The organism is Neobacillus sp. NPDC093127 (assembly GCF_044754175.1).
Classification (GTDB): domain Bacteria; phylum Bacillota; class Bacilli; order Bacillales; family Cytobacillaceae; genus Neobacillus.
The window spans coordinates 416,029-459,724 of sequence record NZ_JBIVOP010000002.1; the positions used below are offsets into that span (position 1 = coordinate 416,029).

Consider the following 43,696-nt stretch of genomic DNA (forward strand, 5'->3'; position numbering starts at 1 on the left):
TGGGCTTGAGGAATTTTTCGCGCTAAAGACAGCATCATCGCCAATGTATGCTCGGTAGCGGCAATCGTATTGGCGCCGGGTGCATTAATAACGATGATTCCTTTGCGGGTCGCGGCATTGACGTCAATATTATCAACACCAACACCAGCCCTGGCAATAACGCGGAGCCGGCCGGCAGCTTCCAGCAATTCGGCAGTTACCTTTGTTTGACTTCTTACGATCAGGGCGTCGTAACCACCAATAATCTTTTTCAACTCTGCAACAGGAAGAGTCGGCTGCCGTTCCACAATAAAATGCGGATGTTCCATTAAACTGACCAAACCTGTATGGCTAATTCCGTCGGTTACCAGTACTTTATACATGATTTATCCAAACCTCCTCAGCTCTTTTCACCGCAATACCTAACACATTTTTTCCTTCTAAAAATTTCAAGGTCATTTCAATGCTTCCTAATACTTTTATGACATCAAACGGCGTACAATACCCCATATGGCCGATTCGGAAAATTTCACCCTTCAATTTTTTCTGGCCGCCGCCAACCGTAATCGCAAATTTATCTTTAAGCAATTTTTTGATTTGTTTTGATGGTCCATCAATCGTTCTAACAGCCGTAACAGTTGGCGATGCATCTTCATCAGATGTCAATAGCGGTAGTTCAATCGCCTTTAAGCCTTCCCGAACCATCTCTTTTAAAAGCAAATGCCTTTTAATTACATTATCAAAACCTTCTTCGTCAAACATACGGCAAACCTCTTGGGCCCCGTAAATGAGTGACACGGCAGGTGTAAAGGGGGTAGATTTGTCAGTTTCATAGGATGCTAGATAGCGATTTAAATCGAGATAAAACCGTTGCGCCTTACAGCTGCGAATCACCTCTCTCGCCTCATCATTCATCGCAACAAACGCTAGTCCCGGCGGGAGCATGAGCGCTTTTTGTGAGCCGGAAACGAGAATATCGATATTCCATCCCTTCATATCTACAGGGACAGCGCCGATACAGCTTACACCATCAACAATATAAAGGGCATTGGTTACCTTCTTTACAACCTCCCCTAATGCTTTTATCGGATTAAGAACCCCAGTTGACGTTTCACAATAGGTTGCAAAAACTGCTTTTATTTCTTTTGGAATCGACTGCAAAAATTCCTCCAGCTGCTCAGGTTTACACGCCGCCCCCCATTCAATGTTCAAGCGGTGGACATTAGCGCCAAAGGTCTCGCAAATCGAAGCAAACCGGTCACCGAAAGCGCCAGCAACCACCACCACGACCTCGTCGTTTTCTTCAATCACATTAGCGGCCGCTGCTTCTAATGCGGAAGTGCCGCTTCCAGCGAGAACGGTAACAGGATTTTCTGAACCAAACACAGGCATTAGGCGGGTTGCAACATCTTCAAGTAATGTAGGGAATTCTTGGCTGCGGTGGGCAATCATTGGCTGATTCATCGCCGCTTTCACGCGATCAGGAATCGGTGTTGGACCAGGGGCGAATAAGTATTGCTGATCAAGTAACATCGAAATCATCCTTTCAAATTTTTGTTAGGTATTAGCGCCGAAGGACCTTGGAACTTTTGCTCTTAAAATAGAAAACGTCCCTCATAACAGGCAGAATAATCCTGTTATGAGGGACGTGAATAAACGCGTGGTGCCACCCTCTTTTGCCGCAAGAAAAATACATGCAGCCTTAACAAAATAACGGTTTTTACCGGGCTAGCCTACTTCAAGCTTTCAGCTGCCAGTTCAGAAGGGCTGGGCTGTATTCTAATCAGAAAATCCTCGCGTAAATTCTGGTTAGCATGAATTAAGAAATTGCACCGGTTCGCAGCAGCCACCGGCTCTCTGAAGCATTTTCTTAATGCCGTCTTCATCATCACTTTTCATCCATATCATAACCCAAGTTGATTGAAATTTCAAAAATTAACTAAATATAGGGACTATTCTACAACGATACCTTCAGTATTGTAAAGAGATAAAGCAGAAAAAATTTTTGCCTAAAATAGTATTCCATGTATGACGCAATAGTAAGCGATTACATAGTAATTGAAGAAAACAAAGCTATTGTAAAAATATTCAGAGAATCATATAATGTCTACAACAGAAAAACATTTGTACGTCACAGGTGGACAAATGCAGGAGGGGAAACGAGTGAAAGCCATCTCAATTGGGTTATTAGGTTTAGGCACAGTTGGTTCAGGAGTTGTCAAAATTATCAAAAATCACCAGGATAAATTAATCCACCAAGTGGGTTGTCCGGTTATCATTAAAAAAATCCTTGTTCAAGATTTACATAAGGATAGACCGGTTGAAATCGAAACCGGGCTATTAACATCAAACGCCGACGAAATTCTCCGTGATAAGGAAATAGATGTGGTTATCGAGGTAATGGGCGGAGTAGAGGAAACAAAAGACTATTTAATCACTGCACTCCGCAATGGAAAGCATGTAGTAACCGCGAATAAGGATTTGATGGCCCTGCACGGTTCAGAGCTGTTAACGGTTGCTTCCGAGCATGGCTGTGACCTCTTTTATGAAGCAAGTGTGGCCGGAGGCATTCCCATCTTACGGGGCCTTGTTGATGGGCTAGCATCCGATAGAATTACTCAAATGATGGGGATTGTAAATGGAACAACGAATTATATCTTAACGAAAATGAGTGATGAAGGCCGCTCCTATGATGAAGTTCTGAAAGAAGCCCAGGACCTTGGGTTTGCCGAAGCGGATCCAACTTCAGATGTCGAAGGTTTAGATGCCGCCCGCAAAATGACGATCCTGGCGACATTAGGTTTTTCGATGCACATTGATTTAGATGATGTGAAGGTAAGTGGTATTTTGAGCATTACCGAAGAAGACTTACGGTATGGAAAACAATTAGGCTATACCATGAAACTAATCGGCTATGCTCATCGTGAAGGTGAAAAAGTCGAGGTTAGTGTAGCTCCTACCTTTTTGTCTAATAATCATCCGCTTGCCTCCGTGCAAAATGAATATAATGCCGTTTACGTTTACGGCGAAGCAGTCGGGGAAACGATGTTTTATGGTCCTGGCGCCGGAAGCCTGCCGACAGCAACAGCAGTTGTTTCCGACCTGGTTGGTGTTATGAAAAATCTAAGATTAGGTGTAAATGGCCGCAGCGCCGTCACACCGCAATATCCTAAGCTGTTAAAGGACAATGAAGAACAGTTCTCAAAATATTTCTTGCGGATTCACGTACAGGATGAGGTTGGCGTTTTTGCGGATATTACTGCCATTTTTGCAAAATACGGCGTAAGCTTTGAAAAAATACTTCAGCTGCCAATTAAGAAAAATGAAACATCGGAAATCGTCTTAGTTACGCACAAAGCTTCGCTAACTAATTACGATAAAATTTTACTAGAGTTATATGATTTAAAGGCAGTAAAGGAAGTAAAAAGTGCGTATAGAGTGGTGAGGAAATCGTTATGAGATGGCCAGGATTGCTAGAAGCCTATAAAGAGTATTTACCAATCAACAATCAGACTCCAAAACTTACATTGAATGAAGGAAATACCCCGTTAATAAAGCTCGAACGACTGTCTCGAGAATGGGATGTCGAGCTTTATGTGAAAATGGAAGGGGCGAATCCGACAGGATCCTTTAAAGACCGGGGAATGGTCATGGCTGTTGCCAAGGCAGTCGAAGAGGGCAGTAAAACGGTCATCTGTGCCTCAACTGGGAACACTTCTGCTGCCGCTGCTGCCTATGCGGCGCGGGCAGGCTTAAACTGTATCATCGTCATACCCGAAGGGAAAATTGCCCTCGGCAAACTTGCCCAGGCGATGATGTATGGGGCGGAAATCATCTCGATTGAAGGAAATTTTGATCAAGCGCTGAAGATGGTGCGAAATATTAGTGGGGAAGAACCAATTACGCTCGTTAATTCCGTGAATCCATTCCGATTAGAAGGGCAAAAAACAGCGGCCTTTGAGGTATGCGATCAGCTTGGTGATGCTCCAGATATTTTAGCGATTCCAGTTGGGAACGCCGGTAATATCAGTGCTTATTGGAAAGGATTTAAAGAATATGCCTATAAAAAGGAGGCTGGCTTACCACGGATGTTTGGTTTTGAGGCTGCAGGTGCCGCCGCACTTGTTCATAACCGTGTCTTTGAAAACCCAGAAACGATTGCCACAGCAATTCGAATCGGAAACCCGGCAAGTTGGGATTTAGCTGTATCCGCAGTTCAAGAATCCAATGGTCTTTTTGATGAAGTCAGTGACGAAGAAATTGTCGCTGCCTATAAAAAGTTAGCCGCCTCTGAAGGTGTTTTTGCTGAACCGGCATCTTGTGCCTCCATCGCAGGTGTTTATAAAAGTATCCAAACTGGAAAAATTGCTAAAGGAACAAAGATTGTAGCTGTCCTTACTGGGAATGGCTTGAAGGACCCGGATACGGCGATAGAAAGCAGTCTCGTTAAGCCGGTCCGATTGCCAAATGATGAAAGGGCAGTGACCGAACATATTCGAGGAGTTGTCCGTGGATGACTCTAAAAGACCGTTTTGTTATCAAAGTACCTGCGAGTACGGCAAATCTTGGGCCGGGCTTTGATTCGATTGGACTTGCCCTTGATTTGTATTTAACTTTGGAAGTGGAGCAAAATGATAAGTGGGAATGTTATTCTTTAAGTGAGGAACTGAAGGATCTTCCAACTAATGAGGAGCATTTTATCTGCCAGGTTGCGATTAAGACAGCAGCAACCTATTCCGTTGAATTACCCCCGTGTAAAATTAACATCAACAGTGATATCCCGTTAGCACGAGGGCTTGGTTCAAGTGCCGCCGCGATTATCGCCGGGATTGAGCTTGCAGACGTTGTTGGCGGCTTAAGTTTAACCAAGGAGGAAAAGCTCCTCCTTGCTACTAAGATGGAGGGCCATCCGGATAATGTGGGTGCCTCTCTCTATGGTGGACTAGTGGTTGGGTGTTATCAGCAAAACGAAGTGGATATGCTGTCATTCACAAATCTTCCTATAGAAATAGTTGTAGTCATCCCGCAAGAAATTCTATTGACGAAGGAATCACGAGACGTTTTGCCAGCAGCCTATTCTCGTCGTGATGCCGTCCAAGCTTCGTCCACTGCTAATCTTATGATTGCAGCCCTATTAAGTCAAAACTGGTCTCTGGCAGGAAAAATGATGGAACAAGACATTTTACATCAGCCTTACCGAAAACCGCTGATTCGCTCATTTCATGATATTGAAAAAACAGCTAAATCCAATGGTGCTTTCGGAGTGGCCTTGAGTGGTGCTGGACCGACCGTTATTTGCTTTACCGAAAAAGGAAATGGAAGGCAGCTGTCACTAGATTTACAAGCAGTTTTTCAGGAAATGACTGTGAAACCTCTCCATATCGATTATTTTGGAAGCAGGGTAAAAGTAGTTGAAGTTTACTAATCGAGAAAAGGGCTGCCACTGGCCGCCCTTTATCTATTGACCAGCTCTAGGGAGACCATGTCATATTTCTTGGAAAATATAGCCTATTTGTTTTCTCCAAACTCGTACACATATCGCTTTTTCTATGATAAAATAGTGTAAATATTGTGTAAATGGAGAGGGGGGATTTAGAATTGAAGCTGCCGATTATTCAAACAAAACTGCGGATTCCAGCCGTGAAGGAGGACTTTATCAGGAGGGCACAGCTTACTAGGAAACTAAAGAAGATCCCTGACTTTCCGCTGACGATCATTCATTCTGGAGCAGGCTATGGAAAAAGTACGGCACTTGCCCTCTTTATGAAGGATGAAAAAATCCCGGGCTGCTGGTACTCCATTTCGTCGATGGATGATGACATTCTTCCTTTTCTCTCCTATATCATCCATTCCATCCGCACAGTTCTCCCTGATTTCGGTGAGGAATTATCTGCCTATATTGACACGATGGACCGCTATATCCGCGATGAGGAATTGAGTGTATTATCTACCCTTTTTATCAATGAAATTCTCGCGATCGATTCCGAGATTACCTTGATCCTCGATGACTTTCATCAAATAGAACATTCTTATACAATCAACAGCTGGATGGAAAAATTGCTTGAACACATCCCCGCCAATTTACATATCGTCCTTTCGAGCCGCAGCCGCCCGGGATGGAAATATCTGACGAAGATGAAGGCTTGTGGTCAGTTATTAGAACTTTCAAGAGAAGACTTAGTCCTTACGATGGAAGAAATGGAGCTGCTGCTAACCGATCTTTATCGATTAGAAGTCGAGCCCGAGCATTTACAAACGATTTACGAGATGACAGAGGGCTGGGTAATCGCCTTATGCATGATTGCCCAGCAAATCCCGCTAAAAAAAGACATTACCGAGCTTTTTGAACACTCTTCACACTCCCTTCAGGATTTTTTTCAGTATTTAGTGATGGAGGTTTTTTCAAAACAGCCGCCAATGATCCAGCAGTTCCTCGAGCAAACGTCGATATTTGAAGAAATAGAGGAAGAAATTTGCGATGAAGTCATTGGCCTTCATGGAGCCTCCGGATTGCTTGAACAATTGAAAGACCGGAATTTATTTATCCAGAAGATTGGCATGAACCATTATCGTTATCACGCCTTATTTAAAGACTTTCTTGAAAATATTTTTCAAAAAAATAACCCGAATCATTATGCGGTCCTTCACGAAAAATGTGCCCGTTTTTATGAAAAAAGACAATTGTGGGAGGAGGCACTTCATCATTATAAAAAAATCAATCACTATCAAGCGATTGCTTCCATCTTACAAGAGAACGGCTTAAGGATGCTTGAAAGTGGAAAATTGGCGAGCCTGCATGATCAATTAACGATTCTACCAGAAGCGGAGATGGAAACGTACTACCTTCTTTGGTATTTAAAAGCGGAAATTCATCGCTATCGTTCCCAATACCAAGAGGCCGAGGCTTATTATGAAAAGGGCTTTAATGGTGCAGAAAAAAAGCAAGATGCCCTTGGAATGAGTATGGCACTGGAAGGGAAAGCGAAGATTTATTTAGATACGATTCAGCCCCATCATGCCGAAAAGCTTTTATATGAGGCGATTGCCTACAGGGAAAAATGTAAGAGTTCAGGTGCAGAAAGAGGTAAACTCTATCAATTGCTATCTGAGAATCTACTAAACTTAGGAAAAGCATCAGATGCTGAAAAATGGATTCAAAAAACAAAGGCAGTTCATTATGATGGAAATTTAGAAGCAAGATTGTATTTAAGGACCGGCCGATTTAACGAAGCCAAGAAAGTCCTATACAAAGAAGAGTTGAATGGAACAATCGTTACCTCGCTGCCCCAGGCCCATCGTGAAACCGATTTATTGCTTTCCTTAATCGAAGCCTTTACTGGCGAGGGAGTAAAAGCGAAAGAGCTTGCCCAGCAGGCCATTCAACAAGGAATAGGCAGTAAAGCGCCGTTCGTTGAGGCGTGCGGCTGGATCCGCATGGGTCATGCCGTGCAAATTTTAAATAAATATGAAACCCATTTAGCCGAAAACTGCTACCAAACAGCGTTAGAAATCATGGATCAGCTGGGTGTTGACAGAGGGAAGGCCGAACCGTTAATGGGACTTTGTATTTTATACGGAACAAGGGGAGAACTGGAACGGGCACTGGAGGCGGGAAAGAAAGCACTCCAAGAGACAGAAAAGGTTCATGACGTTTGGCTCTCAGCCTTAATTACGCTTTGCATGGGGATTACCTGCATTTATAATGAACGGCTGCCGAAGGCGTTTGTATACTTGGAAAAAACAGATTCCTTATTTCAACAGTGCGAAGACTCCTTTGGTCAAATGCTCAGCAAGTTTTGGTTTTCGTATCTTTTTTATCTTGAGAAAAAGCAAGACTTATATAACCATACAATCGATGAATTTTTAACACTTGTGCAAATTCATGAATACGAATTCTTTTTTCATAAAAGATCCGTTTATAGCCCAAGGGATTTACAACTGTTTGTGCCATTATTACTTGAGTGTATGAAAGCGGAAATCCAAACGCCATTTGTCACGAAAACCTTACAGAATCTAGGGGTTAGCACATTTGACTCCCATCCCGGTTACTCCATTCGTGTTCAAACACTTGGTCAATTCCGGCTTTGGCTTGGTGAGAAAGAGGTTTGGGAAAAGGAATGGCAAAGAGAAAAGGCGAAGGAATTATTTCAGTTATTCATTACCACAAATGAGCCAATCGCCAAAGATGAAATGATACAAATTCTTTGGCCCTATCAAGACAAAAAAAGTGCTGACCGAGATTTCAAGGTGGCCTTAAATAGTCTTCTGCAAGTATTAGAACCAATGCGGAAAGCAAGAGCGGCCCCCTTCTTCATCATTCGAGACGGAATGTTTTACGGGGTAAATCCACAAGCCGTGATTGAAGTGGATACAACGCATTTTCAGTCGCTGATCCAGGACGGCTTAAATGAAAGCGCTGACGAAAAGGTTATTTATTTCCTTGAGAGAGGTTTGACCCTTTATCAAGGCGACTATTTGCCTGACCGCCGTTATGACGATTGGTGTATCAGTAAAAGGGAGAGCCTGCTCGTTTATTTTTTACGTGGTGCTGAGAAAATGGCGCAATTAATGGTTCGCCGCGAAAACTACGAAGCGTCAATTTACTGGTGTGAAAAAATTCTCGAACGCGACCGCACATGGGAAGAAGCCTATCGCTTACTTATGTACTGTTACTATCGAAAAAACAATCGTCCCCAGGCGATGAAATGGTATCAAAAATGTACAGAGGTGTTAGAGGAAGAACTAGGTGTAACCCCACTAGAACCGACAAAACATATGTACCGTATGATTATTGAATCAGAGAACAGTTTAAATCCGATTGAGCAGCCTTAGAGTAGGGCTGTTTTTTATTTTGTAACTCCCCTGTAACTTCAAACTCCTATCATAAACTCAAAGCTTTGCAAGTTTTAAAGTAAATATTTTAAGGGGGAAAAAGTGTGAAGGGGTATCGCGGGAAATGGGCATTAGTAGGATTACTTATGTTTATGATGATCTTTGCCAGTGCATGCAGCTCTGACAAATCATCATCAGAGCCAAAGGACGATGGCGGAAAGAAAACGGAAAATAAGGAACCAATTAAAATCGGTGTCCTTGCTTCTAAAACTGGTGCACTCGAATCGTATGGAAAGCAAACATTAAGAGGTTTTGAGCTTGGGCTTGATTATGCAACAGATGGAAAGATGGAGGTTGCCGGCAGAAAGATTGAATTCATTGTCGAAGATACCGAAACGAAACCCGAAGTAGCCGTCCAAAAGGCAACAAAATTATTAGAAGAAGATAAAGTGGATTTTCTAGTTGGATCATCTAGCTCAGCGGACACACTGGCCGTTCTCCCGTTAGCAGAGGAATATAAAAAGATTATGGTTGTCGAACCAGCGGCGGCTGATAGTATTACAGGTTCAGAGTTTAATAAGTATATGTTCCATTCAGCACGCAACTCCTCACAGGATGCAGTTGCTGGGGCAGCAGCAATTGCCAAAAAAGGCGTAAAAATTGCCACGCTTGCACCGGATTATTCCTTTGGCCGTGATGGTGTAGCAGCCTTTAAAGAAGCAGCTAAAAAGCTGGGAGCCGAAATTGTAAAAGAAGAATATGCGGATCCAGCGGCAACAGACTTCACTTCAAACATTCAAAAAATCGTCGATGCCAAACCTGATTATTTATTCGTTGTTTGGGCTGGTGCAAACTCTCCATGGAAGCAGATTGCCGACATGAAAGTGCAGGAAAAAGGAATCAAGATTTCAACTGGAGCCCCGGATATCGCGGCATTATCGACAATGGAGCCGTTGATTGGAATGGAAGGATTCACCGTTTATTATCATGACCTGCCGAAAAATAAAATTAACGACTGGCTAGTAGCAGAGCATAAGAAGCGCTTTAACAACGATGTTCCCGACCTGTTTACACCTGGCGGGATGAGTGCAGCCATTTCGATTGTGGAAGCATTGAAGAAATCGAATGGTGATGCGGATGCCGATAAACTGATCAAAACAATGGAAGGCATGAGCTTTGAGACACCGAAAGGAAAAATGACCTACCGTCCGGAAGATCATCAAGCCCTGCAAGCATTATACGCGATTAAACTAGAGAAGAAAGACGGCGTTCCGTATCCAGTACCAGTGCTGATCAGAGAGCTGACTCCTGAAGAAACGGCGCCGCCAATCCGCAACAAGTAAGAAAATATCAAGTAAAAATGACGGGGGTTCGACCGAGTAAAACACGGTCAGCCTCTTCCTTATTTCTATACAAGGCGGTGAAGCGAATGTCCTTGCTTATTGAAACAACTGACCTATCGATTACCTTTGGCGGTCATACGGCAGTGGATGCTGTCAGTATTTCTGTTCCGGAGAAGCATTTTAAGTCGATTATCGGGCCAAATGGCGCCGGAAAAACAACCTTTTTCAATCTCCTAAGCGGCCAATTAACGCCGACTCAAGGAAAAATCTATTATCGCGGAAAGGATATCACGAAATTTTCACCGACAAACCGCACAAGAGCGGGGATTGGCCGTTCCTTTCAAATTACCAATGTATTCCCTAATTTAACCGTATTAGAGAATGTAAGATTAGCGGTCCAATCAAAGGCAGGAATTCGATACCAGATGCTGTTTCATTATAAAAAATATCGAGCATTTGAAGAAAAGGCATTAGAATGGCTCAGGCTTGTCCTTTTAGACGATAAAAAGGATTCGCTCGCTAGCAATCTGGCACATGGCGAAAAGCGAAAACTTGAAATTGCGATGCTGCTGGCACTTGAAACAGAAGTTCTTTTATTAGATGAACCCACGGCAGGCATGTCACTCGAGGAAGTTCCGGCGATCTTAGAAGTGATCAAAAGAATTAAGGAACAAGGAAACCGGACGATTATCCTGATTGAACACAAGATGGATATGATCCTCGATTTATCGGATTCGGTGATGGTTCTTTTTAATGGAAGATTATTGGCCGACGGAACCCCGGAAGAGATCATGAAAAACGAGACAGTACAGTCTGCCTATTTAGGAGGTCAACTCGATGATCAACGACCTGTTAAAACTTGATAAAGTAGAAACCCATATCGGTCAATATCATATTCTCCAAGGTGTTTCCTTTGAGGTGAAAAAAGGGGAAGTAACGGTACTTCTTGGAAGAAATGGAGCTGGAAAAACAACCACATTACGAACGATAATGGGGCTGAATCCGGCCTCGAAAGGGAGCGTCACGTTTAAAGGAGAAGCGATTCAGTCCCTGCCAACCTATACGATTGCCAAAAAGGGCATCGGTTATGTTCCCGAGGATCAGGGGATTTTTTCCGGACTAACGGTTGAGGAAAACATGAGAGTGGCGATTCAAAAAGACGATGAAGAAACCGCTAAACGAATGGATTGGATCTTACATTTGTTCCCTGACTTGAATAAGTTTTGGAAAAAACCGGGCGGCCTGTTAAGCGGCGGTCAAAAACAAATGCTTTCCATCGCAAGAGCGTATGTGAATGAAAACGAACTGCTGTTAATAGATGAGCCTAGTAAAGGTTTGGCTCCCATTGTCGTCGAAAAGGTAATGGACTCCATAATCCAAATGAAAGCTGAAACAACCATCGTATTAGTGGAACAAAATTTCATGATGGCGAGCACAATTGGCGATCAATTTTACATTATTGACGATGGTCGAACCGTTAGTCATGGGGCAATGAAGAAATTAAAAGAAGATGAAGAAATGAAACGAAAGTATTTAGGGATTGCTTAAGGAAGGAGGGACTTCTTCGTGGATTTAATCATAAATTTAACCTTAAATGGCCTGGCAACAGGGATGCTGATCTTTTTATTGGCTGCTGGTTTAACGCTGATTTTCGGTTTGATGGATGTGCTGAATTTTGCCCACGGCGGGTTATTTGCCTGGGGAGCTTATAGCGGACTCTGGATTTATTCACAGACTGGCAGTTTTATCATCGGAATCATTGGCGCCATCTTAACTGGCTTTCTGCTCGGAATTATTACAGAAAAGTGGATCATTAAACCGGTTTACGGCAATCATGTCCAGCAAATATTAATCACCCTTGGTCTCATGCTTGTTTTATCCGAAATGCTAAAAGTCATTTGGGGTCCCAATCAAATTACCGCATCGCCTCCGGACTACCTAAAGGGCAGCTGGGAACTCGGCGGCGTTATTATCATCAAGTACCGAGTATTTATCATTTTAGTAGGGCTTGTCATATTTGCAGGGGTGCAATTTTTACTTAAAAAAACAAAGATTGGCCTTGTTGTCCGTGCAGGTGTGATGAATAAAGAAATGGTGCAAGCACTTGGAATCAATATTCAAAGGGTGTTTATGTTTGTATTTATGATTGGTGCCGGTATGGCCGCGCTTGGCGGTGTACTGCTCGGCCCGTATTCCGGGGTAATCCATGCCGGAATGGGGATGGAATTCGCCATCCTCGCATTCATAGTTGTCGTCATCGGGGGGATGGGCAATTTCAAAGGCTCCGTGTTAGCCGCTATTTTAGTAGGGCTTTCCGGTTCGTTTATGGCGTATTATGTCCCCGACCTATCGCTGGCGGTAAATATGCTCCTCATGGCGATAGTATTAATTATTCGGCCGCAGGGTCTATTTGGGGCAAAGGGGTGAGAACATGCGATTGATTCAAGGAAATCGAATGACAGCCATCATTTTAGTTGTTGCAGCTTTTCTGCTCCTTTTGCCGTTCGTCTATGAATCGAGAAACTTATTGATTTTGTTAACACAGGTGTTTGTTTTTTCAATTTTCGCGATGAGTTATGACTTGTTGTTGGGCTTTACCGGAATTGTTTCCTTTGGGCATGCGATGTTTTTTGGCATCGGCGCGTATTCGATGGGGATCTTTATGAAGCGGTTTGAACCAACGCTAACGGTTTTCCTCTTGGCGGTACTGACCACCATTGTTCTTACTGGTTTCGTCAGCTTTCTTGTTGGCTTGCTTACACTTCGTTTAAAAAGTCATTTCTATGCGATGTTAACCTTATCGTTATCAGGACTTTTTCTTGTCTTAGCGGAAAAGTGGCGAACGATGACCTATGGGAATGATGGCTTCACGTTTCGCGTCCCGGAACTGTTTATTGACCGGACTAATTTTTACCTGCTTTGTTTAATTGTCATGGTTGCGGTATTTCTCATTCTGAAGCGGTTTACCAATTCCCCGCTTGGCCGGGTACTTCAGGCGATTAGAGAAAATGAACAACGAACGGAATCATTAGGGTTTCATGTATTGCATTATAAAATTGCCGCAAGTGTGATGTCCGGCGTATTAGCGGGAATTGCAGGAATCTTATATGCGATTTCGCTGCGCTTTGTGAATACGAGTGTGTTTGCAATGGATATCACCTTGGATGCTTTATTAATGACAATCATTGGCGGAGTAGGCACATTAGTCGGTGCCATCATTGGAGCAGGTCTAATCGAGTTTGCCCATCATTGGCTGACGGAACTGGCGAAAGAGCATTGGATTTTTGAGCGCTGGATTATCTTCTTTGGCATTATTTATATTTTGGTCGTGATGTTTTTCCCAAGAGGAATTGTCGGGACGTTAAGTACACTTTCTTGGAAACGGAAAAAACAGCCTGCTGTAAAAAAAGAAGAAAAGATAGCGGGATAGAGGGGGAGACAGATGGAAATTAATCAAATTGCTTCCTTCGTGGTTCGTTTTCAACTTGCCGCTATTGAAAAGGAAACTGGGAAAAAACAATGGAGAATAAAAGTTACACATGTCCAAGAAGAGCGAGAGACGTTGTTTGAATCGGTTGAGGAAGCGATGGAATTCATGCAGGAAATGGCAGAGGAAGCATAGGGGAGAAGGTGATGGTGTTGCAAATTGGCATTCTGAGCACAGGTATTTACTTACCAGAGGAATTTTTGACTGGTAAAGAGATTGCAGAACTGGCAGGTATCCCTGCTCCTGTTGTCGAAGAGAAAATGGGAATCAGGAAAAAGCATATCCCTGGACCCGATGACCATACTTGTGAAATGGGGATTACTGCTGCAAAAAAAGCGATTGCCAAGGCGGGGATTGACCCATTGGAGATTGATCTCGTGATTTATATTGGCGAAGAACATAAGGAGTACCCACTTTGGACGGCAGGGATTAAGCTGCAAGAGGAGGTTGGGGCGTATAATGCCTGGGCATTTGATGTGGCGTTAAGATGCGGAACGACCGTCATGGCCTTGAAAGTGGCGAAAAGTCTGATGATCGCTGATCCTGGGATTCGAACTGTCCTGCTCGCAGGCGGATATCGCAACGTTGATTTCATTGATTACGAGAATCCGAGAACCCGGTTTATGTTTAATCTGGGAGCAGGAGGCGGCGCGCTTCTTTTACAAAAGGGGCATAACGAAAACCTTCTATTAGAAACAGAACTAATCACAGACGGTTCTTTTTCCGAGGATGTTGTGGTTGTCTCCGGAGGTACGAAAAATCCGATAACGAAAGAGGCGATTGAACAGCGCCTCAATAAGCTTGATGTTCTTGACCCTGAAGGCATGAAGCAGCGTTTAGAACAAAAATCGATGGACAATTTTTTAAAGGTTATTCGCGAGTCTTTACGGAAAAGCGGCTATAGTGAAGCAGATCTTTCCTATTTGGCGATTCTTCACATGAAAAAATCGGCCCATGAATATGTTTTAAAAGAACTAGGCTTGTCCGAAGAACAGTCTATATATCTTGAAGACTATGGACATATCGGACAAATCGATCAGATTTTGTCATTGGAGCTTGCCTTGAAAGAAGGAAAAATCAAGGATGGTGATGTTGTCGTTTTTGTCAGTGCCGGAATTGGCTATGCTTGGGGAGCAGCAACAATTAAATGGGGGAAGGGTGATTGAGATGGGTAACGTTGCTTTGAAGGAAGTGCTATTGCCAAATGGAGAAACATTGGCATACAGGGAGAGAGAAGGCGGAGAGGTAAAGGTTTTATTAATCCATGGAAACATGACATCGTCGAAGCATTGGGATTTGGTGCTTGACAATATGGATAAGAAATATAAGCTTTATGCGGTTGATTTGCGCGGCTTTGGCGGTTCCAGCTATAACAATCTAGTCATGTCGATTAAAGATTTTTCTGATGATGTGAAGCTGTTTGTTGATGAAATCGGCCTGAAGGATTTCGCGATGGCGGGCTGGTCAACAGGCGGGGCGGTAGCGATGCAATTCGCTGCTGATTACCCGGGCTATTGTAATAAGCTGATTTTATTAGCATCGGAATCAACTCGTGGCTATCCATTCGATGGAAAAATAAACGAAATTGATGAGCCGCGGCGCTTTGCCTTACATGAAGAGATTAAAAAGGATTTGATTCGTACAATCCCTGTTCAAACTGCCTATGACATGAATAATGTGGACTTATTGAAACTGATTTGGAATGCGGTTATTTATACGGATAATCAGCCAGCTGCTGAACTTTATGATGAGTATGTTCAAGACATGAGAACACAAAGGAATTTGGCAGAGGTACATCACGCCAACAATACCTTTAATATTAGCCGCCACGATAATGGGCTTGTCGAGGGGAATGGAAAAGTGGAGTTAATTGATGTCCCTGTTTTGGTGCTGCAAGGGGACCGCGATATGGTGATTGCAAAAGAGATGACGAAAGAACTTGTGGAGGACCTAGGAGGAAAAGCGGTTTATATCGAATTAAAAGATTGCGGGCATTCCCCATTGGTGGATGATTTGCCGCAATTATTGAAGGCAATGACAAATTTCTTGGAGGATTAAGTGGATGAGATTACAGGATAAAGTAGCGATCATAACAGGGGCGGCGGGCGGAATCGGTTTAACCGCTGCAGAGGTTTTTGCTCGAGAAGGCGCAAAGGTGGCGATGGCAGATTTCAATGTGGAACAAGGGGAAGAACAGGCTCGTGAGCTGCGGCAAGCAGGCTTTGAAGTTACTTTTTTTCAAGTAAATGTAGCAGACCGCCAGAGTGTGGATGAAATGGTCGAAAAGGTTCTAGCGGCATATGGAAAAATTGATATCCTGATTAATAATGCCGGAATTACGAGGGATGCGATGCTGTCTAAGCTATCGGTTGAAGATTTTAAAGCGGTACTTGATGTCAATCTTACGGGTGTTTTTCACTGTACACAGGCTGTATTGCCAGCGATGATTGCGAATGGCCGCGGCAGAATTATTAACACATCTTCTGTCTCCGGAGTCTATGGAAATGTCGGACAAACGAATTATGCGGCTACCAAAGCAGGTGTTGTCGGGATGACAAAAACGTGGGCGAAGGAGCTTGGACGCAAAGGGATTAATGTCAATGCAGTTGCCCCGGGATTCATCGAAACAGGGATGACGGCAAAGGTGCCGGAAAAAGTGTTGGCACAAATGATGCAGATGGTTCCGCTTGCCCGATTAGGAAAGCCGGAGGATATTGCGAATGCCTATTTGTTCCTAGCCTCGGATGAATCAAATTACGTAAACGGAACCGTGCTTCATGTGGATGGCGGGATTATGATGTAATAGTGGAAGCGACCTTATTGGGGTCGTTTTTTTTATGAGGAAAATCTCTAAAAATGTAACTTTTTTTAGATTCGCCGATAAATTGATAAATTCGCCGATAAATTGCTCGGATTCGCCGATAAAAGCCTAAAATTCGCCGATAAATTGCTTAGATTCGCCGATAAAACGACTATGAGTCGTTAAATAAATCATTGAAATATAATGATTGAGTGTAATTTTATATCAAAATTGTGCCTTTTTCGTTTGAAGCATGATGAAAATATTAAATAATGATGAAAACAGAACCAGTTTTGCCAAAACGCCCCCTGTAACTGCCCTGTAACTAAAATTGAGTAAGATAGTTCCATCTAGTAGTGAAGGAGCGATTGGCCGGTGAACTGGGAACTGGATTGGCTGGAAAATCGGGCACGATTATCGCCAAATAAGGATGCAATTATAGATGAAAAGACAAACAGTGTGTGGACATTTGAACAATTGAATACGCGGGCAATCTCGACCGCCAGCTGGCTTCATGCCCGTGGCGTTAAAAAAGGCGATCGGATTGCTCTATTATCGCCAAACCATATTAGCTATTTTGATTTATTGTTTGCCTGCGGGAAAATTGGCGCCATCTTCGTTCCTATTAATTGGCGTTTATCATTGCATGAAATAAACGAGATATTGGCAGATTGTACACCGGTTTTAATCGGAATCCATCAGCAGTTCAACGCTATACATCAACAGCTAAAAAACGTAAATACCTTTTTTATCGGGGATGCCAGTTACGAGGAACTAGTCACTTTTCCAATTGGGGATTTACCCCAAGAGGAAATCTTTGAAACTGATCCGCTGGCAATGATTTATACGGGCGGAACAACCGGGAAACCAAAAGGAGTTGTGTTAAGTCACCAATCCATTCTCTGGAATGCGATTAACACAATTGTTAGCTGGAGCTTAACAGAGAATGATGTAACAGTTAACTATATGCCAATGTTTCATACCGGCGGACTAAATGCCTTGAGCATTCCCATCCTGATGATTGGCGGAACTGTGGTCATAGGCGAGCCATTTATAGGAGAAAAAGCAGTGGAAGCCTTGAATCGGTATCGCTGCACAACGATTCTTCTCGTTCCGACGATGTATCATATACTGATTCAAACAAACGAATTTAAAAATAGTGACTTCCCTTATATGAAGATTTTTTTATCGGGGGCAGCACCGTGCCCGATGCAAATCTACGAGGCTTTTCAGAAAAAGGGATTAGCTTTTAAAGAGGGATACGGGCTGACAGAAGCAGGGCCGAACAATTTTTATATTAGTCCGGAAGATGCCCAAATGAAACGTGGATCTGTCGGCAAACCAATGCTGTTTAATTCAATAAAACTAGTAAAAACAGCTGGATGCGAGACGGAGCCCAACGAGGTCGGGGAACTTTTAATAAAAGGGAAGCATGCCTTTTCGTTCTATTGGAACCGTGAACAAGCAACACAGGAAACGTGGAAGGATGGCTGGGTTCATACGGGAGATTTAGCGAAAAGGGATAATCAAGGATTCTATTATATTGTCGGCCGGAAAAAAGAGATGATTATTACTGGCGGAGAAAATGTCTATCCACTTGAAGTAGAGCAGTGGCTCGCCGCACACCCGGCGATTGATGAGGTGGCGGTCTTGGGTATGCCTGATGAAAGATGGGGTGAAGTGGTTGCCGCGTTCATTGCTTTAAAGCAAACGTATACCATACAAGATGAGGAATTAAAAATGTATTGTGAGTTAAAACTAGGCCGATACAAAATTCCAAAACAGTTCATTCGCTTAGAGGAATTGCCAAAAACCCATGTTGGAAAAATAGATAAAAAAAAGTTAAAAGAAATGAGTAAACATAGCTAAAAGGGGGAACTTCCACTGTTCTCCCTCTTAGCTTTTTTCTGCCAAATCCAGAGCGGTGCCTGACACCGTAAGATCAACTTGCAACTGTCGCTTATTCGCATCCATTAAATTGAAAAGCTAAATTAACACGCCTGCACTTTCTATAAATAGCTTTGAAAGAAGTGATTGTGTTTTGTTAACGTTGTAAACCAGATAAAAATACCTTTCATCATGAAATCCATTAATATCATACATTTTTAGCATGTCCTTAGCAGCATATCCTCTCGCGGCTATTTCCGAAATAATCGAGATCCCGACATCCTGCATCACAAACTGAATTAAACTCTGGCCATCCTCGATATAGGCAATAATATTTAATTTGTCCTTAGCAATGTTATTCTTTTTCAAGAATCTTTCAAGAATTGCATTTGTTCCAGAATTAGAATTTCTCATGATAAAAGGGTGGTCCACTATATCCTGGATGTTGACGGTTCCCCCGGATAATTGAACCTGATTTGAAGTAATTAGCACTAATCTTTCTTTTAATAAGGGAATATAGTGAAGTTTATCATCCTCATATTTTTCGCCTAAGATCCCGATATCAACAGATCCGTTTAGCACTTTTTCGGCAACAATTTTTGAGGAAGATTGGTTAATATGAAACAAAACTTCAGGATACTCCTGGCGAAATTGTTTAACCATTTTTGGAATGATAAACTGCCCTGGAACGGAACTTGCTGCTATTTTAACCATTCCCCGAAGCTCCGTCATCCCCTGCTTTAAATCGAGTAATGCCTGGTCTTTAATTAGCAATAGTTTAAGTGCCCATTGATATAACCGTTCCCCTTGTGGTGTAAGAATGCTTTCCCTGCCAACACGGTCAAAAAGCCTTATGCCCAGCATTTTTTCCAATCCGTGAATGTGAGAGCTTACGGTTGATTGACTTAAAAAAATATCCTCTGCTGCCTTAGAAAAGCTCTTATGCTCAACCACCTTTGTAAAAACGTAGAGTTGGTGCAAATCCATCGGAATCTTCTCCTTAATTATTCATATACTCGATTAATAGTGATTGGTAAAATAGATAAATTGAATTTATTTAATCGTACCACTTTTCTATAATAAAAGTGACTCATCTATTTGAAGAGTTATTGACAGATTTGCCGAAGGGAGAGAAATGTATGTCATATGAAGCAGATTTACTTTATGATGCAGGACCAACTGGGTGCGGTGAGCTAATAATGAATTTGTTCCTAACCATGAAAAAGATGGAACGCGGACAAATTATCAAAGTGATATCCTATGACCCCGGTGCAAGAGAGGACCTGCCGGCATGGTGCAGAATGCAAACACACACACTTCTTGAACGTAAGGACGATGGCAAAACAAGTCATTACTATATTGAAAAAGGCTAAACAAGGCCTTTTACATAAAAAACAAAAAATGGAGGAATGAAATATGGCTGGCAAATTTTTAGTAAGTTTAACAAATGCAAAGAATGATCCTGACAAAGCAACAGTTGGGTTTGTTGTTGCTAACGCTGCGGTCGCATCAGGACAAGATACGGTTGTTTTTTTAAATGTTGAAGGCGCTTACCTTGCATCAAAAGGGTATGCTGATGACATTCACGAAGTAGGTTTTGCGCCATTAAAGCAGTTAATGGACCAATTTGTCGAAGCTGGCGGAGTTCTTTGGGTGTGCAGCCCATGCTATAAAAAGCGGGAGTTAGATGAAGAAAATTTAGTAGAAGGTGCAACGATTGTTGGCGGAGCAAAATTAGTTGAGTTCCTAAGCCAGGGTGCAGCTTCGATTACTTACTAAAATCAGGTGAATAACATGGAAACAGCTCATGCGGTCTGTGATGGCGGAGATTTAGATTGTGGTTCAGGTTTGCTATTGATTATTAAAAAAGCAATGGATCCTCTTTCGGATGGTCAGATCCTTGAAGTCCGCAGCCGGGAACGAACAGTGGCTGAGGACCTGCCAGCGTGGTGTCGTATGGTTGAGCATGGATTTCTCGGCTCCAAGCCCGGTGATAATACCACCCGATATTTTATTAGAAAAGGTTCCGCTCAAGCAGAATTAGAGCAGGATTTACAAGCAGCAAAAGGTTATCAATGGAGTGTGCGTGTTCGTGGGGAAAAAGATCTCTCTGCAAAAGTCCATTCAAGAAACCATACTTTTTTAGCGGGGCAGCCGGCTGATTTTAGTCCAAAGGTCAATGCACCAAGTGCGATTGATTATCTGCTCGCCTCACTTGCCTCTTGTTTGACAGTTGGTTTTAAAGCCCAAGCCTCCAAGCGGAATCTAGAGATTGATAATCTTGAGCTTGCTTTAAAAGGCGGCTTGGATAATGTGTTGTTTCATCTGGAATTAGAAGATGAAGGCAGCCCGAAACTCGAGCAGATTACGGGGACGTTTTATGTATCATCACCTGAATCAGAAGCTGATCTTGAAGAATTATGGGAAAATACGCTTAAGCGGTCACCAATCTACCAAACTCTTAAAAAAGCCGTAAATATTGAAATTAAACTCTCAATAGTGTTTTAAGGGGGTCTTAACAATCGTGAATTTACCAACCTTTCCAACGACAGTGATTGGCAGCTGGCCGAGGTCAGTGGAAGTGAAAAAGGCAATGCGTGACAAGCGGGCCGGAAGAATAAGTGAAGAAGAGTTTCAGTCAATTGCGGATGAGGCCGTGTTGCAGTGCTTGAAATGGCAGGAGGATGCAGGTATTGATATTGTCTCTGACGGCGAACAGCGCCGCGATAATTTTATCTCCTTTGTAGCCGAACATTTACACAATGTCCGGATGTTGATGGTATCAGAGCTCCTTGAATATGTCGAAGATAAAGCAAGCTTTGAAGAAATCCTCGGAACACTAGACGTTCCGGCATTCTCAATGTCAAACCCGGCTGCAGCAGGAAAAATCAGCCGTAAAAAACCGCTTGCATTGAATGACTATTTATTTTTAAAGAAACATACTGATAAAGCGATTAAGGTCATGCTGCCAGGTCCTTATCTGTTAACAAGAGCTATGTGGGTAGAAGGGTTATCGAAAGACGCTTACCCGACGAAAGAGGATTTGGCTGTCGATATTGTTAAAGTTTTACGGGAAGAACTGGAAGAGTTAATTGCGGCTGGAGTTGATTTTATTCAATTCGATGAGCCGGTATTAACGGAGCTTGTTTTTACACAAAAAAACGCCAATCGGACATTTATGTGCGGCGCATTGACCGCTAAGGCGGATGCCGAAGAAGAAATTGAGTTTGCACTGGATTTAATGAATCAGGTAACAGACGGGATGTTAGCCAGGGGTTCAAGAATCGGTGTTCATGTCTGCCGCGGCAATTGGAGCACGCAAGAACAGGTGCTGCTGCGCGGTCCCTATTATCCGTTAATCCCTTATCTGGCGAATGTAAATGTCGACCAGCTAATACTTGAATATGCGACACCTCGAGCAGGGGAGCTTGATGCGATTCGAGATTTTGCTGGAAAAGAGCTCGGATTTGGCATCGTCAACCCAAGGACGGAAACGGTTGAAACGGTGGAAGCAATCGTTGAACGGGTCCAGGAAGCGAGAAAATATATTGCGGATGAAAAAATTTTCTTAAATCCTGATTGCGGCTTTGGAACGTTTGCGCAGCGGCCAATGAATAGTGACAAGATTGCTTTTGAAAAATTAAAGGTTATGGCCGAAGCAGCGAAGAAGCTGCGGGAAATGGTTTTGGTATAGGAGGATTAGTGGATGCCGGAATTCCTGTTGAAAATCAATGGGTGAAAGCGGCGGTAATAGCTTAATATTGCGAAGGAGTGATGTTTCTGCATTACTCCTTTTCCATTAAATAGATTGATATTTGCAATTTGGACGATAAACAAGCAATATTAGTGGATAGGAAATGTGAAAGTAGGGGTATGTTTGTCAGATTTTTTATCATTAGGTATTTCAGAAGCAGTAGCAGATAAATTACGCGGCCACGGAATTGCTAAACCAACACCAATCCAAGAACAAGCGATTCCGTTTGTGATGAAAGGGAGCGATATTATTGCCCAGGCGCAAACAGGAACAGGGAAGACATTTGCCTTTATCCTGCCAATTCTTGAAAAAATAGACCCGGAAGCAGCACATGTTCAAGCACTCATCGTGACGCCTACACGAGAATTAGCCTTGCAAATCACAGAGGAATTTGAAAAGCTAATTGCGGATATGCAGGGGATTGATGTTTTGGCTGTCTATGGCGGGCAGGATGTGGCGAAACAGTTAAAAAGGCTAAAAAGGAACCCGCAAATTGTCGTTGGAACACCTGGCAGGCTGTTAGATCACATAAGAAGGGAAACAGTTCGATTATCAGAAATATCCTTCCTTGTTTTAGATGAAGCAGATCAAATGCTTCATATTGGCTTTCTTGGTGAAGTGGAAGATATTATTAGGGAAACACCTGCTGAACGACAAACAATGCTGTTCTCGGCAACGATGCCGCCGGAAATCCGCCAATTAGCCAAAAAGCATATGCGTGCACCGGAATACATTCAGGTGGAAAAAACACAAGGCCCAGCAGACAATGTCAAACAGCTTGCCATTCATACAACTGACCGCGGAAAGCAAGCAGCGCTCATTCACTTAGTTGAAACGCATCGGCCGTTTTTAGCGGTAATTTTTTGCCGGACAAAACGCAGGGTAAGCAAACTTTATGATGCGCTCAAAGCCCACGGTTTTCCCTGTGATGAATTGCATGGCGATTTGTCACAGGCTAAAAGAGAACAGGCGATGAAACGCTTTAGAGATGCCGAGACCCAATTATTGGTCGCAACTGATGTTGCTGCCAGGGGGCTTGATGTTGAAGGGGTTACCCATGTGTTTAATTATGATATTCCTGAGGATGCGGAAAGCTATATTCACCGTATCGGAAGAACGGGCAGAGCGGGAATGACCGGAATCGCGATTACATTATATACCTCAGCAAATGTACCGGTTCTCACTATGATTGAAAAAGAACTGCATATTACCATTGAAAAGCAGTACACAGGAAATTCTGAGGAGAGCGAAGACAATTCGCGCGGTGGACTACCTAATAGTAAGAGTGATAAACGAGGTACAGCGAGGGAAAATCAAAAAAGCGGATCGAGGAATCGAAAGCATTCGAACCCGAATGGGAATAGAAGCGGGCAAAAAAGGGGAACCAAGGCTGGTCCAGATACAAGAAGCAACAAAACTACTATAGGAGCACCTCCCAAAAATAAACGGGAAGAGGCTCGTAAATCAAGCGGTAAAACGAAACGAAGTTATCCAAAATGATAAAGAAAAGCGGGACTGAAAAAATTTTCAGTCCCGCCTTTCTTTATCGATTATTAGCCAAGCCAATTCCTGTATTGGACTTTACTAATACTTCTTCGTATTTCTTTACATCCGCTTTTTGACTAGAGAAGAGGGTTCCAAGGTATCCAGCAAGGAATCCGAGCGGTATGGAAAGAATTCCCGGAGTCGTATATGGGAAGATTGGATTCCCAACAAAAATCGCTTTTCCTGCTTCCGGACTAATCACACTCGGGCCGATGGCAACCAAGCCGATTGCAGAAATAAGCCCTACCACCATGGCCCATACGGCGCCTGCTGTATTAAAACGTTTCCAATAGATTGTGTAGATAATAACCGGTAAGTTCGCACTTGCTGCAACAGCAAAGGCAAGCGATACAAGGAAGGCAACATTTAGTGATTGCGCACCTAATGCTAGAATAATAGAAATAACAGATACCCCAATTGCGGCCCAGCGCGCCATACTAACCTGCTGCTTTTCTGTTGCTTTTCCTTTCCGGAGGATTTCATTATAGAAATCATGAGCAAATGCAGAAGCCGCTGTAAGTACAAGTCCTGCCACAACTGCTAGAATCGTTGCAAATGCTACTGCTGAAATAAACGCAAACAGCATGTCGCCTCCAAGAGCCTTCGCTAACAATGGTGCCGCCATGTTTCCTGCTGGATTTGCCGCTACAATTGAACTATTACCGACAAATGCAGCTGCGCCGAAGCCGAGGAAAATGGTCATAACGTAAAAGATCCCAATGACCCATGTAGCATACACAACAGATGAACGAGCTGTTTTCGCATCCTTTACAGTAAAGAAACGGACAAGAATGTGGGGAAGACCAGCTGTTCCAAGGACTAGTCCCATGTTTAACGAAATCGTATCAAGGCCATCTTTGTATTTAACACCAGGATTTAAGAAGGATTCCTTTAATGGTGTCGCTGTTTTCATTTGGGCAAACATATCGGTGATACTCCAGTTGAATTTGGAAAACACAATAATCGAGATGATTAAGGTTCCTCCCATTAGAAGGACTGCCTTAATGATCTGCACCCAGCTCGTTGCATGCATTCCGCCAAAGATAACATAAACAGTCATCAGTACGCCAACGATTAAAACGGATGTGGTATAGCTTAAACCTAATAATAATTTAATTAGTGCACCAGCCCCGACAAGTTGGGCAATCATATAAAAAATAGAAATCGTAACCGTGTTCATGGCCGCAAAACCACGGACCTTTTTCGCATCAAAACGTGAGGCAATCATATCGGCAAATGTATATTTTCCAAGGTTCCTTAGGGGTTCAGCTACTAAATAAAGAACAACAAGATAGGCGACCAAGAATCCAATACTATAAAAGAAGCCATCAAAACCCGTTAGGGCGACTGCACCGGCAATTCCGAGGAAGGAAGCGGCCGACATATAATCTCCGGCGATGGCTAGTCCATTTTGCCAGCCCGTCAGCCCCCCGCCGGCCGTGTAAAATTCACTTGCATTTTTCGTTTTTTTAGAAGCGTAGTATGTAATGATTAACGTTACTAAAACGATTCCAAGAAACATGATAAAAGCAGGAGTGTTCATCAGCGAATTCCCCTTTCTTCAACAACCTGGTTTGCTAGTTCATCAAATTTAGCCGCTTTTTTGGAGTAAAGCATGCACAATCCCCAGGTCATAACAAACTGCATGAAGGCAAAAACCCAAGCCCAGGTAATACTGCCGATAAACTTGTGATTTAACACGGTGGAATAGGAAGTTAATATAGGTAAGGCAAAATAGAAGCAAAAAAAGAAAATCGTGACCGGGATAATAAACTTTTTCTTTTCAGAAAGTAATGCTTGAAAAGATGGTGATTGAACAATGGAACTGTAATCGCTTTCGGAATTAGTCTTTGTTTTTCGTGCCTCCAGTGGAAGCTCCCCCTCCCGTATAAAACCCTTTGTTCAATTTCTTAGGTAAAAAGACAATGCTGATTGGTCATTTGCTGAGGAAAAAACTAGTTTGCGGCAAAATATGTTTATTTTTTTCACTCACCTCCTTGAATGCTGATTTTTTGGAATTTTATAAATATATTTTGTTAATAATTATAGTAGTAAGATAATTAAATTTGCAAGAGAAAATTGGAAAAAAAGGTAAATGCTTCAAAAGACCTATTCTAATGGCTATGATTCGGAGAAGTAGAGAGCGGTATGTTCTAGAGAACATTTTTTTAATATTGGAATGAAAAAACCGCTTTTGATAAAATGTTTATCAAAAACGGCCAAAACGTGGTTAGGCACCTAAATATGCTTTAATAATCTTATCGTCCTCACGTAAGACATCGGCTGTATCGTGCAAGATGATATTTCCTATTTCTATTAAATAACCTCTGTTCGCCAACCTTAGTGCAGCCTTTGCATTTTGCTCGATTAACAAAATGGTTGTTCCTTGTTTGTTGATCTCCTTGATAATTCTCATAATCTCTTGAACAATGATAGGGGCCAGTCCCATCGAGGGCTCATCCAGCATCAGAAGCTTCGGGTCGCCCATGAGACCGCGGCTGATGGCAAGCATTTGCTGTTCACCGCCGCTAAGCGTACCGGCTGGCTGTTTCGCCCGTTCCTTTAATCGAGGGAACAGATCAAAAGAGCGTTCGATTCCTTCTTTCACCCATTTCTTGTTCTTTCTGAAGGTAAAGGCACCTAATTCCAGGTTCTCTGTGATGGTTAGTCCCCCGAAGATTCGTCGGCCTTCAGGCACATGAATAATCCCTGATTCCACAATTTTATGTGGGGGAACACCGACCAAACTTTGCCCGTTCCATTCTATTTCGCCAGATTTTGGTTTAATAAGCCCGGAAATCGTTTTAAGTGTCGTACTTTTACCCGCTCCGTTGCTGCCAAGTAAGGCGACTATTTCTCCCTCGTTTATTTCCAAACTTAGATTATTTAACGCACGAATTTTTCCATAGTAGGAATTTACATTCGTCAGTTTTAACAAGGACTTCATATCACATCCTCCTTTCCTAAGTACGCTTCAATAACCTTTTCGTTGTTCAGCACCTCATCAGGGGTTCCTTCAGCAATTTTACAACCATAATCAATGACAGTGATATGTTCAGAGATTTCCTTGATCAACCCCATATCATGTTCAATCATTAGCACGGTAATATGGAATTCATCGCGAATCCGCCGAATAAGCTGAATTAAGTATTGCTTCTCTTCAAAGTTTAAGCCAGCAGCCGGCTCATCCAGAAGTAATATTTTCGGTTTTGTGGCTAAGGCACGGGCAATTTCCAAATAACGTTGGGCACCATAAGGCAAATTTTTTGCTGATCTTTTCATATATTTGCGTACCCCAACAAAATCAATGCACTCCTGCGCCACTTCCTCTATTAATCTTTCTTCTTCTTTTTGGCTCTTTGTATGGAATAATGCTCCCCAGACTGCTTCTTTTGTTCGGCAATGCATCCCTGACTTTACATTATCTAATGCGGAAAGGTTAGGAAATAAGCGCAGGTTCTGAAATGTACGGGCCATTCCTAATTTTGTTATTTGACTAGGTTTTTTATTTATCAAACTAGTACCGTCTAATTCAATCTCTCCGCTTGTTGGCCGATAAAATCCAGTAATCATATTAAACACCGATGTTTTTCCAGCGCCATTTGGCCCGATGATGCTGGAAATAGTGTTTTTTTCAACAGTAAAAGACAAATCATTAACGGCAAGTAATCCTCCGAATTGAAGTTTTAGATTCTTCACAGTTAAAATAGACATGCGATACCCCCTATGGAGTTAATAGATAAAATTAAACAGATATCGAGTGGTTTTTATCATTCGTTTCCTCTTCAGGGTCGGAACGATCCTCTGTTTCATATTTTTTCGGTAATATCCCTTGAGGACGGAATATCATCATAATGACTAAGGCCACACCGAATATTAAATAACGCCAATCTTCTGCCCCGCGCAGAACTTCAGGGAGGACAATGACTAATGCAGCACCAATCACAACACCGGGAATACTGCCTAGTCCGCCTAATACAACAGCAAGGAGAATCATCACCGATTGTAGAAAGCTAAAGCTTAATGGTGCGATGGCACTCATTTTTACCGCAAATATTGATCCGGCTAAACTGCCAATGACAGCGCCTGTTGCATAGGATAATAATTTAAGGCGAATGCGGTTGATTCCCATCGCTTCAGCGGCGTCTTCATCTTCGCGAATATATACCCATGCACGACCAATTCTTGAATGGCCTAATCGATAGACAACCAAAACAGATAGGATGGCGATAATCAAAATTAAATAATAAAAATCTTGTTGCGATGACAGCACGTAACTTCCAATGGTTGGTCTAGGGATCCCATAAATCCCTGATGCTGATCCTGTAATATCTAAATTTATCGCTAATATTCGCACGATTTCACCGAAGCCAAGGGTAACAATGGCTAAATAATCACTTCTTAGTCTTAGTGTTGGTGTGCCAACAATGATCCCAGCGATGGCAGCAAACAGTGCAGCGACAGGAAGTGTTAACCAGAAGGACCAATGGAAAGTGGTCATTAATATCGCTGTCGTATAGGCACCAACGGCAAAGAATGCGGCATAGCCCAAGTCGAGCAGACCTGTATAGCCTACTACTATATTTAATCCTTGTGTGAGGACGACATAAAATAGAACGAGTGTTAAGACATCAAGCCAATAAATATCTAGAAGGAGTGGTAGAATGAACATGACGATGACTAGCAGCAAAAGAGAATGCTTCTTATATTTTTTCATACTTACATCCGCTCCATTTCTTTTGCACCAAGTATTCCTGTCGGTTTAAAAACTAAGAATAAAATGAGAATCCCGAACGCTAATACATCCTTCCACGAACCACCCAAGTAATATGTACCATAGGATTCAACAATCCCAAGGACTATACCGCCTATCATGGCACCGGTAATATTTCCAATCCCACCTAAAACAGCGGCAGTGAACGCTTTCAATCCAATGATGAAGCCCATCATAAAATTAATGGTTCCGTAATAAACTCCCGACATGATTCCTGCTCCTGCAGCCAAAAAGGCACCGATAAAGAAGGTAAGAGAAATAATCCGATAAACATTTATTCCCATTAAGCTGCAAGCTGCCTGATCCAAGGCGATAGCACGCATTGCCTTCCCATATATGGTTTTTTCAATAAAAAGTCGAAGCCCAATCATCAAAAGGGCAGATAGGACAATCAACCCGATTTGAGCAAACGAGATTTGCGCACCGATAATTTCTAATCCATTTTTAGGTAATTTAATCGGGTATACCTTATAAGAAGCTCCCCATCCAATCATGGAAGCATACTCTAATGATAATGAGACTCCGATTGCGGTAATAAGGATAGAAAGCCTTGGGGCCGTGAGCAGGGGACGATAAGCAATTCTTTCCACACCCATTCCGGCGAGGCCAACAATAATCATGGTGACGATAAAAACAGCTCCAATACCTAGTAAGCCGGCATTTAGCCCGCCGTCTCCAGTAAAAAAGGAAAGTAGTGCATAACCTATAAAAGCACCGAGCATATAAAAATCACCATGGGCAAAGTTTAGCAGTTTGATAATTCCGTATACCATCGTATATCCTAAAGCAATTAAACTGTAAAAAGCACCGATAACAAGTCCATCGAAGAAAATTTGTAAAAAAACTTCCATAATTTTATCACTCTCTTCTGCTGTATTTGCTTGTAAAAGAATGAATATCATTGGAGCTGTTTAAATCAATGTGTTAAACAGCTCCAACGAGGGATCAACTCTATTTTTCTAAGGTGAATTCTCCACCAACCACTTTCATTACGTGGAAGTTTGATTGATTTAACGTGTTTTGGTCACTAAATTCAATGACTTGTCCAATTCCTTCGAATGCTTTTGTCTCTTTTAATGCCTTTTTAATCTTATCCTTGTCTGTGGAATCCGCTCTTTTTATGGCATCAACTAAAAGGTTCATACCGTTGTAGGAAAGGGCGGAAAATGGACCAGGGGACAAGTTGTATTTACTTTTATAATTATTGACGAATTCTTCTGCTCCCGGAATGAAATTAGCTGTTGGTGTTGCGGTTACTAACAGATCATTCGCTGCTTCAGAACCGGCAATATCGATAATATCCGGTGAGTAACTTCCATCACCGACCATAAACGAACCTGAAACACCCTTTTGTTTAAATTGCTTTAACATTAGGCCGCCGGCTGCATAATATCCTGTAAAATAGGTTCCGTCAGGTTTGAGTGACTTTAACTTTGTCATCAGTGAACCAAAATCTTTTTCTTCGGGATTGATGGCTTCGAAGGCAATGATCTTTCCGCCATTTTCTTCAACTGATTTTTTGGCGAAATCCGCCATATCCTTCGCATAGGCAGAGTTATCATGGATAATCGCAATGTTTTTAGCCCCCTTATCCTTAAAATAATCAGCACCTGTTTTAGTCTGGTCAGGGACAAGTCCGTTTATTAAAAATAAAGTGTCATACCCTTGTTTAGGTAATTCTGATGAATTGGCTGCGGCTACAATCATCGGGATTTTTGCATTATGGAAAACACCTGATGCCGGCAATGTCGACCCCGAGCAATACCCACCGACAATAGCAACTACTTTCTTAGAAACTAGCTTGTTTGCTGCGGTAGTGGCCATTTGCGGATCACAGCCATCATCAGCCACTTCTAGTTTAATTTTCTTCTTCAAAACACCGCCGTCGCTATTAATCTTTTCAACTGCCATTTTCATTGCATTCAACATGTCTTTCCCGTCTGTAGCATTATTTCCTGTTACAGGCAGAAGGACCCCTACTAAAATCTCATCTCCGCTTGCATTATCTCCAGAGCCAGTTTTACTAGAACAAGCACTTAAAAAAAGTGACAGTACAAGCATAAGACCTAACGCAATAAATGAATATTTTCTCATTTTAATCCCCCTTGATAACTTTTTTAAAATGGCACTTTTAAACCAGTTCACACGGTATATTCTTACCAATATACAGGTATAGCAGTTACGATTGTCTCACCTCCTTATCGAAAAGGCTGTCCAAAAGAAAGGGGTTTCACTGCTCAGTAAAGAGAGTTAGCTGATAACCGTCAATCATAATGACCATCCTAATTGATTGTCTTTTGTTCTATGGAGAGAAATCATTGTTGTTCATCTTCATGAAATATATTAATAGATTCATTTCTGAAAGTATATAATATTCTGATAATATTTTTCTGTACTAGGTACTTTTAATGTGACCTTTTTACTATAAAAAACCGGCGTCGTTCTAGGAGGGCACTGAAAAAGTCCCTTGAATTTATATTGTGTGTCTAAATTGTCTGTTGATTTCCACTCCAGGCGGCTTCGCTTTCCGCGGGCGTGCCGGTGAGCCTCCTCGGCGCTAGCGCCTGCGGGGTCTCACCAGCCCCGTACTCCCGCAGGAGTCTTCGCCGCCTTCCGTTCCAATCAACAGAGTTCTTTTAATCAGATAGATACCTCAAGAATAAAAAGACGCTTCAAAATTCACAAGATTTTCAGTGCCCTCCGTTCTAGCTGTTGATTATTAATTTATCCGAACCTTTGCTGGGAGCCTTCTCCATTGTTATTCACATAAAGGTCTTCCCAAAGCTGGTTCATCCTGCTTCTGCCGCGGTCGATTTCGGGATTAAATTGAATGGCAGCATGCTGCCTTACTGTACGGACGTTTTTTACAGCTTGCTGTAGCTGCTCGTCGATGATGCCTGCTCCTTTTCCGGCGTGTTTGGCAATGGATAGGCCAGCGGTTGTTCCTTGGGCCATGGCAATTTTTCCGCTCTCGATACCGGTAATATTGCCGGCAACAAAAAGCCCTTCAAGAGGGGTTTCCATCGTTTCTGAATGATGGGGAACATGTCCGCCAAGTTCCGGAATGTATTGAAACGGGCATCCGGCGATTGCGGTCAGTTCTGCGAGCGGGTACAAGCCCCCTGCGATACAAACGAAGTCTGCCTCGTAAATCGTTTCAGAACTAGGAATAATCGTACCATTCGCATCAATATCGGCTAGTCGGACCCCTTCTACGTGATCCTTACCGATGATTTCAATGGCTGCTTTGCGAAGTTGGAGTGCCGTACCATTTATCTTCACACCATTTTTAGGATAAAAGTGCAAACCGATTTTTCTTATCCAGTCTCTTCTCATGAAACGGCTTCCGATCCGTAATAGCGGTGATGGGGCAAGGTGGGCTGCATTTAAGAGTGATTTCATGACTTCTTCTGGCTCGCCTGCTGTTTGACTGATCTGGTTTCTTTCAGGTAGAACGATGCGATCGACTGTTATTCCGGCCAGTTGTAATTCATTTAATATCGCAAAGGCTAAAATATTCGCCCCGATAATGATCCCTTTTTTACCAACCTGAACGCGGTGAACATTTGTCATTACCTGTGCAGCCCCAATCGACATCACACCGGGAAGAGTCCAGCCAGGGAGGGGGATTGGATATTCAGCCGCACCAGTGGCCACTAACACAAAAGGGGCAGTCAGTGTTCCTTGATTCGTGTACACATTCCAGAGCTGGTTTTCTTTTTCTAAATTGTAAACAGAAACCCCGCACCGGATGTCGACTGATAATTTCCTCGCTTCCTGAAGAAGGCGTTCTGATTCTTTGATTCCATTCCACCATTCACCAGAAGGCTCTTGATGAAGCTGCCCAAGCATTCTGCCGCCTGGCTTGATAAATTCATCAACGACGGATACATTAAGCCCCGATTTGGCACAGGCAATGGCACCTGCTAATCCTGCCGGTCCGCCGCCGATTACAATTACATCACTCATTGCTGCTCCACCAGCCTTTTGACAATGTTTGGATGCTGCTTGCCGCTTTCAACAACCATGTTTTTTTTCACAACCGTTAGGCAGGCTCTTACGTTTGCTTGATCATTAACCGTTACACGGCATTCCATGCAGTGGCCGATATTGCAATAAATCCCCCGAGGTGTGCCGGATCCTTCGTGAGCCCGCAGTTTTCTAATCCCATTTGCTAAAAGTGCGGCTGCAATCGTTTCATTTTCATATGCCTCATATGTATTGCCATCAAACTGAAAGGTAATAATCTCCCGGTCATCTAGTTTCCCTAAGATTGGATGGTCTATTATTCTAGTCATTGATTTTCACCTACCGTTCCAAATGTCACCGGACGAATCGGGGGCTGATATTTTAACGGAATTTCACCTGGAGCTATGGCAGGGTTGACACTTTCCAGGATCCTGTCCAATGAGGGCCTGCATGTCCGACCGCCGCAAAAGCCCATTCCCGCCCTCGTTCTTAATTTTAATTCTCTCGCTGTGCAGTTATGTTCTTCTGCTGTTGCTTGAAGGTGTCCATAAGTAACTTCTTCACAACGGCAAATAACAATATCCCCCATGTTTGCCAATCCCTTTTCCCCCTCTAATTTTTCTTATATAAAATTATTATGCAATAATCGTACCAACTTTGAGGGGAGAAGGATTAATCTATCCCGAGACGTTTCAATCGATTGTATAAGGTGGCCCTTGTGATGCCAAGATGTTTAGCACATTCCATTTTGTTCCCGTCGACAATCTTCAACGCTCTTTCGATTACTTTTTTCTCGTGCTGGTCCATTTCTTCCTGCAGCGATAAAATGGTATCATCCTTTTCTTCTGGCGTATTGGATGAAATCATCCCGTTGTTTTCAAGGCTTAGGCTGCTTGTGGAAAACGGTAAATAATCTTTTTTAATTACTCCATCAGTCGCAAAGACAACGAGCCGTTCAGTAATATTGCGAAGTTCCCGAATGTTACCTGGCCAATGATAACGGAGCAGTTCCTGCATGACATCTGGTGAAAATTCATAAATCGGGCGTTGATAGCGTCGTGAAAAATCATTTAAAAAGAAATGGGTCAATTCGATAATATCTTCGTGCCGCTCTCTTAAAGGTGGAATGTGGAGACTGACGACATTTAAGCGATAATATAAATCTTCCCGGAAGCGGCCTTCTTGCATTAATTCATGCAAATCACGGTTCGTAGCAGCAATCACCCGAAAATCGGCAATGATTTCTTTTTCACCGCCAACGCGGTAATATTTCCGCTCCTGCAACACTCGCAGCAGCTTTACCTGCATTTCAAGCGGCATTTCGCCAACTTCATCAAGAAACAACGTCCCTCCTTTTGCCAGTTCTATTTTTCCCTTTTTCCCTTTTATATCGGCACCGGAGAAGGCGCCGCGCTCATATCCCAATAACTCACTTTCAAATAATGAAGCGGGTATGGCACCGCAATTAATTGAAATAAACGGAGCTTTCGGCTCTTCGCTCGCTTCATGAATGGCCTTGGCAAACACTTCTTTTCCAACACCGCTTTCACCTAATATCAGCACGGTTGATTTAACCGAACACACTTTTCTAGCCAGATGAACCGTTCTTTGAATGGAAGCACTTTTCCCTTTGATGGAATGAAACGGATCAGTTGAGTCCTTATATTTGGCTACTTCTTGTTCTAAACGGTGCATTTCGGCGGACATGTTAAATAATTTTTCGTTGAGTACGACTTGATTGGTGACATCTGTTTCTGAAACGACTGCACCGATAATCCGGTTGTTATAGTAAATCGGGTTAGAGTTAATTAAAACAAACAAATCTGACCGGGGCCGATGGTACTGGCCTGTAATTCGTTTTCCATTATCCAGTGTTTGCAGGATTTCAAGTTTATTGGGATCGAAAAATTCGGAAATATGTTGACCGATGATGTCTTGTCTTTTGACCGAGAAAAGTTTTTCCGCACCTTCAGTCCATGTGCGTACTCGTGCATGATCATCAATGACCGTAATGGAGGCATCCGTTGTTTGAATGACTGCTTCATAAAATGCCTCTAATTGTTTGAAGGCATTATAAAGGAAATCGACCATTTGCGGAGCAGTTATACAGCCGGCAGGAAGGCCGAGGTTATCAAGAATAACAACCGCATCATGGCGATTAAAGGAATGAATCAGAGTATCGAAGGAATCGTCCTCCTTGATAACTTTGCAGGGAATGGCTGCTGCCTTTTTGGAATGTCGATAAAAAAATTCTCCATTTGTCTGTTCAATAATCAGGTCTTCAAGCGATGGTTTCCAACGTTTCATTATTACTTTTACCGGCGGTAATGAAAATGCCATAATATCCTCCATATGTGTAAAAATTTCTGAACACTGTAAAAATAATTATACATAATATATTAAAAAAATTAAAATATTTATACAATTCAATAAACCGCATAATGATTTTGGTTTGGCACACAAATTGCATCCTTAAAAAGAAGACAATCAATCGAATGGAGGAAGGTACGTGAGGCATTGTGACGTTTTAGTCATTGGCGGGGGGATTATTGGCTGTTCGATTGCCTATTATGCTTCTAAGTATGGCAGAGATGTAACCATCATTGAAAAAGGGGAATTTGTCAGCGGCACGTCTTCACGTTGTGACGGGAATATTTTGGCGATTGATAAAGATCCTGGCTTTGACAGTCAGATGTCTTTGTTCAGCCAGCGTTTAGTAGATGAATGGAGCAAAGACTTGGGAAACTCTTTTGAGTATAGGGCCCCGGGAAGCATTCTTGTTTGCGAGTCAGATGAAGAGATGGAAGCGGCCAAACGCTGGGTCGACCGCCAGAAAGCTGCCGGCCTTCCATTCAGAATGCTCGACCGCCAGGATATCCGCCAGGAATCTCCTTACTTTGCAGATGACTTGTTAGGGGGATTGGAATGCGCGACAGATTCAACAGTCAATCCCTATCTGCTTGCTTTTACGCTCCTAGAGGAAGCGAAAAAACAAGGAGCAAAGGCGTGGAAGCAAACCGAAGTAAAGCAAGTGAAAAAAGAAGAAAATGGCACATTTACTGTCGATACGTCAAACGGAGTGTTTACCGCCGACCATGTCGTCAATGCAGCTGGGGTATGGGCACCAAGAATCGGAGAGATGCTTGACCTTTCGATACCGATCGAACCAAGAAAAGGACATATTATCGTAGCTTCAAGGCAGCAGCATGTCGGATCCCGCAAAGTGATGGAATTTGGTTACTTGATTTCTAAATTCGGCGGGGTGCGCCGTGTCGACCCAATAACGGAAAAATATGGAGTAGCCCTTGTTTTCGAACCAACGGAAAGTCAGAACTTTTTGATTGGAAGCAGCCGGGAATTTGTCGGCTTGAACACAAAGGTAAACAATGAGGTCATCAAATGCATTGCTAATCGTGCCATCCGCTTTTATCCGAAAATGGCGGATATGATGGTGATTCGTTCGTATGCAGGCTTAAGGCCATGGACAGAAGACCATTTGCCAATCATTTCCCGCGTCGAGGGCATCCCAAATTATTACATTGCCGCAGGTCATGAAGGGGATGGAATTAGCTTAGCAGCCGTGACAGGGAAAATTATCGAAGAACTGATTAATGAGAAAGAAACTTCGATACCGATTGAACCTCTTCGTTTTGAACGTTTTAAAGAAAGGGTGATAACAGGGTGAAGGCACAGAAAGTATTTACAACGATTGATACACATACAGGCGGGAATCCGACAAGGACGGTCATTAGCGGTCTCCCGGAATTAGTGGGAGAAACGATGTCTGAAAAAATGCTTTATATGAAAGAGGAGTATGACTGGATTCGCAAACTATTAATGAACGAACCGCGCGGCCATGATGTCATGTCTGGAGCTTTGCTCACGAACCCATGTCATCCGGAAGCGGACATCGGTGTGATTTACATAGAAACAGGAGGCTATTTGCCAATGTGCGGTCATGACACAATTGGTGTATGCACGGCTTTAGTAGAGTCAGGACTAATCACCGTTCAAGAGCCAGTCACTTCGTTAAAATTGGATACACCTGCTGGGCTTGTGGAAGTAGAAATTGCTGTAGAAGGAGGCAAAGCGAAAGAGGTGTCCTTTTGCAATGTTCCTGCTTTTCTTTTAAAAAGTGTTTCCGTTGACGTCGAAGGGATTGGACAAGTGGATGCAGATATTGCCTACGGCGGAAATTTTTATGCGATCATTGATGCTAAATCGGTCGGGCTGGAATTAATACCAGAGAATGCTTCGCTTATTATCGAAAAAGCTATCACCATCCGAAACACAATTAATGAAAAAACAGAGGTTGTTCACCCTAAATATCCATTCATTCGCGGGCTCACCCATGTTGAATTTTATACCAACCCAACACATAAGGATGCCGACGTGAAAAATACAGTTATTGTCCCTCCAGGGGGAATTGATCGTTCACCGTGTGGAACCGGCACGTCTGCCAAACTAGCTGTGCTTTATGCCAATCAAAAAATTGCCCTCGGCGAAGAATTTGTTCATGAAAGTATTGTCGGCTCGTTATTTAGAGGATCCATCCTTGAAACTACCAATGTGGAAGGTGTAGAGGCAGTGGTGACAAAAATTGCCGGATCCGCTTGGCTAATGGGCATGCACCGGTTCTTTTACCATAAGGAAGATCCGCTTAAAGAAGGGTTTCTGCTCATTCCCCCGATGGAACATGAAACGGAGGACGTGAAATGAAGATTCAAAAAGTGTACTCAACAACGGATGTCCATGTAGCCGGCGAGGCGTTCCGCATTATTCATAATGTACCATTTATCCATTATCAGAGCCTGGAGCAGCTGTATGAAAAGTTTCCGAAAATGTATGAAGAGGAGAAAAACCTATTATTAAATGAGCCTCGTGGGTTCGCTGGATTAAATGGCTGCCTCGTCCTTCCGCCGATTAGCCCGGAAGCAGATGCAGCAGTGCTCTTTTTTAACCATGAGGGAACGGTCCCTGTTCATTACGGCGGCATCGTCGCTGTGATTACGGTTTTATTAGAATGCGGTCATTTGCAAACAAATGAAACAGGTGAATACAAAATCGAAACGGTCACCGGTGTGATCTCCATTACCGCCATCGTCGCAGAGGAAGAAGTCGTTTCTGTAAAGCTGGAAAGCGATCCGTGTCAAGTGATCCAACAAGATGTCCCGCTCGCACATTCACGTTTAAACACAAAGTTTTCCCTCGTGCAAGCGGACTTAGTCTATGCAGTGTTTGAGAAGCGCAATCTTCCTGTAGAGATTCGGGTGGAGGACCTATCTGAATTAAAAAGCTGGGCACGTACGGTGTTTCAGGCACTTGATTCAGAGGTCCAGGTACAAGCAGCCATTTTACTAGATGATTCTGCATTAGATGTGGGGCGAATTAAATCAATTACGTTCCGAGAGGATCAATTTATCGTTCGTTCACCTGGCTTTGGACCAACGCTCGCGTGTTATACAAGTTTACTAGCTAAGGGAGCATTGCGTTCAGAGCAAGGACTTGTGAATGAAAGTATTTTCGAAAGCCGCTTGGCAGCAAAAGTTGCTGAAAAAACAGAGAATGGTTATCAGTTTACCGTGACAAGCCGTGGTTTCATTACAGGTTTACAAACATTTGTATTAGATCCGACAGATCCTTTAGCAGCTGGGTTTTTATTAAAATAATTTTTAAAATTGGATTCTATTAAATTAGAAAAATACTAATCTGATATAAAAACTTTGAGGAGGGGATGAACATGACAACAATTAAAGGAGCATATCCCGTTTTGATTACACCCATGAATGAGGCGCAGGAGATTGACTGGGCCGGAGTGAAAAATAATGTGAACTATTTCGTGAATCAAGGCGTCGCAGGGATTGTGATCAACGGCAGTACCGGAGAATTCGTGAGTTTATCAAAAGAAGAAAGGTATCAGATAGTTGAATTGGTTATGAAGGAAGTTAACGGCCGTATTCCAGTAATTGTTGGAACAGCTGCGGAAACAACGAAAGAAACCATTGAGTACACGAAACAAGCTGAAGCACACGGTGCTGATTGTGCCCTGATTATTAACTCTTACTATTGCAAACCGAAGGAAGAAGAAATTTTCTTCCACTTTAAAGAAGTTTCTAATGCCGTGAATGTGCCGATTATGCTTTACAATAATCCGTTTACATCCGGTGTCGATATGAGCACAGAGCTGATGCTTAAAATTGGAAAAGAGTGTGAAAGAGTCACACATATTAAAGAATCAAGCGGCGATATCCGCAAAGCACGAGATTTAGCAAGAGATGGGAAAGGCGATTTTGAAGTTTTCTGCGGCTCAGAAGATTTGGTCATGGAGTCCTATTTGGTCGGGGCAACAGGCTGGATTTCCGTCGCGGGGAACATTGTACCAAAGCTCGTGACAGACATGTTCAACCATTTTCAAAATGGTGAGCTAGAACAGGCATGGGCGCTCAATAATAGCATTTTACCGCTATGTACATTCCTTGAAGGGTCAGGGAAATATGTGCAAATTGTTAAACGTGCGATGGAGTTAAATGGCCATGCAGGAGGACCCTCCCGGTATCCGCGTTTAGGATTGACACCTGAGGAAGATCAAAAACTTAAAGACATTTTAGCGGGCTTAACGGTCGTTTCAAGAGCATAAATACTTACGCAACTGAAGACATCATACTTTTAGGTTAAATCAATTTTATAAAGCGTGAATAAGCAAAATCCAGAGGAGGAAAGAATATGAATTTCAGTAAAATGTTCACGACAGTTGATATGCATGTTTACGGTGAACCATTACGGATTATTACCGGTGGTCTGCCAGAAATAAAAGGCAGCACTCAATTGGAAAGACGGGCATACTGCATGGAGCATTTGGATCATTTACGCGAGGTTCTTATGTATGAACCTCGCGGACACCATGGCATGTACGGGTGTATCATTACACCGCCAGCAAGTTCGCATGCCGATTTTGGCGTATTGTTTATGCATAATGAAGGATGGAGCACCATGTGCGGCCATGGAATCGTTGCTGTTGTTACATATGGGATTGAAACAGGGATGTTTGATATGTCAGCTGGCGAAGAAAAGTTTGTCATAGACAGCCCCGCCGGAGAGGTCATTGCCTATGCAACATACAATGGAAACCAAGTGGAATCCGTTTCATTTGAAAATGTTCCTTCCTTTGTTTATAAAAAGGATGTTCCAGTTAAAATTGAAGGACATGAATTTCAAGTCGATATCGCTTTTGGCGGAGCCTTTTATGCAGTAGTAAATAGTAAAGAATTCGGTTTGCAAGTAAATTTTAAAGATTTACCTGAGTTACAAACATGGGGTGGAAAAATCAAACACTATATTGAAAGCAATATGGAAGTGAAGCACCCGCTTGAGCAGGATTTAAAAGGAATATATGGTGTTATATTTTCTGATGAGCCAAAAGGAGAAGGCGCTGACCTACGGAATGTGACCATCTTTGCAGATGAGCAAGTCGATCGATCCCCTTGCGGAACAGGGACATCAGCCAGGCTGGCTACATTAGTAGAGCAAGGAGTTATAAAAGAAGGCGATAGTTTTGTTCATGAGTGTATTACTGATGGACAATTTATTGGTGAAGTGCTGTCGAGGACAATGGTAGGAGAATTTGAAGCCATTGTTTCAAAGGTGACGGGCCAGGCATTTATCACCGGCTTCCACCAATTTGTTATTGATCCAAGAGATCCATTGAAACAAGGGTTTTTATTGGCTTAAGTTTTTTCAATAGTGAATGCCCAGTTCCAGAAAAGCAGAGAGGGATGGGAAAGCATGCTAGTGATTAATGCAGAGGAACAGAAGAGTTTAATAGATATGAATGAAGTGATTGAACATGCAGCTAGTGCTCTAAAAGAGTTTTCGGCGTCAAGGACGGTGACCCCAATCCGTGCGGCATTGCCATTCTATGATTCTCAAAATACAGCATTAGTGATGCCCTCGGTAGCTGAAAGGCTTGGCACATGGGGAATAAAAGTTGTAACAGTGGCACCAAACAATCCAAAAATAGGAAAGAAAACAATAAACGGACTTGTCATGCTATCAGACTTTGAAACAGGAGAGCCGCTTGCACTTTTAGAAGGGTCCTATCTAACGATGGTCCGTACTGGTGCCTTAAGTGGGGTGGCGACAAAATATTTAGCACGGGAGGATGCAAAAACATTATCTGTTATTGGCACTGGGGGACAAAGTGAAGGGTTGGTTGAAGCCGTACTCGCTGTTCGGGATATTGAAAGAATTATCGTTTCTAACCGAACTAGACAAAAAGCAGCCGAGTTTGCTGAATACATTACGAAGAAGTTCAATAAGAATGTTCAAGTATATTCAGACCCAAATGAAGCAGTACGTGAAGCGGATATTATCGTCACGGCAACAAACTCTTCTGCGCCCGTTTTTACTGAAATCTTAAAAACGGGTGTTCACGTGAATGCAATCGGTTCATTCAAACGTTCGATGCAAGAACTTCCGTCCCATGCCATTTCCACAGCTGATAAAGTAGTGGTGGAATCAAAAGAAGCGGCCTTAGAGGAGACCGGAGACTTGCAAATCCCGATTAACGAGGGGGTTTTTAAGGAAAGTGATATTTATGCAGAGTTAGGGGAAATCGTCAGCGGAAAACGATGCGGAAGAGAGAGCAACCAAGAAATAACGATATTTAAGTCAGTCGGACTGGCTGTTGTTGATATTGTAACAGCAAAATATGTTTACGAAAAAGCGATTCAAAACGGACTAGGGACTCGAATTCGCTTGTAAGTAAGCGTATATATTGCATTGATAGAGGAGTGTTTTTATGAATGATCAGTATCAAGTGATAGAAACACAAAAAAAGACACGTCATTGTTGATATGACGTGTCTTTTTTTGTGTTATGTATGGAGACTAGGGGGATCGAACCCCTGACCTCTTGCATGCCATGCAAGCACTCTCCCAGCTGAGCTAAGCCCCCGTGTTTGGTACAAGGAAAATTATATCCGTAATTACCTATTCTTGCAAGAGGGAATTTATAAAAAGAAGAAAGAAATTTTTGGTACTTAACGCATGCTTTCTACTTCCACTTTCTGCACCCCTTCTAATTCTGAAATAAAAAAATATACATCAGTTGTTTTTTCCCGATAATCTACAGCTACTAATATTTGCACAAGATGATCGCCATTGTCTAAATCCTTAATACGAATCCTCCGAATAATATACTTTTTCTCCATAATAAAAGAGATTGCTTTATCGATTTGAATCTTTTCCTTAATAAAGAGTTGGAGCATGATTTCTTTTTCCCTTAATTGTTTAGGACCAATGAACTTCACTAAATAAGGAATTAGCTCAACACTTATAATAAGCAGGGCCACACCAGCAAATGCTTCTATAAAAAATCCAGCCCCCACTGCAATCCCGATTCCTGCCGCTCCCCAGATCATCGCAGCCGTCGTAAGCCCGGATATGCTGTCATTGCCTCTTCTTAGAATGACTCCCGCACCTATAAAGCCCATCCCTGATACAATCTGAGCTGCCAACCTGAGCGGGTCCATTGTAATTTTAACATGGTCAGAATCGGGGAACATATAAGCTGATTCGATTGAAACAATTGTCAGTAAGCAGCTTACAGTGGAAATAACGAGGCTCGTCTTTAAGCCGACTGGTTTTCTTTTAAGTTCGCGTTCTAGACCGATTATTAATCCGAAAACAGCAGAGATTCCCAACTTAATTAAAATTTCAATATCAATACTATTCATATGAATTCACGTCCATTGTCAAATTCTACTGATATAATGTTTTTTTATAGAAAAAACTATTTGGTACCTGTAAAATAATGAAATCAAACTGAATGATTATTATAGTATAAAGGAGTTCATCATGGAAGAATCAAAAATTAATCCTTATGCAGTGCTGGCGGTTGGTGTGATTTCAGTTTCAGCATCGGCCATTTTTGTAAAGCTGAGTTCAGCTCCATCAGGAGTTATTGCTTTTTACCGTTTATTTTTTTCTGTCCTATTCATGCTTCCTTTTTTCTTAACGAAATATGTTTCTGAGTTTCGCCATATCACGAGAAAAGACTGGTTTTTTTCTGCAATTGCAGGAATATTACTGGCATTCCATTTTATCCTGTGGTTTGAGTCCTTAAACTACACGTCGGTTGCGAGTTCGACAGTCCTTGTTACCTTACAGCCCTTATTTGCGTTTGTGGGAACTTATATTTTCTTCAAGGAGAAATTTTCGAGTAAGGCGATTATCAGCGGCATCATTGCTGTAGCTGGGAGTGTCATTATTAGCTGGGGAGACTTCCAAATTAGTGGGAATGCATTAATTGGAGATTTACTTTCCCTTATTGCCTGTGCATTCATTACAGCCTATTTATTGTTTGGTCAAAATGTTCGAAAAAGGCTATCACTTATTACATATACATTTATTGTCTATTTTATGAGTTCAATAACGCTTTTAATTTATTCCTTGGCAGCAGGTCAACCATTATTTCCATATCCAACACAAGATTGGGTCTATTTTATCTTGCTTGCCCTTATCCCAAATTTACTTGGGCATACCTTGTTCAATTGGTCGTTAAAGTGGCTCAGCACCTCGACCATTTCGATGGCGATATTATTCGAGCCAATCGGAGCCGCATTTCTCGCCTACTTCTTATTAGACGAAAATGTGGTTTGGACCCAAGTTCTAGGCGGATTAATTGTAATTGGAGGAATTCTGCTATTTGTCATTGATGAAAGGAAAAAAGTGAAATTAAATAAAATAGTGGAGGAATAATAATCTTAGGATTGAATGCAAATGATATTCATCTGAACATGATAGATGATTGCAATAAACGTTTTGAAAAACTTTTAAAAACTATATTGCAATCATTATTTTTTCGTGTTATATTAAATCTTGTCCTCTTCGAGAGAGTCAAACAACGAAATAAGAAATTTTAAAAAGTTGTTGACATTACGAAGTTGGATATGATAAATTAATGAGGTCGCTTTAAAGCGACCAATTAAAAAAGAGAGTACAAGCTTTCGGAAAATCAATAAGGTTTTTCGATTGGTAAATACATTGTTCTTTGAAAACTAAACAAACAAAAACGTCAACAAACAATATTTTTTAGTTTTTTTATAAAACTAAGCCAACGTAACAAATGAGCTAATCAACTTTCTTGGAGAGTTTGATCCTGGCTCAGGACGAACGCTGGCGGCGTGCCTAATACATGCAAGTCGAGCGAATCTTTGGGAGCTTGCTCCTATTGGTTAGCGGCGGACGGGTGAGTAACACGTGGGCAACCTGCCTGTAAGACTGGGATAACTTCGGGAAACCGGAGCTAATACCGGATAATTCATTTC

Annotated in this window: 41 protein-coding genes, 1 tRNA gene and 1 rRNA gene (1 of these 43 cut by a window edge); 27 read left to right on the plus strand and 16 right to left on the minus strand. The window is 42.4% G+C overall.

The genetic code is table 11. The annotated features are described in order from the left end of the window. Both serA and ACIQCO_RS05210 read right to left on the minus strand, forming a co-directional pair. Positions 1 to 362: the start of a phosphoglycerate dehydrogenase gene (gene serA, locus ACIQCO_RS05205; RefSeq protein WP_400426517.1), read on the minus strand. 1,288 nt of this gene lie to the left of the window's left edge; 362 of the gene's 1,650 nt are visible here — the first part of the coding sequence; it begins with the start codon at positions 360 to 362; its stop codon lies beyond the left edge, outside the window. Continuing rightward, positions 355 to 1,512 carry a pyridoxal-phosphate-dependent aminotransferase family protein gene (locus ACIQCO_RS05210; protein ID WP_400426519.1) on the minus strand — a complete coding sequence of 386 codons (1,158 nt, stop codon included), beginning with the start codon at positions 1,510 to 1,512 and terminating at the stop codon, positions 355 to 357. Before ACIQCO_RS05210 ends, serA begins: the two co-directional genes overlap by 8 nt. Positions 1,513 to 2,124: 612 nt before the next feature. Between ACIQCO_RS05210 and ACIQCO_RS05215 the strand changes: the two genes are divergently transcribed. The 14 genes from ACIQCO_RS05215 (at position 2,125) to ACIQCO_RS05280 (ending at position 18,310) form a co-directional block, all read left to right on the plus strand. Further along, on the plus strand, positions 2,125 to 3,438 hold the full coding sequence (locus tag ACIQCO_RS05215; protein ID WP_400426584.1) for a homoserine dehydrogenase: 1,314 nt from the start codon (positions 2,125 to 2,127) through the stop codon (positions 3,436 to 3,438). Beyond that, positions 3,435 to 4,496 (plus strand): threonine synthase, encoded by a 1,062-nt coding sequence (thrC, locus tag ACIQCO_RS05220; RefSeq protein ID WP_400426521.1) that lies wholly within the window; start codon positions 3,435 to 3,437, stop codon positions 4,494 to 4,496. Before ACIQCO_RS05215 ends, thrC begins: the two co-directional genes overlap by 4 nt. Continuing rightward, positions 4,493 to 5,404, plus strand: a complete 912-nt coding sequence (thrB, locus tag ACIQCO_RS05225; RefSeq protein WP_400426523.1) for a homoserine kinase — start codon at positions 4,493 to 4,495, stop codon at positions 5,402 to 5,404. The genes thrC and thrB overlap by 4 nt, the downstream gene beginning before the upstream one ends. A gap of 173 nt (positions 5,405 to 5,577) precedes the next feature. Continuing rightward, positions 5,578 to 8,811, plus strand: a complete 3,234-nt coding sequence (locus ACIQCO_RS05230; protein WP_400426524.1) for a winged helix-turn-helix domain-containing protein — start codon at positions 5,578 to 5,580, stop codon at positions 8,809 to 8,811. 146 nt (positions 8,812 to 8,957) lie between these two features. Beyond that, entirely contained in the window at positions 8,958 to 10,154 is a 1,197-nt protein-coding gene (locus tag ACIQCO_RS05235; RefSeq protein ID WP_400426585.1) for a substrate-binding domain-containing protein, read from the plus strand. Between the two features lie 86 nt (positions 10,155 to 10,240). Next, positions 10,241 to 11,017, plus strand: coding sequence for an ABC transporter ATP-binding protein (locus ACIQCO_RS05240; protein WP_400426526.1), 777 nt, complete (start codon positions 10,241 to 10,243; stop codon positions 11,015 to 11,017). Continuing rightward, a complete protein-coding gene (locus tag ACIQCO_RS05245) occupies positions 10,995 to 11,702 on the plus strand; it encodes an ABC transporter ATP-binding protein (protein ID WP_400426587.1) in 708 nt (235 codons plus the stop codon). Before ACIQCO_RS05240 ends, ACIQCO_RS05245 begins: the two co-directional genes overlap by 23 nt. An 18-nt stretch (positions 11,703 to 11,720) precedes the next feature. Continuing rightward, on the plus strand, positions 11,721 to 12,581 hold the full coding sequence (locus ACIQCO_RS05250) for a branched-chain amino acid ABC transporter permease (RefSeq protein WP_400426528.1): 861 nt from the start codon (positions 11,721 to 11,723) through the stop codon (positions 12,579 to 12,581). 4 nt (positions 12,582 to 12,585) lie between these two features. After that, positions 12,586 to 13,584: a branched-chain amino acid ABC transporter permease gene (locus tag ACIQCO_RS05255; RefSeq protein WP_400426530.1), complete on the plus strand. Its 999-nt coding sequence runs from the start codon at positions 12,586 to 12,588 to the stop codon at positions 13,582 to 13,584. A gap of 12 nt (positions 13,585 to 13,596) precedes the next feature. After that, complete coding sequence (locus ACIQCO_RS05260; RefSeq protein WP_400426532.1) at positions 13,597 to 13,776, plus strand: hypothetical protein; 180 nt, start codon at positions 13,597 to 13,599, stop codon at positions 13,774 to 13,776. Between the two features lie 11 nt (positions 13,777 to 13,787). Then, positions 13,788 to 14,807, plus strand: a complete 1,020-nt coding sequence (locus tag ACIQCO_RS05265; RefSeq protein ID WP_400426534.1) for a 3-oxoacyl-ACP synthase — start codon at positions 13,788 to 13,790, stop codon at positions 14,805 to 14,807. Continuing rightward, positions 14,764 to 15,699, plus strand: coding sequence for an intracellular short-chain-length polyhydroxyalkanoate depolymerase (gene phaZ / locus ACIQCO_RS05270; protein WP_400426588.1), 936 nt, complete (start codon positions 14,764 to 14,766; stop codon positions 15,697 to 15,699). Before ACIQCO_RS05265 ends, phaZ begins: the two co-directional genes overlap by 44 nt. 4 nt (positions 15,700 to 15,703) lie before the next feature. Beyond that, positions 15,704 to 16,444 (plus strand): 3-oxoacyl-ACP reductase FabG, encoded by a 741-nt coding sequence (gene fabG, locus ACIQCO_RS05275; protein WP_400426536.1) that lies wholly within the window; start codon positions 15,704 to 15,706, stop codon positions 16,442 to 16,444. 372 nt (positions 16,445 to 16,816) lie between these two features. After that, complete coding sequence (locus ACIQCO_RS05280) at positions 16,817 to 18,310, plus strand: acyl-CoA synthetase (protein ID WP_400426538.1); 1,494 nt, start codon at positions 16,817 to 16,819, stop codon at positions 18,308 to 18,310. Positions 18,311 to 18,427: 117 nt separating this feature from the next. Here ACIQCO_RS05280 and ACIQCO_RS05285 read toward each other — a convergent pair whose 3' ends face one another. Beyond that, on the minus strand, positions 18,428 to 19,315 hold the full coding sequence (locus ACIQCO_RS05285) for a selenium metabolism-associated LysR family transcriptional regulator (RefSeq protein ID WP_400426540.1): 888 nt from the start codon (positions 19,313 to 19,315) through the stop codon (positions 18,428 to 18,430). A 152-nt stretch (positions 19,316 to 19,467) separates the two neighbouring features. On the opposite strand from ACIQCO_RS05285, the gene ACIQCO_RS05290 reads away from it, so the two are divergent. From ACIQCO_RS05290 to ACIQCO_RS05310, 5 genes are all read left to right on the plus strand, one after another. Further along, positions 19,468 to 19,701, plus strand: a complete 234-nt coding sequence (locus ACIQCO_RS05290; protein WP_400426542.1) for a sulfurtransferase TusA family protein — start codon at positions 19,468 to 19,470, stop codon at positions 19,699 to 19,701. Between the two features lie 43 nt (positions 19,702 to 19,744). Next, on the plus strand, positions 19,745 to 20,107 hold the full coding sequence (locus ACIQCO_RS05295) for a DsrE family protein (RefSeq protein WP_400426543.1): 363 nt from the start codon (positions 19,745 to 19,747) through the stop codon (positions 20,105 to 20,107). Between the two features lie 15 nt (positions 20,108 to 20,122). Continuing rightward, a complete protein-coding gene (locus ACIQCO_RS05300; RefSeq protein WP_400426545.1) occupies positions 20,123 to 20,836 on the plus strand; it encodes a sulfurtransferase TusA family protein in 714 nt (237 codons plus the stop codon). Between the two features lie 16 nt (positions 20,837 to 20,852). Further along, positions 20,853 to 22,022 (plus strand): vitamin-B12 independent methionine synthase, encoded by a 1,170-nt coding sequence (locus ACIQCO_RS05305; RefSeq protein WP_400426546.1) that lies wholly within the window; start codon positions 20,853 to 20,855, stop codon positions 22,020 to 22,022. A gap of 183 nt (positions 22,023 to 22,205) precedes the next feature. After that, a complete protein-coding gene (locus ACIQCO_RS05310; RefSeq protein WP_400426547.1) occupies positions 22,206 to 23,582 on the plus strand; it encodes a DEAD/DEAH box helicase in 1,377 nt (458 codons plus the stop codon). Between the two features lie 43 nt (positions 23,583 to 23,625). On the opposite strand, the gene ACIQCO_RS05315 is transcribed toward ACIQCO_RS05310, so the two are convergent. The 11 genes from ACIQCO_RS05315 to ACIQCO_RS05365 all read right to left on the minus strand — a co-directional run bounded on the left by ACIQCO_RS05315 (position 23,626) and on the right by ACIQCO_RS05365 (position 34,710). Further along, positions 23,626 to 25,170 (minus strand): solute symporter family protein, encoded by a 1,545-nt coding sequence (locus tag ACIQCO_RS05315; protein ID WP_400426548.1) that lies wholly within the window; start codon positions 25,168 to 25,170, stop codon positions 23,626 to 23,628. After that, complete coding sequence (locus ACIQCO_RS05320) at positions 25,170 to 25,496, minus strand: DUF485 domain-containing protein (RefSeq protein WP_400426589.1); 327 nt, start codon at positions 25,494 to 25,496, stop codon at positions 25,170 to 25,172. The genes ACIQCO_RS05315 and ACIQCO_RS05320 overlap by 1 nt, the downstream gene beginning before the upstream one ends. 361 nt (positions 25,497 to 25,857) lie before the next feature. Continuing rightward, positions 25,858 to 26,574, minus strand: a complete 717-nt coding sequence (locus ACIQCO_RS05325; RefSeq protein ID WP_066091168.1) for an ABC transporter ATP-binding protein — start codon at positions 26,572 to 26,574, stop codon at positions 25,858 to 25,860. After that, positions 26,571 to 27,341, minus strand: a complete 771-nt coding sequence (locus ACIQCO_RS05330; protein ID WP_400426550.1) for an ABC transporter ATP-binding protein — start codon at positions 27,339 to 27,341, stop codon at positions 26,571 to 26,573. Before ACIQCO_RS05330 ends, ACIQCO_RS05325 begins: the two co-directional genes overlap by 4 nt. Before the next feature lie 31 nt (positions 27,342 to 27,372). Next, a complete protein-coding gene (locus ACIQCO_RS05335; protein ID WP_400426551.1) occupies positions 27,373 to 28,344 on the minus strand; it encodes a branched-chain amino acid ABC transporter permease in 972 nt (323 codons plus the stop codon). Between the two features lie 2 nt (positions 28,345 to 28,346). Next, a complete protein-coding gene (locus ACIQCO_RS05340) occupies positions 28,347 to 29,252 on the minus strand; it encodes a branched-chain amino acid ABC transporter permease (protein ID WP_400426590.1) in 906 nt (301 codons plus the stop codon). A 100-nt stretch (positions 29,253 to 29,352) separates the two neighbouring features. Next, positions 29,353 to 30,495: a branched-chain amino acid ABC transporter substrate-binding protein gene (locus ACIQCO_RS05345; protein WP_400426552.1), complete on the minus strand. Its 1,143-nt coding sequence runs from the start codon at positions 30,493 to 30,495 to the stop codon at positions 29,353 to 29,355. A 630-nt stretch (positions 30,496 to 31,125) separates the two neighbouring features. After that, on the minus strand, positions 31,126 to 32,370 hold the full coding sequence (locus ACIQCO_RS05350; protein ID WP_400426554.1) for an NAD(P)/FAD-dependent oxidoreductase: 1,245 nt from the start codon (positions 32,368 to 32,370) through the stop codon (positions 31,126 to 31,128). Further along, on the minus strand, positions 32,367 to 32,699 hold the full coding sequence (locus tag ACIQCO_RS05355) for a (2Fe-2S)-binding protein (protein WP_066091158.1): 333 nt from the start codon (positions 32,697 to 32,699) through the stop codon (positions 32,367 to 32,369). The genes ACIQCO_RS05350 and ACIQCO_RS05355 overlap by 4 nt, the downstream gene beginning before the upstream one ends. Further along, complete coding sequence (locus ACIQCO_RS05360; protein ID WP_400426591.1) at positions 32,696 to 32,959, minus strand: (2Fe-2S)-binding protein; 264 nt, start codon at positions 32,957 to 32,959, stop codon at positions 32,696 to 32,698. The genes ACIQCO_RS05355 and ACIQCO_RS05360 overlap by 4 nt, the downstream gene beginning before the upstream one ends. An 83-nt stretch (positions 32,960 to 33,042) precedes the next feature. Next, positions 33,043 to 34,710 (minus strand): sigma-54 interaction domain-containing protein, encoded by a 1,668-nt coding sequence (locus ACIQCO_RS05365; protein WP_400426556.1) that lies wholly within the window; start codon positions 34,708 to 34,710, stop codon positions 33,043 to 33,045. A gap of 169 nt (positions 34,711 to 34,879) precedes the next feature. On the opposite strand from ACIQCO_RS05365, the gene ACIQCO_RS05370 reads away from it, so the two are divergent. The 6 genes from ACIQCO_RS05370 (at position 34,880) to ACIQCO_RS05395 (ending at position 41,130) form a co-directional block, all read left to right on the plus strand. Beyond that, positions 34,880 to 36,055: an NAD(P)/FAD-dependent oxidoreductase gene (locus tag ACIQCO_RS05370; RefSeq protein ID WP_400426557.1), complete on the plus strand. Its 1,176-nt coding sequence runs from the start codon at positions 34,880 to 34,882 to the stop codon at positions 36,053 to 36,055. Then, positions 36,052 to 37,089, plus strand: a complete 1,038-nt coding sequence (locus ACIQCO_RS05375) for a proline racemase family protein (protein ID WP_400426559.1) — start codon at positions 36,052 to 36,054, stop codon at positions 37,087 to 37,089. Before ACIQCO_RS05370 ends, ACIQCO_RS05375 begins: the two co-directional genes overlap by 4 nt. Beyond that, on the plus strand, positions 37,086 to 38,039 hold the full coding sequence (locus ACIQCO_RS05380; RefSeq protein ID WP_400426560.1) for a proline racemase family protein: 954 nt from the start codon (positions 37,086 to 37,088) through the stop codon (positions 38,037 to 38,039). Before ACIQCO_RS05375 ends, ACIQCO_RS05380 begins: the two co-directional genes overlap by 4 nt. Positions 38,040 to 38,110: 71 nt before the next feature. Further along, positions 38,111 to 39,007 (plus strand): 4-hydroxy-tetrahydrodipicolinate synthase, encoded by an 897-nt coding sequence (gene dapA / locus ACIQCO_RS05385; RefSeq protein ID WP_400426561.1) that lies wholly within the window; start codon positions 38,111 to 38,113, stop codon positions 39,005 to 39,007. 86 nt (positions 39,008 to 39,093) lie between these two features. Continuing rightward, complete coding sequence (locus ACIQCO_RS05390) at positions 39,094 to 40,098, plus strand: proline racemase family protein (RefSeq protein WP_400426563.1); 1,005 nt, start codon at positions 39,094 to 39,096, stop codon at positions 40,096 to 40,098. 54 nt (positions 40,099 to 40,152) lie between these two features. Further along, the gene (locus ACIQCO_RS05395) at positions 40,153 to 41,130 is read left to right on the plus strand and encodes an ornithine cyclodeaminase family protein (RefSeq protein ID WP_400426564.1); all 978 of its coding nucleotides are present in this window, start codon (positions 40,153 to 40,155) and stop codon (positions 41,128 to 41,130) included. 119 nt (positions 41,131 to 41,249) lie between these two features. Here the strand turns inward: ACIQCO_RS05395 and ACIQCO_RS05400 are convergent. After that, a tRNA-Ala gene (locus ACIQCO_RS05400) sits at positions 41,250 to 41,322 on the minus strand. A gap of 85 nt (positions 41,323 to 41,407) precedes the next feature. Then, complete coding sequence (locus ACIQCO_RS05405; RefSeq protein WP_400426565.1) at positions 41,408 to 42,103, minus strand: MgtC/SapB family protein; 696 nt, start codon at positions 42,101 to 42,103, stop codon at positions 41,408 to 41,410. A gap of 121 nt (positions 42,104 to 42,224) precedes the next feature. Between ACIQCO_RS05405 and ACIQCO_RS05410 the strand changes: the two genes are divergently transcribed. Next, positions 42,225 to 43,127 carry a DMT family transporter gene (locus ACIQCO_RS05410; RefSeq protein WP_400426566.1) on the plus strand — a complete coding sequence of 301 codons (903 nt, stop codon included), beginning with the start codon at positions 42,225 to 42,227 and terminating at the stop codon, positions 43,125 to 43,127. 382 nt (positions 43,128 to 43,509) lie between these two features. Then, positions 43,510 to 43,696, plus strand: a 16S ribosomal RNA gene (locus ACIQCO_RS05415); the annotation flags it as partial.

Bases quoted from the DNA above. Each gene is read 5' to 3' on its own strand.
- ACIQCO_RS05315 (WP_400426548.1), bottom strand. From the start codon at position 25,170: ATGAACACTCCTGCTTTTATCATGTTTCTTGGAATCGTTTTAGTAACG.
- ACIQCO_RS05410 (WP_400426566.1), top strand. From the start codon at position 42,225: ATGGAAGAATCAAAAATTAATCCTTATGCAGTGCTGGCGGTTGGTGTG.
- ACIQCO_RS05335 (WP_400426551.1), bottom strand. From the start codon at position 28,344: ATGAAAAAATATAAGAAGCATTCTCTTTTGCTGCTAGTCATCGTCATG.
- ACIQCO_RS05360 (WP_400426591.1), bottom strand. From the start codon at position 32,959: ATGGGGGATATTGTTATTTGCCGTTGTGAAGAAGTTACTTATGGACAC.
- ACIQCO_RS05290 (WP_400426542.1), top strand. From the start codon at position 19,468: ATGTCATATGAAGCAGATTTACTTTATGATGCAGGACCAACTGGGTGC.
- ACIQCO_RS05390 (WP_400426563.1), top strand. From the start codon at position 39,094: ATGAATTTCAGTAAAATGTTCACGACAGTTGATATGCATGTTTACGGT.
- phaZ (WP_400426588.1), top strand. From the start codon at position 14,764: ATGCTTGGGGAGCAGCAACAATTAAATGGGGGAAGGGTGATTGAGATG.
- ACIQCO_RS05340 (WP_400426590.1), bottom strand. From the start codon at position 29,252: ATGGAAGTTTTTTTACAAATTTTCTTCGATGGACTTGTTATCGGTGCT.
- ACIQCO_RS05295 (WP_400426543.1), top strand. From the start codon at position 19,745: ATGGCTGGCAAATTTTTAGTAAGTTTAACAAATGCAAAGAATGATCCT.
- ACIQCO_RS05350 (WP_400426554.1), bottom strand. From the start codon at position 32,370: ATGAGTGATGTAATTGTAATCGGCGGCGGACCGGCAGGATTAGCAGGT.
- ACIQCO_RS05395 (WP_400426564.1), top strand. From the start codon at position 40,153: ATGCTAGTGATTAATGCAGAGGAACAGAAGAGTTTAATAGATATGAAT.
- ACIQCO_RS05325 (WP_066091168.1), bottom strand. From the start codon at position 26,574: ATGAAGTCCTTGTTAAAACTGACGAATGTAAATTCCTACTATGGAAAA.
- ACIQCO_RS05285 (WP_400426540.1), bottom strand. From the start codon at position 19,315: ATGGATTTGCACCAACTCTACGTTTTTACAAAGGTGGTTGAGCATAAG.
- ACIQCO_RS05255 (WP_400426530.1), top strand. From the start codon at position 12,586: ATGCGATTGATTCAAGGAAATCGAATGACAGCCATCATTTTAGTTGTT.
- ACIQCO_RS05365 (WP_400426556.1), bottom strand. From the start codon at position 34,710: ATGGCATTTTCATTACCGCCGGTAAAAGTAATAATGAAACGTTGGAAA.
- ACIQCO_RS05240 (WP_400426526.1), top strand. From the start codon at position 10,241: ATGTCCTTGCTTATTGAAACAACTGACCTATCGATTACCTTTGGCGGT.
- ACIQCO_RS05265 (WP_400426534.1), top strand. From the start codon at position 13,788: ATGGTGTTGCAAATTGGCATTCTGAGCACAGGTATTTACTTACCAGAG.
- ACIQCO_RS05260 (WP_400426532.1), top strand. From the start codon at position 13,597: ATGGAAATTAATCAAATTGCTTCCTTCGTGGTTCGTTTTCAACTTGCC.
- ACIQCO_RS05355 (WP_066091158.1), bottom strand. From the start codon at position 32,699: ATGACTAGAATAATAGACCATCCAATCTTAGGGAAACTAGATGACCGG.
- fabG (WP_400426536.1), top strand. From the start codon at position 15,704: ATGAGATTACAGGATAAAGTAGCGATCATAACAGGGGCGGCGGGCGGA.
- ACIQCO_RS05405 (WP_400426565.1), bottom strand. From the start codon at position 42,103: ATGAATAGTATTGATATTGAAATTTTAATTAAGTTGGGAATCTCTGCT.
- ACIQCO_RS05330 (WP_400426550.1), bottom strand. From the start codon at position 27,341: ATGTCTATTTTAACTGTGAAGAATCTAAAACTTCAATTCGGAGGATTA.
- thrC (WP_400426521.1), top strand. From the start codon at position 3,435: ATGAGATGGCCAGGATTGCTAGAAGCCTATAAAGAGTATTTACCAATC.
- ACIQCO_RS05215 (WP_400426584.1), top strand. From the start codon at position 2,125: ATGCAGGAGGGGAAACGAGTGAAAGCCATCTCAATTGGGTTATTAGGT.
- dapA (WP_400426561.1), top strand. From the start codon at position 38,111: ATGACAACAATTAAAGGAGCATATCCCGTTTTGATTACACCCATGAAT.
- ACIQCO_RS05235 (WP_400426585.1), top strand. From the start codon at position 8,958: ATGTTTATGATGATCTTTGCCAGTGCATGCAGCTCTGACAAATCATCA.
- ACIQCO_RS05345 (WP_400426552.1), bottom strand. From the start codon at position 30,495: ATGAGAAAATATTCATTTATTGCGTTAGGTCTTATGCTTGTACTGTCA.
- ACIQCO_RS05300 (WP_400426545.1), top strand. From the start codon at position 20,123: ATGGAAACAGCTCATGCGGTCTGTGATGGCGGAGATTTAGATTGTGGT.
- ACIQCO_RS05380 (WP_400426560.1), top strand. From the start codon at position 37,086: ATGAAGATTCAAAAAGTGTACTCAACAACGGATGTCCATGTAGCCGGC.
- thrB (WP_400426523.1), top strand. From the start codon at position 4,493: ATGACTCTAAAAGACCGTTTTGTTATCAAAGTACCTGCGAGTACGGCA.
- ACIQCO_RS05210 (WP_400426519.1), bottom strand. From the start codon at position 1,512: ATGTTACTTGATCAGCAATACTTATTCGCCCCTGGTCCAACACCGATT.